Raw genomic sequence first — 57,484 nt, 5'->3', positions numbered from 1 at the left:
CAGTTCAAATTAAATAACGGTGCGTTACCGTGTCACCAAAAGAATTATCTGATTGCGGAGCGCGAACAGGCTCAATTAGAGGGGATGCAGCAAGCTCCGACGCAGCAGATTGCCCCTGATTTTTCCAATCGTTTGAAAAAAAATCTCGCGAAAATTGCTAAATGGGCGAAGCGTGAAGGCTTAGATTGTTATCGTATTTACGATGCCGATCTACCCGAATATAACGTTGCGATTGACGTTTATGTTGATCAATTGGTCATCCAAGAGTACGCGCCACCGAAAACCATTCCTGAAGAAACGGCTAAACGTCGTCTGACGGATATTATTCGAGCTGCGATTCAGGTAACGGGCGTTGATGCCAATAAGGTCGTATTAAAAGTCCGTGAACGTCAAAAAGGCAGTGCTCAATATCAAAAGATGGCTCAACAATCTCAAACCTTTGCGGTTAACGAGTATGGTGTCAAATTGTTGGTCAATCTGCATGATTACCTCGATACTGGCTTATTCCTCGATCATAAACTGACGCGCCGTCGTTTAGGTCAAATGGCGAAAGGATGCGATTTCTTAAATCTCTTTGCTTATACCGGCTCGGCAACCGTGCACGCTGCGTGTGGTGGGGCGAAGTCGACAACCACCGTTGATATGTCCAATACCTACCTAGAATGGGCAAAAGAGAACATGAAACTCAACGGTCAAGTGGGAAGACAGCACCAATTTGAACAAGCCGACTGTCTGAAGTGGCTAGACAATGCCAACGGCCAGTATGATCTTATCTTTATTGATCCGCCGACTTTTTCTAATTCGAAACGAATGGAGCAGTCGTTTGATGTGCAAAGAGACCACATTTTGTTGATGAAGAATCTTAAGCGTATTTTGCGCCCAGGTGGCACGGTGGTTTTCTCAAATAATAAGCGTCATTTCAAAATGGACATGGACTCGCTGCAAGAACTTGGCCTATTGGCGCAAAATATTTCGGCTCAAACACTGCCAATGGATTTTGAGCGTAATAAGCAAATCCATAACTGTTGGTTAATCACTCATCAACCGCAACAACCAGGTTTAGTGTGACCTTAAGTGACAATGTAACTAAAGTTCAGCTTACTTACCAAGGTGGAGACATCACTTCACCTTGTTGTTTTAATCAATTAACTCAATGGTTTGAAAAAACATGGCATTAATTACCATTCATAATGGGTTGCTGGCGTTCGGTGATCATCCTTTACTTGATCAGGCTGATTTTGCACTGCAGGAAAACGAACGTGTGTGTCTTGTAGGGCGTAATGGGGCGGGTAAATCAACATTAATGAAAGTGTTGGCAAAAGAAATCTTACTCGATGACGGTAAGATGCAGATCATGCAAGATGTGGTAGTCTCACGTTTAGAGCAAGATCCTCCTCGTGATCAACAAGGCACAGTGTATGATTATGTTGCCGGTGGTTTAGCTGAAGCAGGAGAACAGCTTAGGATCTACCAAGATCTTTTGGATCTTGTCACGCATTCACCCACCGACGCCAATATTAAAAAATTATCGGCGGTTCAAGAGCAGTTGGATCACACCGGTGCGTGGCGCTTTGAAGATAGAATCAATAATGTGCTGACCGCTCTGAAATTGGATGGGCAAACTAAGCTTACCGATTTATCCGGTGGATGGCAGCGTAAAGCCGCTTTAGCTCGCGCCTTAGTGTGCGAGCCGGATGTGTTATTGCTTGATGAACCCACTAACCATTTGGATGTGACGACCATCGAATGGTTAGAAGGCTTTTTGAAAGATTTTCGTGGTTCGATTATTTTTATTTCTCATGACCGAACCTTTATCAAATCGATGGCAACGCGCATTGTCGATTTAGATCGCGGCAAGTTGAATTCTTTCCCCGGTAACTATGATCAATATTTAGTTGAAAAAGAAGATCAATTACGCGTTGAAGAAATGCAAAATGCTGAATTTGATAAAAAATTGGCTCAAGAAGAAGTATGGATCCGGCAAGGTATTAAAGCACGTCGTACTCGTAATGAAGGACGAGTGCGAGCCTTGAAAAAACTTCGTGAAGAACGTAGTCAGCGACGTGAAGTGCAGGGCAAGGTTAACCTTAAGATTGATGATGGTTCTCGCTCAGGCAAAATTGTCTTCGAAGCGGAAAATCTGTGTTATTCGATTGATGGCAAATCGATTGTTAACGATTTCAGCTTTAATATCATGCGTGGCGATAGAATCGCCCTCATTGGTCCAAATGGCTGTGGTAAAAGTACCTTATTAAAGCTGTTGCTCGGTGAGCTGACCGCTGACAATGGCCGTTTGCATTGTGGTACCAAACTTGAAGTCGCTTACTTTGATCAATATCGAGAGCTGCTCGATCCTGAGAAATCGGTGATTGATAACCTTGCTGATGGTAAACAAGAGGTGATGGTTGCAGGGCGACCACGTCATGCGTTAAGTTACCTGCAAGATTTTCTCTTCGCGCCTAAACGGGCTCGAACGCCGGTGAAAGCCTTATCTGGTGGTGAGAAAAACCGCTTATTACTGGCGCGGATTTTCCTAAAACCCAATAACTTATTGGTGCTCGATGAACCAACCAACGATTTAGATATCGAAACATTGGAACTTTTAGAAGATTTGCTTGCCAATTACCAGGGTACATTATTATTGGTGAGCCACGATCGTGAGTTTGTCGACAATACCGTGACCACCAGTTGGATTTTTGAGGGTAATGGCGTTATTGAAGAGTTCGTTGGCGGATATCATGATGCGCAGCAGCAGCGACAGCAGGTCTTACAGGCTCGCCTTGCGGATGTTGAGCCGATAAAGCCAGTTAAAGCTGTTGATAAACCAGCTAAAGCCAGCGAAGTAAAACCGAAACTTAAAAAGTTATCTTATAAGTTGCAGCGTGAGTTAGAAGAACTGCCTGCCAAACTTGAACAGTTTGAAACTGAGATTGAGACGCTACAGCTGCAAATCAATGACGCTGATTTTTTCAGCCAGCCTGTAGATCACACACAACAGATATTAGATAAGCTAGCAGCCACTGAGCAGGCGCTCGAAGTAGCTTTTGAGCGTTGGGAAGAGCTTGAAGCGATGCAACAGGAAAGTTAATGAAACCAATAAGTAGTAATATGTTTAAGCTGACAGCGATCAGCGCAATGATTCTGTCAACCACATCTGCCTCAGCGGCGCTGTATCAAGTGATTGAACCTCAAACTACTTTTGCTTTTGAAAGTGTTTATGGGGTCGCGATTCAACCGGGCAATATTAACATTGCTGATCCTGAAGCTAAAAAACTCGGGTGTTTTTCAACTTCAGCAGATGTAACTGATTGCAAAGATTTTCGTTTGGCTGGAGAAACCCGACGGGTTGCCACTCATGATGGCCAGGCGGTAGATGGCGTTAGCTATCGAGAGGAAGTAGCATTTGGCTTAGATGTTGGCTTTAATTTTATTCAGAACCAGAGAGACTTTGAAAATTATTGCAGTCGTTTTTTAGGCTACGCTACGTGTGATACTTGGGCTAGTATTCATTGGAATGAGTGGGATAGAGAGCGTCGAGGGGTTACTACTCCTAATGCGACTGCTTTTATTGAAGGGGAGCAAACTCCCTTAACCGTGAGTGGTGCAGGCAACGAAAATATTGTTATCAATAGTTTAACTTCAGATGCAAAGCCAAAGCCTATCGGAATTAAAATTGCTGCCGGTGATGTGTCAGGCTTTCGCCGTAACTCAGTTCAAGCCATAGGGATTGTTGATATTACTACAGAGCCAGAAAGCAAATGGCCGCAAACTCGAGCTTGGAAAACCGATGGAACTTACACGGTCGGAAGTATCGCTAACGAAGCAACAAATAACCAAGGTAACTTTTATACTTCCAAAGGCGCGATTTGGGACAACTCAGGCAAAATGACGGAAATCCCTTGGCCAAGCGAGAATGCAAACCACAGTAATCGTTTAGCTCAAGGTAGTATACGTGACTTTGTTATAGATAAGGATAATAACAAACTTTACGCAGTTGGTTATAACACATTTTATAGCGACCAGAATTTAATGCAGGCTAGTGTTTCAATTCTAAAAATTGAGGGTGACGATACTCTTAGTTTTACCAATACCAAGCCAGTTGCAGGGGCTACTGTACGAGAAAATGGTAATAGTGGTGACCGCATTATTTACTCTCATTCGCTATTAACGGCAGTCAATGAGCATGGTATTGCGATTGGTGAGGCTAAATTATCTCGCGCTGAAAGTGGAGCTTACGCTAATCGGTTATTTGTTGTTCCAGAGATTAACGATCCTAAAGCTAACTTCTTAAATGGCAGTATATTTTTTGCTGGAGCAGGAGGCAAAGCGGGGGCCATTAATAACTTTAATGAAATCGTCGGTCAGATTGATACCGAAGAAACCCGTGAAGTGGGCGGAAAACCGCGTCGTAAGCGAGGGTTTATCTATCCTTATGGGACTGAGCTTCAAGGTAGTGTTCCTGAGCGTCAAGATATTTTCAACAATCGGGCGTGGTTATTGGATGATTTAACCAATGGTAGTGAGTTTTCTGATAATAACCAATATCGAATTATTGCGGCTAACGATATTAATGATGCCGGTGTAATCGCGGCCACTGCGTTAAAATGTACTGGTGGTTATGACTCGACTGCGCATAATGCCCAATGTGGCGCAGGGAAAGGACAAGAGAAAACCGTCGCTGTTAAATTGGTGCCAATTGCAGGCAAGACCCATGAGATCTCTCCTCGAGGTATGGATGATCTAGTGGTAGAGCGTAATGGCGCTGGACTGGGATTGTGGTCTTTGATTCTTGGCGGCTTACTTTGGTTCCGTAGAAAATAGTTAAAATTTGTCAAACGAGGCATAGGTTCACAATTTTGGACTTATGCCTTTTTTATTGCTTGAGAAAGGGACGCTTTTGGTCGATTCTTAATGATGTGGTCATAAAAACACCACATCATTTTAATAGTTGTACGTTAGAAACAAGTTACTGTATGAGGACTGCACTATGAAGAGACAAAAGCGTGATCGCCTGGAAAGAGCGCAATCTCAAGGATACAAAGCAGGATTGAACGGACGTTCTCCTGAGGAGTGCCCTTATCAACAAACGGATGCTCGCTCATATTGGCTAGGTGGTTGGCGTGACGCCAGAGATGATAAACACTCAGGTCTCTACAAATAATTTGCCACATACAACATGGTTCTAAGCCCCGAAAGGGGCTTTTTATTACGCTATACAATAGAACATCATTTTAAACCATTCATCTAATGCACTATAACTTAAACTATTTGTTAAGAATAAAACAGCCATAAGAGCTGCTTCATTCTTAAACTACCTAGATAAAAGTGGCTTTAAAAAGCTGACGTATCTTGGAAAAGACCTACTTTTAAGTCTTTGGCAACGTAAATTTCTTTGCCATCAACCAAGACTTTACCATCAGCGAGGCCCATGACTAACTTACGATTGACGACGCGCTTCATGTGGATCTCATAGGTCACTTTCTTTGCCGTTGGTAAGATTTGTCCGGTAAATTTGACTTCACCAACGCCCAACGCTCTTCCTCTGCCTTTTCCGCCAACCCAGCCGAGAAAGAAACCAACCAATTGCCACATGGCATCTAGACCTAAGCAGCCGGGCATTACCGGGTCACCAGGGAAATGACAATCAAAAAACCAAAGATCAGGAGAGATATCCAATTCAGCGAGAATGAGTCCTTTTCCAAAATCGCCTTCTGTTTCTGACATTTTACTCACACGATCCATCATCAACATATTAGGGGCGGGCAGTTGAGGATAACCTTCACCAAATAGTTCACCACGGCTTGAGGCTAGAAGATCTTCACGATTATATGAGTCACGTTTATTGTGCATAGTACTACTCCAATTTCAGATAGGAAGCATGTTAGTGAACGCATGTACGCTAAACAACTCCGATCAGTGTTAGATAAACCAATTTTTTATTCTTTCGACTATTCCGGGTGTTTGAATATGTTTTTCAAAAAATTCAATACGTTCGGCAATTTTGCTGATCACGCTTTCTTGATCATCGCCTCTAAATGGCTTGTTCATCAAAATAGGGATAGCTTCATCCACCGTAGAGACAGGCCAGATATTAAACTCACCGTTCTTAATACTTTCTACGACTTGAGAGTGCAGGGCGAGATGTTTTAAGTTACTTTTAGGAAGAATAACCCCTTGCTGCCCCGTAAAACCATGATGCTGACAAACTCGGTAAAAGCCTTCAATTTTTTCATTCAAACCGCCCACGGCTTGAACTCGGCCAAATTGGTCAACAGCGCCAGTGACAGCAATTTGTTGATCAATCGGATATTCTGATAACGCACTGACTAAAGAACACAATTCGGCCAGCGAAGCACTATCGCCATCCACCTCACTGTATGATTGCTCAAAGACCACGGAAGCAGAGAAGGGTAATGGCACATCAAGATGAAGAGCACTGCTGACAAAGGCTTGCATAATCATCATTCCTTTAGCGTGTAAATTACCGCCCAGTTCAACTTTACGTTCAACATCAGCAATATCACCATCGCCAAAATGAATCACACAAGAAATTCGCGCTGGCTCGCCGTAAGATGTCGGATGGCCAGCAACATCAATAACCGTAAGTCCGTTGACTTGTCCAACATGTTCACCTTGTGTTTCAATAATCACTTGCCCATCAAGAATGTCATCTAATGCTCGTTCTGGAAGATAAGAGGCACGATAGTAACGTTGATGGATAGCCTGTTCCACGTGCTGCTGTTCAATCGTTTGCCCTTGAGACTCAATAGCAGACTCTTCGAGTAGTGAGCGATGCCACATGACACAGAGTGGCGCATAATGCTGATCCTCTGTATAACGAGCGCCCGCAGTCATCACTGTTTTAATCGCCTCTGCGGTAAGTAAAGGTAAATCATAGCGTTGAATTAACCAACGTAGATAACCTAAATAGGTCAGCATGCGATCATTTTCAATTTTAATGTCGAGTTCCATTTCACTAAACAGACATAATCCAGCATGAATGTCTGAATCGAGAAAATCGATATCACCGAGTTGATGACGATCACCGACAACAATCAATTTAATGTTATAAGATTGATTGATAGGAGTCTGCAGCAGCGATTTTTTACTCACGTTAATAGGGGATACGGGTTCACCGAGTACCGCCGCTTTTAACATTGGCCAGCAGAGTGGGTTAGCAAGCAATAGATTCGCTGAAATGATCAAATAACCATTATCCGCTTGTGCTAATAACCCATGAGTTTGATCAATAACTTGACCATTTTTAGCGGTGACTTGCCCAAATAACATGGTCATATCGAGCGTTTCAGTTCTGACTACTGGTACACGATGAGTATTTTCAAGATGCTCTTGAATCAAACAACGATAAATGGAGTTATCTGGCGCATTGATCAGCAGAACTCGGCTAAAACCCTGTATATGTATGAAACGTTCAATCGCTTGTAACAGTCTTGGTTGAGTGTCGAAAAACGGCACCGCCGTTAATTGCGCAAACTGAGCCAGCGGTTCATTAAAATCGTCATACTGGGGCGTTACTAAACGCCAGATATCTTGTGTCATTGAGTCATCGAAGTGATTAAAAGGATTGAAATTATATAGAAAAACCCTGACTACGAATAGCTTTGTTATCAGGAATACTCATTAGAGCATTTTTATTGCTATGATTGAAACTCAGTAAAGGTTGGGTTACCCTGTCACTATGCTTTTATATGGACTTTGCCGACTATGAAATATCAACAACTCGAAAATCTGGAATGTGGTTGGAAATGGCAGTATTTAATAAAAAAATGGAAAGATGGTGAGCAAATTACTTGCCATATTGATCGTAGTGAAGTGGAAAACGCGATAGTAAAGCTCAAATCTATTGAGTATGAACCCACCTTAGTACTCGATTGGATCGCACAACATATGGCTCCCGAGCTAGAAAACAAGTTAAAACAAGCCATTCGTGCTAAGCGCAAAAGGCATTTTAATGCTGAACAGTTGCACACTCGTAAAAAGTCGATTGATCTCGATTATCGCGTATGGGAAAAATTATCCTCAAGAGCTAACGAACTCGGTTGCACTTTATCAGATGCGATTGAGTATCTACTCAGTGAAGCATCACGTAGTGAAAAAGCAAGCCGCGCGGTGAGCAGTTTAAAAGAAGATCTTAATAAGTTGTTGTCCAATGAGGAGTAAATGAAATGCTGTATGTTATTGTTATTGCGGCAATCGTCATTTTTTGGTTAGTCGCGGTCGATAGACCAATTTTAAAAGTTACCTTCAAATCAGGGCACATAGTAGCAAGCAAGGGGCATTTTCCCGCTACTTTCAAACATAATGTCTGTGAGATAGCAGAGACAACGCCATTTGATGGTCAGATGAAGGTTTACCATCAAAGAACCGGCATGAAACTTATCTTCTCCAAACAAGTACCTAAAAAAGTTCAACAACGGATTCGCAATGTATTTCCTCATCAAGGCTTTAAGATCTCAGGACCCAAAGCCAAAAAAGGTCGATAGCTTTTTACGCACGAAATACGGGGCTAATACACAGGAGTAGCTAATGGAGAAAAAACTGAGTCGAAAATTGGGTGTTCAGGGTCAATCCACGATTGAATGTTCCCTTTTAACACTCACCCTTAAGTGCGCATTATGTCGCGTTATGTTTAAAACAATTGCATATGTAAAAAATATAGAATCTCTCACTTTTGAGAGATTAACATATGAAGTATCACGAAATGAGCAAAAACTACATTTTTCGTGAATTGCAATGCCAATTAACAATCAAACAAACCGCAGAACTTTGTTTTAAATCTGTGAGAACGGTCAAACAATGGGACAGCGGGAAGATGATACCGCCTGAGTGTAAACGGCTTATGAGAATGCACGCAGGCTATGAATTGAGCAAATCAGAAAAGTGGGAAGGGTTCAAAATAGTAAAAGAGCAACTGATTTTGCCGACCGGACAAGGGTTGTCACCACAGCAAATATTGATGGGTGCGGCACTGGTAGAAATATCGGCAAGTGATGACATTAGAACAAGGTCAAGACTACTGAAGTATGCGCGAGTAATAGCTAAATTAATGAAGTAAAAAAGGGGCTTAGGCCCCTTTAATCACTAGAGTAACTAGCGCGCGGATTTGACATAGGAGATAACAAGTTGTTTCTTTCCGCTTGCTAGACCGAAAACCGCTGATAAACGATAAAGCTGTTTATCAGCGGTTTTCCGGCCAGTTCCGATACACACTATTTTCCGAATACCCGAAAAATCTATAACACCGTTGTTTTTATTATCATCCTTAGCTCTTTGTTCACGTCAGATGTTGAAGTTGAACGAAAAAGAGGGCCAAGCAGCGGAATATCCTTGAGAACCGGAACGCCAGTTTCAACATCTCGCTTTTCCGTTGAAATCAGGCCACCGAGCACGATTGTATCGCCGTTTTGCAATATAACTGTGGTGTTCAGCGTGCGCTTGTTTGTGATGATGTCAGATGCAACCGTTGAGTTAGTGACAGCACTGCTTTCTTGGTTGATTTGGAGTACAACTTGTTCGCCGAGAACGTGGGGGATTATCTCTAGCGTGACACCCACGTCACGGCGCTCGATGCGTTGTACTGAGTTGCCGCCGCTGGTCACTTCAGAAGCCACAAGAAACGGCACATTTTGACCTACCGAAAAATAACCGCGCTCTCTGTCCATTACGAGCATGTTCGGGCGGCTAAGCAAAGCGGTATTGTTTTCGCTGGCAACGGCTTTTACCAAGGCGTTAAAGTCGCCACCCTCAAAAATAAAAAGGTTATCTTTCAGTCTGTTAGCTGCAATCGTGTTGATGCTAAATCCGGCATCTTTAAAAGCGGCACTGAGATTAACGCCCATTTCTGACTTATTCCCAATTTCAGTTTCAGTAATCACAGCTTCGACGAAGACTTGACGCTGTGGCAAATCAATACCCTGCAAAATCAGCTCGATTTGTTCAAGTTGGGGCAATGTTGCTGTCACTATGATGGTGTTGGTTGTGGGCAAGACTTCAACTGAATTTAATTGCTGTTGGCCCTCTTTTTGTTGTGCTGTTGAGCGTAAGACGGATGTTACCAAAGGGGCTACTTTTGTGTTTCTAACGTACTGAAAGCGATAAAGCCGGACATAAAGCGGGTCAGCGGGTAGCTGTATTTCGTCATTGATAGTGATTAAGTACGAATTACCATCTTTAACCAGTTGATAGCCGTGGGAGCGGAGAACGCTGTTAAAAAAGTCGGGATACTCTGCTGGCACTAGGTTTGGAGCAGTAAAGGTAACGGAACCTGTTACCCCAGCACCAAGCAATATTTTTAAACCAGTTTGTCGGCTGTACCAGCTCACAAACTCAGCTATCGGCGTATTTGTTGTCTCAAATACTTGCTGTTCGTTGGCGCGGGCGGGGGAGGCTAAGAAAATGATAGACACAAACGAAAAGATGAGATACATTTTTAGGTTTTTTGATATTTTTTTAGTTTTTTGCACTTTATTAGTGCAATTAGCAAGATACTTTTTCACTTTGCGCCCCCGCTTGAATTGTGATGCTACAGCGTCCGTCTGTTGTGAATGTATAGCCCTCGGCTCTAAGGTCATGTGATGATAATCGCTGGCCGTTTTTATCAAGTTCAAATTGCAATGGCGAGTTGGGTAGAGCGCTATAAGTAATAATGCGGTAGCCGCTTATGAGCTTTTTTAAGTCAGCTTGGGGCGCTTGTTCTACTTGCTGAACAATTTGCGTTTGTTGTGGCTCTGGCTGAGTGAAATAGAAGAAGACGTACGACAGAACGCCGCCGACACCGACCATAAAAAATCGATTGGTTTTACGTAGGTAGATTTTAGTAATACGCATGATGTTTCTCAGTGTGTATTTGACTGTATAGCGGCCATGGGTGTAGTAAGGCGGTATGACGCTATATAGGCCGTGTGGGTAGTTGTTCATGAACATCTGTTTAGTGTCGTAACAGCTATAAAGTGACTCGCCCCATTCAAGCCATTTATCAACAGTAAGCGAGTTAGTGTTATCGCCGTACTTGACGATGCCTACGTGCAACTTAGGGAACTTGATTTTTAGTTGGCCAAGGGTAAGCGCAGAGACTATCGAAGATACGAACGGGATGCGAAGGCGATCCATTCGTCTGCAAAAAACAGTATGCTCAGCTAAAGCAAGCCTGACCTGTTTATCAACAATCGATATATCTTGAACAATGAAAATGACGTCCCACCCGTACTTTCGAATGTGCAAAAGATGGTCGATTAATTCTTGACGTCCTTTGTCGTTCCATGTGCGAGAGTTGAACCACGTCCCGCACTCATCGAGAACAATTAGACCGTCTTTTGTGACGTCATAACTTTTGTTGCCATAGCCGAGCGCTTTTAAATCGTGAACAGTGGGCTTGTCCGGTAGGCGATAGAGACGGGTGTTTTTCTTATCGCGTCCTATCATTTCCTTCAAATTGATATTGAGGTTAGTTGCAACGGGAACGCCACGTAGTAGGGCTTCACGTATGCGACCAACCGCACTCAAACTTTTACCGCTGCCAAGCTTGCCAGTGACAAAATAAACCGATGCCATGACTAACTACTCATCTTGATGATCGCAAAGTACTGCCATGACCAAACCCAGCGGACAACCTTGGCGCTCAAGATGGTTGATAGGCAGGGGATGGCATTGGTTGGCATGAACATGGACCATGCTTGTGTAATAGACGGGTGAACAAAATACGAGAGCGTGCCGAGCATAGCATAAAGCGCAACAGCCAGAGCTACAGTGATGCTCACGATAAGCGTTAAAATCGTGGCGTTAATAACAAGGCCAGAGGCTACACGCTTCGACCACCATCCCATGATGTTAGCCGCTAGGCCACCGATGAAGGCGGCAAGGGCTGGAACCTTTAGTGCTTTGCTTGCACCCGTTAGAACGGGGAGTAAAAATCCTGCCATGGTTACATTCTCCGGCTCATATAAGGGACGCCGTGTGGCGTTACTTGATCAAGTAAGATGTTCATCAGCGCGTAGACGGTATAGAGGTAAAAAACAAAACTCAGTATGTCTTTTAAGAACTGAACAGAGTCACACGTCATCTGGAAAGTGAATTTACCGAGCTGCAACGTATCGAAGTCGCAAGGCTGTGAAGCTGGAAGCAAGTCGATAAAGAGGCCAACAAGGGCGCGGCCTTCTTTCTCCAATGGCTGAAAGCGTTCGGAATTGGCTTCCTGAGCGATTTTTTCCAGATATTCAGCAGTAACACGATCATCAATATTCGTTGCTGATTGAATGGTTTCATCGTAAATACGTTCTATATAACCCGTAGATAAACCGTGTTCACCCTCGCACGAACGAGGATCTTTATTAGGGTCGCAGGGCTGACCGAACTCTAAGCCAGCGATAGATTCGGATAACCCAGCAATGGATTCACTGACTTGATTTGTTGCTGCAATTTGACCGGATGAGGCTTGACCAATAGCATCAATAATTCCATCGGTTGATTCATCAAATAAACCATCAAGCTTTTCTCCCAGGGAGTCGCCGAGCTGGTTAAGTGAATCGGCTTGTTTATCCGATGCTTGACCAATCGCTGAAACAATTTGCTCAGATGATTGCGCGTTAGCATTGGTTATCGTTTCAGATAACGAATTGACCGATTTAGTAATTTCAGTGGTTTGTTGCTGCATTAATAGTTTGTTGTTTTCAGCAATTTTTATGTCTTGATTCATTAAATCGACAATGCTTTGACCTACGTTGTCCGTGGTCTTGTGTAAGTTGAAAAGTTGAGCATTAAGCGCGTTGAAGCCCTCGATATTTTTGTTTGTTGATTGAGATACTAGGTTGCTCAAGTTGCGGTTGGTCGCGTGAATAGCACGAATAATACCTTCATCATTGCCCTGATAAGGCGGGTCGGTTGGTATTGATGGCGGTAAAACTACATCAATCGGCGGGGCTGGATTACTACCCGCGCCGCCCTGAAACGGCGGATTTTCAGGGACTGGATTTGTCGGGTCGGGCAGTGGTTCAGGCTGAGTAGGTTCGGTTGGCTCAGTCGGATTCGTTGGGTCCGTTGGGTCTGTTGGGTCTGTTGGGTCCGTTGGCTCAGTCGGGTCCACAGGGTCTGTTGGGTCTATAGGTTCCTCTGGCTCCGTTGGGTCTGTAGGTTCGGTTGGTTCTTCAGGTTCGGGATAATGGGGATTTTCGTCATAATCGCCTTTATCGCCTACACATTTATTGCCAGTATAAAAAAACTCCTGAAAAATGCTGCCACCTGAACTTGTATAAGTTCGCACTGCCTCGCAGTGATTTGAAGTTACGCAATAGGTTCTAGGAGCAGTAGGAAGACCGTTCCCCCAAGGCGGGAAAGGAACGCTAGGTATTGGAGCGTCTTTTGCTTTTAATTCTTGGCATTGCTCTTTAGGTATTGATTCGCATTTATTTGTAGATGAATTAAAAGATTCATCAGGTAGACAATTTAAGCCAGTAAAACGGACTCTTATGTCTTTATGACTTCGCGACACAACAAGCAAATAATCCTTGCCACTGGGTATAATGGTATACTCTGGATGATAAGGAAAACCATCACAACGAGTTGCCGCAAGCGTTGGAGGGGAAGTAAACCTTTTGCCAAATGAATATGGGCAACTAAATACGGAATGGCTTAGATAAGTAACTTCGTAAAAATCTGACTGAGAAGCATGAGCATTAAAAGAAAACAGAACGAAGGAATATAGAATTAAATATAGTTTCATTTTTTTAATAACCATTAAAAAGGGGCCTAAGCCCCTTTTTATATTCCCAAAAAAGGGGCAACTTAGTGTGTAAATTAAGTCGCTTTGTTTGCGCCTTTTTTGGTTAGCTTGAGACCGATAGTACCGACTAGAACAGCAGTGCCGACGCCCCACATCCAAGAAATGATAGTATCGGTAAAGCTTGATACTGAATCTAAAGCAGCTTGCGCCGCAGGTGGAATTTCAGCATAAGCGCCAGTTGATGCGAGTGCAGCCATTGCTGCAATAGTTGCGGCCGTAGCCAGTTTTTTTGATTTCAACATAACGTTGTTCTCCAATTGATTTATGATGTTGTGGAAATACTTTCCACGGCTTTTTTAAAAACGAGTAACTTATAAAAAGCTACCCATCCGATTGCCCATGCGCCAATAAATGAGCCAGCCAAAAACGTTAATTCATTCATTAGCGTTGACCTCCGGAAATTGAACCGAGGGCAAATAGAAGCGCAAGTAAACCAACAAATATCATTAGATATAAGCTATCAAGTTTTGACATGAGTTCTATAAATTGCGCATCGGTCATTTTAAATTACCTTACTTGTTATTAACGTCAGGTAAATTAAATAGGTGGAATCCGGTAATTTGGACCATTTTCCCGTCATCGTTACCGAATTTATTATCTTTGTACTGAACATTAAAAGTTGTACGTTTACCAACGAGCTGTTTTAGCAAAGCGCCTGCCTTGCCGTTTTCCCAAAGCTCAGTAGGTACGGTTACTTCGATTTTATCCGTTGGATAAGTAGTAATTAGGTGAATTTTACCAATGGTAAACTGCTCACCAGTGCCATATTTAGTTTTAGTTTCTTGGATGATATCGGACTCATCCAGAATTAAGCCTTCCATTTTCATAATTAAATTACCTGTTTATTAAGTTAAAAGAAAAAAGACAGTTATTGACACAAGTCCAAGGGAAATTATATCAACCTATGTCAGCCGCTGCGCGGCTAACATAGGCCGATATAATTTCCTCAGGAACACCCGTTAATACCATGGCTTTTATTTCTTCGCAGAATTCAATATGCGCTAAGTGTTTTTCATAAGCGATTTCATTCATGCGCTGATAGTGTTGTTCGCGCTCTAAAACATCAAAGAAATCAGATGCGCCTTTCATCATTTGTTTCTGTGAAGCTAAATATTTCTCTTTATTCTCGATAGCGAAATCAGCAAAGCGAGTTGCTAGAAATACTTGCTTGAAAGTTAGGCCCATGATTTTTGCATTAGCCGCATCGCCATAGCGAGTCGTGGAAAGCTCGCCAGACATAAGTAGTTTTTCGATAGTCTTGGGGGCGTCATAAGCAATTTTGACCGCTTCATCGCCACGCTTAACAAATACGCCGCCCATCGCATAGCAAAAGGCTTTCCAGTCGCCAGCGTCCGCCGCTTTGCGAATGGTTTCTAATTGAAAGTGCTCAGTAGCATCTAAGTCAGTAAACATGGCGTCATCTTCTTTAAATTCGTTACGTAAGCGGCGCATGTTACGCCAAACCGAGACAGGAGGACCGCCGACAAATTGAAACTGGCGGATACCGTTCACACGTGCAAATGATGTAATGCGTTCAGCAAGTTCAATACCGTCTAAATTGGTTTTTAAATCCTTATCAACGTGTTTACCGTCAATGGATTTAGATATGTATTTAGCAATGTAACCAATCGCCGAACCGCGAGAAAAATCAATCTTTTCAACAGTAAAGCGGTGTTTCTTCGCGCCGCGCTCGTTTGGAGTATCGCGCATGGCGTGGTGACACATTAAGTTAGTTACATGCTTTGATGCGGTTGAATGACAGAACAAAAGAAAGTGGTGATGAGGCGTTCCGTCCTGATGTGGTTCAACGATACGCATCCCGTAAACCTTAATACCTGCTTTGTTAATGTCTTTTCTAAATTGCTTCCAAACGTTCATTAAATGCACGTGAGCATCACGGGCAGAAGGCTTACCAGCTCCTATCCATTTCTTGTTTTGCTTGCCCTTTGATACAGGGTGAAAGCGGCTAGGGGCAGTGATAGTCAGGAACAAAGCATCATGGCCTTGCTCCTTGGCGATTTCTTCAAAACCACGTAAACGAGTGAACATTTCCCCTCGACGTATTTCAGGGTTAGCGATTGAATGATCATGAATGTCTGATAGTTCATGGAATTGCTCAGGGTTTGCCTTGTCATAGACAATCATGTTTTCAAGCATTGCGCGATTGCGTTTCTTCTGGTCGCGTTGACGCTGGACTGAGTAATCAGAGCAGTAAGGCTGTTTAGCGCGTTGAACGAGTTCTAAATCACGGGCAATTTGCTCAAGCTGAAAAGCACACTTTTTACGTAGTTGTCTACGAAGCCAAATTTCATCGCAAGCGCGAGCAACCAAACTGTGAAGTTCGTTAGCTTTTCTTTTTGCATCGATGTATGAGTCAGCGAAGCCTAGGCCAAGGTTAGATAAAAGCGCTTGAGCTTTTGAAAAGCGGGTTTCTGAATCGTCAGAGCAACGAGCGATAGCAAGAAGATGGTCACGCGCTTTGTTTTTTGCTAAGTCACAGATTTGGCCATCTGGCATTGCATACGAATAGCCATACTCTTTTAAACGCTGGCTGGCTTGCTCGACTTTTTGAGCTGCGACAGTCGCGCTTTTAACTTTCATGCAGTCAGTAAAAGCACGTTTCATGTGATGCGCGAAACCGTGATGCGAGCGAAAAGTACGAACGAGTGAGGCGCAAAGCGGAAGAGGGCGAGCGCGAAAAAGTTCACTATCGAGTGAGCGAGTTTTGATTTTCATACGTGGGGAAATACGTTGACCGCCAAAAGCTCGACTTGGGTCTGTATGGTCTACGTATGAAAAAGGAAGTGCAACAGAACGAACGTGAGGTGAACGTGTCAGAACAGAAACAAATTCAACGTATTCGTAAGTATCAGTTGCTAAATCGTGAACCAATTCGCGCCCCATGGCTAGCACTCCTCGATTAAAAATGAAAGTGAACAAGTAGAATAGCGGCGCTCCAAATAAGGAAGAATCTTTGATGCAGAAAATAAACTAAAATGCTTTGCTTCACTTAAAATAGACGTAGGAACAATAAATAAAGTTTTTAGAGAAACAATATCTTTTAAATAAACTTGAGGGTACAACTCGATAATACAACGCGAAGAGAGAGAAGAAGTAATAATTTTAATAGTCATAACTAGCACTCCTCGAATAATGAAACAGAATAAGAAAGCTGAGCTAAAGGGTAAATAGGTTGCAAATTTGAAATGATTTTATTTGCAAAATCAGGAGACATGAAAATAGCTTTATCAGAATTGTAAGTAACTGAAAATTCTCGTGTTTCATGGTCATAAAGTGCTAGATAGAGCGGATAAGGACCGGAAATCAAGATAATATTTACTGGCATAATTAAGCCCCCAACTTAGCATTAACGGCATTAATCAATAGGAGGACTCTTGCTTTCATAGAAAACCATCCAGAACAGCTTTGCATGTATTAAGCAACCGACGTGTCATTTCACAATCAGCGAGCGCGCGATGAGCTTTTAAATCAGAAACGTCAATTGATTGTTGAATGCAAGCATTGGTGAGATTTTGCCAGCGATAGCCATCATGTGATAGCTCCCCGTAAAACTCAGCATACCAGAGCATGGCACACTCACCACGAATGAAATATTTAAGATTATCAGTAGGATAATTAAAATCAGAAAGGGACTGTTTAATCATTTGATAGTCAAAATTGAAGTTATAAATAACAACTTTCCTATCAATCAAAAGATCCTTGATTTGGTTCCAAACCACGTCAAAAGTAGGCTTATCAAGCACATCATGATTATCAATGCCATGTATTTGTTGAACCTGAACAGGGATAGGACAAAGCGGATTAACAAGGCTTGAATAAAGTACGTCACCATTACGGGCGTCAATAATTGCGATTTCAACAATGCGCGCACTTTGACCCAATCCGGTTGTTTCGGTATCAAGAATAACGGCGTTGTCTAGATTGATTGACTTCATGATTAAGCCCCCAAAAGCTCAAAGCCAACGACACAGCCAGAGCCTGAATGTTCAAGGCGGCTACACTTATAAACAGGGCTAAAATCAAAACCGTCAGTAAACTGGATTTGCTGACCGAGTTCAGGGGATTGTGAGACGTGCAAAATTTTCGTATCGAGTTTATGAGCACAAATTAAATCAAAATATTTTTGTGAGACTTGGATTGTGAGAATGTTCATATAACCCCCGATGGTTACTTAGTTAAGAGGCCGCCCCAGTGCTTATCGGGAGCGACCAGAACGGCCAATGTTTCGATTAATGGGGATTGTAGTTGCCATTTATGGGGATTGTAAATAGCGCAAAATGGGGATTAAACAGCTATGATAAGTAAAAATAAGGGGGATTTATGTACGCTAATGAACTACTAAACGCTTACAAAAAAGCAAAAAACTACGTACAAGACAAGCAAATTGCGCATGACTTGAACCTATCACCACAGAAGATAAGCAAAATCAGAAGCGGAATACGCTATATATCTGATGAGGAAGCCGTTTTTCTTGCTGAACAAGCAGGAATTGACCCAGAGCTGGCATTACTCGGATGCCACGCAGACCGCAACGAAAACCCACGCATAAAACAGCTATGGGAACACATAGCAAAAAAGCAAAATCGGCTAGGATTAAAAGCAATTACAATGGGTTACGTGGGATTTATGCTAGTGAACATGGGCGATAAATTAGAGTCGTCATACTGCGCATTATGTATATTATGTTAAATAACATACATGCAGATACACGAGACTTATCCTTACAGCGCTCCTATTCTTCCTTTTACTTATTGTATTAAACATAAGTCTATTTACCATAAAGTATATAATTACCATATTGGTTCATGTTTGCACATTGAACAATATGGTAATTATTCTTAAGGATTTAAATACTGTTTAATAATGCGTTGTAATTCTTGGCTACGAATGGGTTTTAAAACCACATCATTCATGCCCGCTTGTCGAAATGTCGCGTGATCATCTTGCATTGCATGGGCCGTAAGCGCGATGATCGGTGTCTGGATATTCTTACTACGCAAGATTTTCGTCGCTTCAATTCCATCCATCACTGGCATCGAGATATCCATAAGAATCAAATCAAATGCATGGCTAGTTTCTGTTTCTGTTTCTGTTTCTGTTAATGATACGGCTTGTTGTCCATCACTCACCATGGTGACGTTGTAACCCATGCGCGATAAGATTAACTGGATGACCATTTGGTTAGTTTTGGTATCTTCAACAACTAAGATATGTCCTTGGCTACTCTGACTACTGGAGGCTTGTTTTAAAATAGGTTCAAGGGGATCAATCTTAATGCTATTTGTTTGTCGTGAATTGACGGGAAGACGGATGGTAAAATGGCTGCCTTGTCCTAAAGAACTGCTGACTGAAATCGTTCCTTTCATCAATTCTACAAGGTGTTTAGTAATCGCTAAGCCAAGCCCTGTGCCACCATAATGACGAGTAATAGAGCTATCGGCTTGAATGAATGGAGAAAACAAGTGTTCTATTCGCTCGGGCTCAATTCCAATTCCGGTGTCTTCGACATGGATGACCAACTCATTTCTTGCGGTACTTAACCGGACATCAACAGAGCCTGCTTCGGTGAATTTGATCGCATTACCAATCACGTTGAACAGTATTTGCATTAAACGTACAGGATCAACCCAATATTCATAATGATCACAAATTGATGTTCGAACATTAAAGCGGATCCCTTTAGCAACACACGCTTTATGATGATAAGACAAAGCATGAACAAGCTTCTTGTGCAAATGAACCCAGTGACGATGTAACTTAAAGTGCCCTGATTCTATGCGACTTAAATCAAGAATATCATTGATGATCACTAACAGAAGTTCTGCTGAATTTTCCATTTGTTCTAATAACTCAAGTTGAGAGTGATTAGAGTCTTCTCGCAAAATATCAATTAACCCTAAAACAGCATTGAGCGGCGTTCTCAACTCATGACTCATCATCGCTAAAAATTGCGACTTAGCTTGGTTAGCATGTTCTGCTTGCTGCTGTGCAATATAGAGTTCATGAGTTTTTATACGCACTAAGCTTTGCAATTCTTCTTTATGTTCAATATCGTTAATGGCCCGCTCGAGGAGTGGACGAAAACGTTGCAACGTTGCTTTAGTCTCTAAACTAAACTGCCCTTTCCTACTGCCTAAAAGCAGTAATACGGAATCGCTGGTTTGCGTTTGGATACCCGTGATTAACGCGGAGTTTATTGTGTTTTGAAGAAATGGATTAAGATTTTGAAATTCGGCAAGCTTGGTGGGCTCAAATAGGATAATACACTCGCCTTGTAATACTCGTTGAAATTTATCACCATTAAGCCACTGCTTGCCTTGAAACGCGATATTCGAGGACAGAAATGTTGAAAATAACGAATTTGGCGTGTTTTTAGCAATAACAATAAAATCATCAAAGTTAATATATCGATGAAGGACGTTTTTAAGCTCTTCAAATATCTGATATTTATTATCAGCATGACTAAGCGCCGATATGGCGCTGAGAATAACACGGTTCTCTTCCGCTAAGCGAAGCTCTCTCTCTTTACTTCTCTCTAACTCAAGTAGCACCTCACTCAGCTGCTCATTTTTGTCTTGTTCTATCATCTTTGTCTATTCTGACTCATAGAAGATAACCGATGCTATCATTAAATTTCCGTGGGCATTCTCGCCACCAATAAAACGTCCCTGTTCACCAAAAGTGAATGGACAAATAAAAGGCTGACCATGCATTTGCTCGACCAGTTTTTTATGAACGAGTTGTACATCTTCTCCTAGACGGAGCATTGCCCCTGCACAATAGATGATAATCGAGCCGAGCAGTAATGACTCATGATAGTTTTGTGTATTTGCATCTTGGATCACTCGTGATGCTCGATTGAGTAGCTGTTCTTTTGAACCGGTCATCAATCTTATTTTTTCGCCTTCATTAATCGTAGCAAATAGTTCAAGCGATCCATCATTGAGCATTTGAATAGGATGACACAATTTATAGTAAGGCTGTTGATTAACATATCCGGCCACTCTTCCTAAAGGAAATCGAGTCACATGCTCAAACAGATGTCGATCATTAAATTGAATATTGGAGTGATCGCTGATCCACTCTTTATAAATAGCCGAGGCTGGCTCACCATCAATACTCTGAATACATCGATGGCTAGCTTGGGTAATTTCGCCTTCAAACTCAGTCGGTGAATAACCAGCACTAAAACCCGAGGTTAGTGGCTTAGATGGAAAAAATAGCTGCAAAGCTATGCCATTAGAGCTCCATCCCTGTTGGGTAATGATAGACCATTGTTTTTGAATATGATTATCAGCTGCGCTCCCACCGATAATAGGAACGTGAGTGCCAAAGGTGGCATCAATCGCATCAATAAATGCCTCTTCATGGCCGGGGGTCGAATGCAACAGAATTAAGCTTGGTACTTCACCAATTCTATTCGCTTGTCGCAAAGCTTGTTGAATAGCGACATAAGCGGCTTGCCGATCATCCTCTTGACCTAACTCGACTAAACCAGTGCCATACGCACTATAAGAGCAGTCATAAATAGCCATTAAAGCCACAACAGGCCCGATATGAAATCCTTTATCAGTCATGATCGCTTGGCATGAAGAACAGCCAATAAATGGGATTCCTGGAAAATGTAGACGAAGTTCTTGCTGTATCTGCTTCGCGGAATACTCTTGTGAGTAGTAGCAAATTAGGTTGGACAAGCCATCTTTTTTCAATGTTTCTGCTAACTGCCCTATTGCGTCTTCAGGTCTCGTGGCATGAGTAAAAGTGGTAGTAAATTGCATATATCAAACTAATAAAGATGCGTTAATGATGGAATATTACCACGATACTTTTTTATTGACTGTCTTTGTACTGCAAGGATTGGGGGTTTTCGTGATCGATAGACTCATTTTTTAACGTTGGGTGTTCTTTAGTTGCTTCTTTATCTGTTGAATAATGAGTTATAGTGCGCCAGGTGAATGCCGATATCAGAATAGTTAACATAACGATTATTTGAATCAGCTTGTTTTTTGTCAGTTTTTCTGCTGGCATTATTGGGTGTCCTTTATCATCAATGACTAACCGAATCAGTAACTTGGTCTTGCAGTGCTCATCGTGGGTATGTAAATAGAAAGAAGAGAGTACTACATCCGCTTTTAAATGTTAACGTCCGTGACCATGATACCGATTACCAATATTAACTGTGCTTACTCTCTTTAGTTGTTTATGGATCACTATCCTTTGACGATAATGAATGCTAGAATTCTTGATGTGCATCAATTTAGTGAAAGGTTGTTATGATTTCTGAAAAGCCTGCGACAAAGCGTATTCAATCTGGTGGCTGCGCCATTCATTGTCAAGACTGTAGTATCAGTCAACTTTGCATTCCGTTTACACTGAACGAATCAGAACTGGACCAGCTTGACCAAATTATTGAGCGTAAAAAGCCGATTCAAAAAGGACAAGCGCTCTTCAAAGCCGGTGATGAACTTCGCTCTCTGTACGCGATTCGTTCAGGAACCATTAAAAGTTATACCATCACTGAACAAGGTGATGAACAGATTACCGCTTTTCACCTTGCCGGTGATTTGGTTGGGTTCGATGCCATCACTGGCGACTCTCATCCAAGTTTTGCTCAGGCATTAGAAACCTCAATGGTTTGTGAAATACCGTATGAAATCTTAGATGATCTTTCTGGAAAAATGCCTAAGTTACGCCAACAAATTATGCGTTTGATGAGTAACGAGATTAAGGGCGATCAAGAGATGATCCTATTACTCTCAAAAAAGAATGCCGAAGAGAGATTGGCGGCCTTCTTGTATAATCTATCAACGCGTTTTTCTCAACGAGGATTTAGCCCTCGCGAATTCCGTTTAACCATGACTCGTGGTGACATTGGCAATTACTTAGGCTTAACCGTAGAAACTATCAGTCGTTTACTGGGACGTTTTCAAAAATCAGAAATGCTTAGCGTGAAAGGCAAATACATCACAATTTTAGATCATGACGCTTTAATGCAATTAGCGGGTGTATCGAAAGACAGCAAGTAATTCTTGATTCATGGCGATGATGCAGCACTTTGATGAGCTGCATCATACTTTTCTTAAAAAACTGACTCTCTTCACTAAAACTCTCTCTCCAACTGCGTTAAAGTATCTCTAAGGTCTGTGAGTTATTGACCTCCTCCACAAACAAGGAGTTTGTTATGAGTATCTATAGCAAAATATTAGTTGTTGCAGACATTAATCACGATGAACAACCGGCATTAGCCAGAGCAGTTCAGCTAGCAGCAAAAAGCCAATCCCCGAGTCATATCACTTTCTTTATGTCGATTTATGATTTTTCTTATGACATGACTTCGATGCTTTCTATTGATGAACGAGATGCGATGCGCAGAGGCGTGATTCAACAACGAGAACAATGGATGAGAAGCGTTGCTGAACCTTATATCGATTCATCCATTCAATTTGATGTAAAGGTGGTTTGGCACAATCGTCCTTACGAGGCGATCATTGCAGAAGTCTTCTCTGGTCAACATGATATTCTTATCAAAGGCACTCATAAACATGATGTATTGGAATCAGTAATATTTACTCCTACTGATTGGCATCTACTGCGCAAATGCCCGACTCCTGTTTTACTGGTTAAACACAGTCACTGGCCTGAGAATGCGAATATTATCGCCTCTGTTCACGTCGGTTCAGAGGTTGATACTCATATTCAGCTCAACGATATCATGGTCGAACAATTACTCAATTTAACTCAACGTCTTGGGGCATCGCCCTATTTAGTTAATGCTTACCCGGTAACGCCAGCCAATATTACGATTGAGCTACCTGAGTTTGACCCGACCACTTATACTGATGCCGTTCGTGGCCATCACCTCACATCGATGAAAGCACTAAGACAAAAACATGGTTTAGATGAAAGTCAAACTATTGTTCAACAAGGTTTACCTGAAGATGTTATTCCCGAGGCAGCCAAAACGCTTGATGCGGCGATGGTCATTTTAGGAACGACAGGGCGAACTGGACTTTCAGCCGTCTTTATTGGTAATACCGCTGAACAAGTCATTGATAAGATCAACTGTGATGTCCTTGCCCTAAAACCCGCTGGGTATATTAGTCCTCTTGATCCTAACATCGCTAGCTAAACACTCTATTTGCTATTTATAAGTCCCCATCCCCTTGGTTGGGGATTTTTTGTTATCGGGCATGCTTAATACTGGCATCTTGTCAGTAGATCCGTATTATACGCACTTCATTTTGTGTGGAAGATTAAAGAACGAAAGCCAATGACAGAGCAAACTCAAGAGTTGACTAAAGCCCAACATTATAATTTCAATAAGCTACAAAAACGTATTCGTCGTAATACGGGGCAAGCTATTGCTGACTTTAATATGATTGAAGATGGCGACCGAATCATGGTCTGTTTATCGGGAGGCAAAGACAGCTTCACGATGCTCGACATTCTGATGAGTTTGCAAAAAAGTGCACCGATCACCTTCTCACTCATCGCTGTCAATCTTGATCAAAAACAACCCGGATTTCCTGAACATATTCTACCTGAATACCTTCAAGAATTAGGCGTTGAGTATAAGATCATTGAAGAAGACACCTATTCCATCGTACAAGATAAAGTTCCCGAAGGTAAAACCACGTGCGCTCTGTGTTCTCGCCTACGCCGTGGTATTTTATATCGCGCAGCGAAGGAGTTAGGGGCCACTAAAATTGCTTTAGGCCATCACCGTGATGACATTATTGAAACCTTGTTTTTGAATATGTTCTATGGCGGAAAAATGAAAGGGATGCCACCTAAGTTAGTCTCTGACAATGGCGAGCATGTGGTGATTCGCCCTCTTGCTTACTGCAGAGAAAAAGACATCATCAAATACGCAAACCATCGCGCTTATCCTATCATTCCCTGCAATTTATGTGGTTCGCAGCCTAATATGCAGCGCCAAAATATTAAGCAGATGCTTAATGCTTGGGATAAACAGTTTCCTGGTCGTATAGAAACCATGTTTAGAGCCATGCAAAATGTCGTGCCTAGCCATCTTGCCGACTTTGAATTATTTGATTTTAAATCGATCAATCGTGATTCTGGCGTCATTAATGGTGGTGACATTGGTTTTGATAAAGAACCCGTCCCACAGCCTATTCTCGATGAAGACGATACAGTGATACCGTTTGATCCTGCATTAAAATTAGACGTGACTAACTTGTAGCATGTTGTTGATAACCAGTTGAACGGATACCAATAAGGCTGCCACTGGGCAGCCTTATTGGTATTTTCAGGTTATTGCTCTACCCAATAAACTTGATTATGGCGGATCATCGCCTGTACATCTTGCACATAATCCGCGCCACGCTCAGAGTAACGCAATAATCCATTACTCAAAGCCAGCGCACTATCCACACTGAATAAATTTGCGTCATTTTTACGCAGCTGTTGCCGAATATTGCGCAAATCACGATAAGCCGCGTTACGATTCACATTCATAAAATAACGATGAATCGATTCTTGCACCGAAGAAAACTTGGCAACTTCATGGGTCATTCCTGCGCCTCTTGCTGCTGGTACTACCCCACAGCCCGGAGAATAGCACCACTGACCAAAATAGTTATTCGCTTCAATAGCAAAACGCGAAGTTCCCCAGGCGGACTCATTAGCAGCTTGAGTCAGCACTAACGCTTCTGGTAAAACGTCAACACGCTGTAACATACCATTCAGCCATTCACTACTCAGTCGATTTCCCTTATTCAGTGCTAAACCGTATTGTTCAGCCAATTGAGCCGCCAGTGTCTTATCTTTGGCTGACAGTTTGCCTTGCTGAAAACGGGTAGCTAGCCGTTGTAATTGTTGCCTTTCTTGTAAAATACGTTGGTTCTCAAACGCAACCCCAGGTCTTAAGTAAGAAAAAAATGCCTCTTTTTTCTCTGCTATATCCGTTATCGATGAAAAATCAGGGGCTGCTGATACTGCATGGCCGGTTAACTCAACCGAAGGGTGATCAGCAGTCCGGGTTGAGTAATAAAGACTCAATCCAATCAACACCATCGCTAACCCTATGAGGATAAAGCGCTTACGCATTAAAAATTTGTGAATTTGCATCATGATCATCATCGCTATTGGTTTTCTTCGTGGCAACGATTTGTAAACGAATACCAAACATATTACGGTAAATAATGCCTTTCACATGAAAAAAGAAAGGCAGAACAAAGATTAAGCCAATACCATAAAACAGGACGGCAGCTACGAACATCAACATCAGTAAAGCGTAGATGCCCGCTAAAGGTAGCAGTTTTTTGTTCACTGCACGTAATGATAGCCACAGTGCTTGCATCGGGGGAACTTTCTTTTCACAGATCAGTAAAATCGAATTACTAAAAGCCAGTGAAAAATACATCGAGAGGAGTGGGAAAACCATCCCGGCAACCCCTTGTAGTACTAGGCTCAATAATGAAGCAATAATTACTGGTATGGTGAACTGCAACCCTTTAGTAATATGATTGGTCCTAGTTTTAAGCCCGGCAGCATGACTCATGGCCATTAAACTCACGCCAGCATAAATCGGAGCACTGACTACTTCGTAACTAAAGTTAGCAATCAAAATCCCTTGAATAACGCCCGGAGGGATATTGCCCTCTTGAGCAAATAAAGAAAAGATGACCGACGGATCGCCGACCATTAATCTGAAGGCAATGATAAAAATCGCCAATTGGATCACGACCAAAATAACAATGGCAGGAGAAAAAGACAGGAAGTGTTTCAGGGTACAATCCCATGCTTCTTTTAGTACCTCACCTATCTTAAGTTGGTAATCACCAGAAAGAGCGCGTTCCAACGTTCCTCCTAAGTTAAAATCTTTCTCGATATTATTGCTCATAATTCGCCCTAGTTTGGCCTGTCAAAAATGCTTTCGAAACAAATGGAGATAGTTTTTCATTATACTGAAATACCGTCGAGTCTAAAATCTTACTGTCAAACTCAGCTTGCTTTATGCTTCATATGGCTGATAATTGACCACTTAAAAGCCTTGATTATTCGTTAACAGGGCATGGTAAAGAATCATCACTCAACGATGCAAAATTTTTTCTGTTTCAAGATAAGAAAATACTTTGATTTCGTCGGGTATGCTAATTATGATGCGCCCTTTGAAAAGGTATAACCAGTGTATAAATTGGATGTATAAGTACACCAAGTATGATTCTGATTTATGACTGGTTTTCGTGTTATACCCGAACAACCGAGAGTGATGGCAACGTCTGCTGCCACTTTAAGCTAAACGGGAATAATAATGCACTGTATATCACGCTCCTATACTCAAAAAAGTTAAGGACGATTGTTTGAATGAACCATTAGCCATTCAACGACGTTTTTGCCATTTTTTGGGTATACAACCACTGTGGGAGAAAAACAGACGTTGAACAAACAACACTCGGTAGGAAAGCCAGTTATTCGTCTATCTGGCATTAGCAAAAGCTTTGATGGTAAAGAGATCATTTCTCACCTGAATTTAGATGTCAATCACGGTGAATTCTTAACTATACTTGGCCCATCAGGGTGTGGGAAAACCACCGTACTACGAATGATTGCTGGTTTTGAGACGGTCGATAACGGCCAGATCTTACTTGACGGTCAAGATGTGACTCAAGTTCCTGCTGAGCAGAGGCATGTCAACACGGTCTTCCAAAGTTACGCCTTGTTTCCTCATATGACCGTGTTTGATAACGTAGCCTTCGGATTGCGTATGCAGAAAGTACCAAGCGCAGAGATTGAACCACGAGTAATGGAAGCCCTACGCATGGTTCGCTTAGAGCAAATGGCGCAACGTAAGCCACATCAGCTTTCTGGTGGTCAGCAACAACGTATTGCGATTGCTCGTGCCGTGGTCAATAAACCTAAAGTGTTATTGTTGGATGAATCTTTATCCGCTCTCGATTATAAACTGCGTAAACAGATGCAAATTGAGCTGAAGCAACTCCAACGTCAACTGGGCATTACCTTCATCTTCGTTACTCACGATCAAGAAGAAGCTTTATCCATGTCGGATCGAATCATTGTTATGCGCGATGGATGCATCGAGCAAGATGGTTCACCACGTGAAATTTATGAAGAGCCCAAAAACCTATTTGTTGCCCGATTTATCGGTGAGATCAACGTATTTAATGCCGTCACTCAAGATCGTATCGATGATAAATGCATTAACGTACAGATCGAAGGCGTTCCTGCGATTGTCTATTATGATCAACCCGTGACTAGCGGCGATAAACTGCAAGTCTTACTGCGTCCAGAAGATTTACGCATTGAAGAGATCAAAGAATCAGAAAGTGCGGGTATTGTTGGTCATGTTATCGATCGTACTTATAAAGGCATGACGTTAGAGTCAGTGGTTGAATTAGAGTCAGGCATGCGCGTTATGGTGAGTGAATTCTTTAACGAGGATGATCCAGACGTAGACCACTCTATCGGCCAGAAAGTCGCCATCACTTGGGTTGAAAGCTGGGAGGTCGTCCTCAATGATGAGCAACAAGCTTAATCTACAAAACGCAATTATTGTTTTGATTGTCGGCTGGTTAGGTCTGTTTGTTCTGATCCCCAATCTGATGATCATTGTGACCAGCTTTTTAACGCGTGATGAATCGAACTTAATCGCTTTTACCTTTACGTTCGATAACTATCTTCGTTTAATGGATCCGATTTATGCCAGAGTGATGCTGCACTCATTTTACATGGCTATCGTGGCGACCTTAATTTGCCTTGTGGTCGGCTATCCATTTGCGTATATCGTTGCCAAAATGCCACAAAAATGGCGCCCTATTATGCTGTTTTTAGTGATTGTTCCATTTTGGACTAACTCACTGATCCGTACCTATGGATTAAAAATTGTTTTGGGCACTCAAGGTATTTTGAATAAAGCATTATTAAGCATCGGCATCATCGATACGCCCATCCGTATCATGTTCACCGAAACCGCGGTCATGATTGGTTTAGTGTACATCTTGCTGCCATTTATGATTCTGCCTCTCTATTCTGCGATCGAGAAGCTCGATCATACTTATATAGAAGCAGCACGAGATCTTGGTGCGAACAAGTTGCAAACGCTGATTAAAGTCATTTTACCCTTAACCATGCCCGGCATTATTGGCGGCTGTTTACTGGTACTGCTACCAGCATTAGGAATGTTCTATATTTCTGATTTACTGGGAGGGGCGAAAAACTTATTGATCGGTAACGTCATTAAGAGCCAAGTACTCAACGCCCGAGACTGGCCATTTGGTGCGGCGACAAGTATTGCCCTCACCTTAGCCATGGCCGTCATGCTCTATGCGTACTATCGAGCAGGAAAACTCTTGAATAAGAAATCGGAGCTAAGCTAATGGGAAAGACAGTTCGATTTAGCTTTATGAGCTTAGTGTACTTATTTTTGTACCTACCGATTATTGTTTTGATTGTGAACTCTTTTAACGACAACCGCTTTGGGATTCGTTGGGGTGGCTTCACGACCAAGTGGTATCATGCTTTGATTAATAATGACAGCTTGATGCAAGCCGCCTGGCACTCTATCAATATTGCGGTCTTTTCAGCGACCGCAGCGACAATTATTGGTAGCTTGACGGCTGTTGCCCTATTTCGTTACCAGTTTAAAGGTAAGAAAATGGTCAATGGCATGCTGTTTGTTGTCATGATGTCACCAGATATCGTAATGGCAATTTCATTACTGGCGCTGTTTTTAGTCCTCGGCTTTCAATTGGGCTTTCTAACCCTTTTGATTGCGCACATCACCTTCTGCTTACCCTTTGTGGTCGTCACGGTTTACAGCCGTTTGAATGGTTTTGATGTGAAGATGTTAGAAGCGGCAAAAGATCTCGGAGCGAGCGAATGGGTTATATTGAAAAATATTATTTTCCCACTTGCTAAGCCAGCCGTTGCGGCAGGTTGGTTATTAAGTTTTACCTTGTCACTCGATGATGTCATCATCAGTTCTTTTGTGACAGGACCAACCTATGAAATTCTCCCTTTAAAGATTTACTCTATGGTTAGGGTTGGGATTTCACCGGAAGTGAATGCGTTAGCGACTGTGATGTTAGTGGTTTCATTAATCCTTGTGATCACTTCACAGTTGTTAGCCAGAGAAAAAGTGAAGTAATATACTCACTGCATGTTAAAAACACGAAACAGAATGGCCACCATGACCATTCTGTTTCTCTATGTAACGCCTTAATGGGCAACGTTTGGTTTGGAGCTAACGTCGATGAAAAAATGGGCTACTTTATTAGCTGGTAGTGCATGTGCGCTTTCACTGTTGTCAAATTCAGCTATCGCGCAAGATAAAGAATTGGTTTTCATGAACTGGGGACCTTACATTAACAGTAATATCCTTGAACAGTTTACTCGTGAAACCGGTATCAAAGTCATTTACTCAACTTATGAGTCAAATGAAACTTTATACGCCAGACTAAAAACCCATAATCAGGGCTACGATCTTATTGTTCCTTCAACCTATTTCGTATCCAAAATGCGTGATGAGGGTATGATTCAGAAAATAGATAAGTCTAAGCTGTCTAATTTCAGTAATTTAGACGCTAACTACCTGAATAAACCTTATGATCCGAACAACGACTACTCAATTCCGCATGTGGTCGCCATTACCGGTTTAGCGGTCAATACCGATATGTATGACCCGAATGATTTCCAAAGCTGGGGTGACCTTTGGAAGCCTGAGCTGGCGAGACAATTGATGTTAATGGACGATACTCGCGAAGTATTCCATATCGCTCTGCGTAAACTCGGCTATTCCGGTAATACCACTGACGATAAGCAAATTGATGAAGCCTACACTGAATTGCGTAAATTAATGCCGAATGTTTTGGTGTTTAACTCTGACAACCCTGCTGCACCCTATCTTGCTGGTGAAGTCGGTTTAGGGATGTTATGGAATGGCTCTGCAGCGGCAGCGCAAAATGAAGGATTACCGATCAAACTGATCTTCCCGAAAGAAGGCGGTATTGGTTGGGTCGATAACTTCGCCATTGCTTCAGGAGCGAAAAATGTCGACGCCGCCCATAAGATGATCGACTTTTTACTGCGCCCTGAAATCGCTGAGCAAATCTCTCGTGATACTGGCTACTTAACAGGTGTGGCGGAATCGAACGCTAAGTTCAAAGATATCGCCCCCCTATTCCCATCTCAAGAAGATTTAGATCGCGTGGAATGGCAAGATGCGGTGGGAGACAAAACCATTAAGTATGAAAACTACTTTATGCGTTTAAAATCAGGTTTATAAACCTACGAGCTTAAGTAAATGGGCAGCATTAGCTGCCTATTTTTTTGTGAGCTGGTATACTTGGCGGCTGATTTAGCTAATCTCTCTAGCCTATTTGGGCTTTTGCTACCAAAATACGGAATTGTAATGAAGAAAAGTAAACTGTATGCGGGCGTACTATGCGCAGCGACTCTATTCACTACCCACGCGATGGCCAACGATACCGAGCTGTATTTTTATAACTGGTCGGAATATATCCCTAGCGATGTACTAGAAGAATTTAGTAAAGAAACCGGTATCCGAGTTATTTATTCGACGTACGAATCAAACGAAAGCATGTACGCGAAGTTAAAAACCCAAGGTGCTGGTTATGACTTAGTGGTTCCTTCAACTTATTTTGTCTCTAAGATGCGCAAAGAAGGCATGCTGCAACCCATCGACAAAAATCAATTAAGTCATTTTGCGGATCTTGACCCTAATTTTCTCAATAAATCTTTTGATCCCGAAAACCGTTACTCAATCCCTTATATCTGGGGAGCGACAGGTATTGGCATTAACACCGACATGCTTGATAAATCAGCACTGACCAATTGGAACGATTTATGGGATGCCAAATGGCGTGGTCAGCTTATGCTGATGGATGACGCTCGTGAAGTGTTCCATATGGCTTTAAGTAAATTGGGTTACTCGCCAAATAGTACCAATCCAGAAGAGATTGAAGCCGCTTATCAAGAGCTAACCAAACTGATGCCAAATGTCTTGGTCTTTAACTCTGATTTCCCAGCCAACCCGTTTTTAGCCGGAGAAGTTTCGCTTGGGATGTTGTGGAATGGGTCTGCCTACATGGCGCGTCAAGAAGGAGCCAATATTGAGATTATTTGGCCAGAAAAAGGCGCTATTTTCTGGATGGACAGCATTGCGATTCCTGCAGGAGCGAAAAATATCGAAGCGGCACATAAAATGATCGACTTCTTATTGCGTCCGGAAAATGCAGCAAAAATTGCGCTGGAAATCGGCTATCCAACACCAGTCAAAACGGCCCATAAGCTATTACCTGCCGAGTTTGTCAATGACCCGAATATCTTCCCACCACAATCAGTCATGGATAGCGGTGAATGGCAAGATGATGTCGGTGAAGCATCAATATTATACGATAACTACTTCCAACGCTTAAAAGTGAAGTAATCAGCGATTCTATCAATGTGAAAAAGCGGCTGATGCCGCTTTTTTCTTGCCTGTTTTCTGTGCTAGATGAAAACGATGTGACGTTAGCAAAAAATGAGGTTCTTGTCCTCTTATCGAGGGGAATCTTGCAGCATTAATAGCTCGTTAACTAAACGAGGGACCTCAAGCGTCGCTTTGCCATAACGTTTTTCAGCAAACTCACTTTCAATCGCGCTCGGCTCTAAATTAATTTCAATCGTATGTGCGCCGTGCATTCTCGCATCATGCACAAAACCAGCCGCCGGATAAACCACACCAGATGTACCAATAGAGACAAATAAATCGGCTTTTTCTAATGCGCTATAAATCTCCCCCATCCGCAAAGGCATTTCCCCAAACCAAACAATATGAGGCCGCATTTGTTGCGGAATTTGACAGCAATGACACAGTTCACCGGTCAATAAATCGCCCTTTTGTTCAACCACTTGATTAGACATACTACAGCGAGCTTTAAATAACTCACCATGCATATGAATGATGTTTTGACTACCGCCTCGCTCATGCAGATCATCAATATTCTGGGTAATGATGGTTACTGAACCATTCAGTTGTCGCTCTAGCTCGCCAAGAGCAAGATGAGCCGCATTGGGTTGAATCTCAGGAGAGCCTAGTTTTCTGCGGCGCTGATTATAAAAGTCTTGCACCAAATCAGGATCACGAGCAAAACCTTCTGGTGTGGCAACATCTTCAATCCGGTGGTTTTCCCATAATCCATCTTGGGCCCGAAAGGTTTGAATACCCGACTCGGCAGATATCCCCGCGCCGGTCAATACTACAATATTGCGATAGGGGAAATTCATCATCCATTCCTTATTTTCAATCTTTACACCAGTTTAGCATTGATAAACGAGCGTCCCTAATTTCAAGGCTTAGACAATAGTCGAAAAAAACACCCAGACTCGCTGGGTGTGATGATTAAAGATTCGGACCTTTCGTCGGACTATGAGCGATATCGGCTCGCAGCTGCTTCATACCTTGCACCATACGCCAAAACCATAAGGTAATGGCACCTAACGCAATGAACGCGCCAAGGTAAGGGATAGCGTAGCCAATCGTACTTAACCAAGTATTACTAAACCAATAACGATTGACTCCCATCAGAACGCCATTTGCCGTAGCAACGGTGACAATTAACACCACAAAAAAGGTTAATAATAAGAAAAAAGTACGAATTAATCCGTAATAATGGGAATTCGCCACCTCGCCATCTTGGTTTTTATCCAACCGATAGCCAGCATAGATAATGCCAATCACCCCAGAAAGTAACCCAGTAAATGGGGTCAGCAAACTGGCAATATACACAAACCAAACGGATTTATTTTTACTGGCGGGGGTCATGATGCCTCTCCTTCATCTCGTCGATTTTAGAGGTAGCCGCTTCAATTTCGCCTCGCGCTTTGACTTCTTCATACCATAAATCATGATGTTCTTTGGCCCAAGTCTCATCGACTTTACCCGTTACCATTCCCTCTAATGCCCCTTCCATACCAAATAAACCGATATAAATATGGAAAATAAAGCCACAAATAAGGATTAAAGCGGAGAACATGTGGATCAAATTCGAGAGTTCCATATCGCGGCGCGTCTGCCCAAAAATCGGAAAGTCTAAAATAAGTCCACTGATCGCAGCAAAGCTACCAAATACGATCAACAGCCAATAGATCGCTTTTTCACCACCATTGGAAAAGCCAGCCGAAGGATGGGTTCCTTTGTGCTTGCCCGCCATTCCTCCCAATTTTAAAAACCATTGGAAATCAACCTTGTTGAATAAGGATTTTCGCCACCATTTCAGCAACATAAAAATCAGCAACACAAAGAATAAGGGGCCAACGTAATTGTGGTATTGCTTAGCGGAATAAATGACCATTCCCCACCAATCGGTAGGAATGTAAGGTTTAAGAAAGTGTTTACCATAAACCAACATTAACCCACTGAACGCCAAGGTAAGAAAAGTAAACGCCATACTCCAGTGCAACGCTCGATCCAAACGCGACCAACGTTTTAATTTTCGCCCCGTTCTTGGCTGACTAAGCATGATCGGCCCCATCAACCAATAGGCCATCACAACCATCACAATACTACCAAAAATCGCCACTGCCCCAGCAGGAGACATCCATTTCTCTTTTAAGACAAACCACATTTCACCCGGTGTACTGATTAACACGCCATGCTCAGGAGAACGTGATGTGGTATAGCCTTCTTGACCTTGCCTCACTTGACGCCAAAAGTCGGCACCCGCTAATTGAGAAATCTCTTTTTGCGCCACATTGTGATTAGTGGACTCGCCCTCATTGGCTAATAATGGGAGAGATAAACAACTAAGAGTTAAGATCAATAGCACCAAGACCTGCTGAAACGCACGCTTTATCCGATATTGCATCGCTACTTAACTCCTTGTGGCATCGAAAGCGAGATCTTCACCATTGGTCCACCCAGCATTTTTAGCTCCGCGCTCTACCACGCGCTGACGGAAAATATCTGAAACCACCGCGGCATCACCAGCCAGTAGTGCTTTAGTCGAACATAAGGAAGCACACATCGGTAATTTGCCTTCAGCAATCCGGTTAGCTCCATATTTACGACGTTCTTCGGGGGAACCCGGTTCTGTTTCAGGTCCACCAGCACAGAACGTACATTTATCCATTTTCCCACGCTCAGCAAAGGCAGACTGCTTAGGAAACTGCGGAGCACCAAACGGGCAAGCAAATAAGCAGTAACCACAACCAATGCAAAGATCTTTATTGTGCAGCACGATGCCATCTTCCGTTTTGACAAAACAGTCCGCCGGACAGACCGCCATACAAGGCGCGTCCGTACAGTGCATGCAAGCTACCGAGATCGAGTTCTCTCCCGGTTCGCCATCATTGAGTGTGACCACTCGACGACGTTGGATTCCCCATTGCAGAGCATCGTCATTTTCATTTTTACAGGCCGTGACACAGCCGTTGCATTCGATGCAGCGTTTGGTATCACAAAGGAATTTCATTTTAGCCATTGGTTTACTCCTTACGCTTTACGGATGTTACACAAGGTGACTTTAGTTTCCTGCATTTGAGTAACAGGATCGTACCCATAAGTGGTCGCGATATTCGCTGACTCACCAATCACATAAGGATCGGTACCTTGTGGGTATTTATGACGAAGATCTTCACCTTGAAATTTGCCGCCAAAATGAAAAGGAATGAACGCCATACCGGGTTTAACGCGACGTGTCACCATGGCTTTAACATGAATACGCCCTTTTTCTGCCCCTTCAACCCAAACCATGTCACCGTCTCTGAAACCAAGATCATTGGCATCTTTAGGGTTCACCTCAACAAACATCTCTTGCTGCAGTTCGGCTAACCAAGGGTTTGAACGGGTTTCTTCGCCACCACCTTCGTACTCGACTAAGCGCCCAGAAGTCAGAATGATCGGATATTCTTGAGATTTATCGATATCTTGAATCGATTTATAGAGCGTCGGCATTCTAAAAATCGCGTCTTTATCTTCCCAAGTAGGATAATCAGCGATGAGATCGCGTCTTGGCGTGTACAGTGGCTCACGATGTAGTGGCACTCGATCCGGAAATGTCCACACAATTGCACGAGCTTTCGCATTGCCGAAAGGAATACAGCCATGCTGAATTGCCACTCGTTGAATACCACCTGAAAGATCGGTTTTCCAGTTTTGTCCTTCTGCTGCGACTTTTTCGGCCTCGGTCAGATCGTCCCACCATCCTAAATGTTTGAGCAATTTATCGGTGAATTCCGGATAACCATCTTCAATCTCACTGCCTTTTGAAAAGCTATCTTCTGCGAGTAGTGATTGACCTTCAAACTCAACGCCGTAGCGAGCTCGGAACGTCCCTCCGCCCAGAGCAACCGGTTTAGAAGTATCATACAAAATATGCGTTCCGGGATGCTTCATCTCTGGAGTCCCCCAGCAAGGCCAAGGTAGACCATAAGTCTCACCATGAATTGGCCCACCTTCTGCTTCTAAAGTGGTTTTATGGAAAGTATGCCAATGCTGTTGATGCGCTTTTAAACGTTCAGGGCTTTGTCCGGTATAGCCGATGGTCCACATCCCTTTATTGAATTCACGGGTAATGTCTTCAATAAGTGGTTGATCATTCTCAACTCGAATGTGTTTACAAAGTTGCTCGGCAAAGCCGAGTTTTTTACTCAGTAAGTACATGATTTCATGATCAGGTTTGGAATCAAACAACGGTTCAATGACTTGATCACGCCATTGCAAAGAGCGATTCGACGCAGTCACACTGCCGTAAGTTTCAAATTGGGTCGTGGCAGGAAGCAAATACACGCCATCGCTGCGCTCATTCATGACTGCAGCAACGGTTGGATAAGGATCGACAATCACCATCATGTCGAGCTTTTGCATCGCTTTTTTCATTTCTACGCCACGGGTTTGCGAGTTAACCGCATGACCCCAATAGAACATAGCGCGAATATTTTCTCGTTGTTGAATATTGTTTTTATTCTCCAGTACGCCATCAATCCAACGAGATACCGGAATTCCGAAACTATTCATTGGCTTAGTGCCACCGTAAGTCCCTTGATCAAAGCGATTCGCTATCCAATCAAAATCAACATCCCATACCTTGGCCCAATGACGCCATGCCCCTTCTGCGACCCCATAGTAACCAGGCAACGAATCAGAAAGTACCCCTAAATCCGTTGCGCCTTGAACGTTATCATGACCACGAAAAATGTTCGCCCCGGAACCCGGTTTACCCAAATTCCCCAAAGCCAATTCAAGTACACAATAAGCACGAGTATTGTTATTTCCTGTTGTGTGCTGAGTGCCGCCCATACACCAAATAATACAACCGGGGCGATGTTCAGAGAGTAGCTTCGCGGTTTGATAAACATCCGACTCACTCACTCCGGTGACCCGCTCCACCTCTTGAGGTGCCCATTTCGCCACTTCTTGACGAATTTCCTCCATGCCAAACACACGCTGGCGAATGAATTCTTTATCTTCCCACTGATTTTTAAATACGTGCCAGAGCACGCCCCAAATAAAGGCAACATCCGTTCCGGGACGCAATGACACATAGTGATCCGCTTTGGCTGCGGTGCGCGTACGACGAGGATCGGCAACCACAATTTTGCAATTATTCTTCTCTTTGGCAATCAAGATATGTTGCATCGCGACCGGATGCGCTTCCGCAGGATTCGAACCAATGAACAACATCGACTTACAATTATGCATATCATTAAAGGAGTTGGTCATCGCACCGTAACCCCAAGTATTGGCAACGCCTGCTACGGTCGTGGAATGACAAATTCGCGCTTGGTGGTCAACGTTATTGGTTCCCCATAATGAGGCCATTTTACGAAAGAGATACGCTTGTTCATTGCTGTGCTTAGCACTGCCAAGCCAGTAGACCGAATCTGGCCCCGATTGTTGACGAATTTTTAAGATCTCATCGCCGATTTCATCGATAGCCTGTTGCCATGAGAGTTTTTTCCATTTTCCGCCCTCAAGCTTCATTGGATATTTCAAGCGTCGCTCACCATGGCCATGCTCGCGTAAGGCTGCCCCTTTTGCGCAATGCCCACCTGCATTAAAGGGGTGATCAAAAGCAGGCTCTTGGCCTGTCCAAACCCCATTTTGTACTTCAGCATAAATGCCGCAGCCAACGGAACAGTGCGAACAGATGGTGCGCTTAACTTCCGTTTTAACCTGATTAGGTCGCGAGGTTGCCTGAGCTTTTTTAATCATTCCAGGAGCAAATAAAGCGGAACCAACAACCGCACCACCTGCAGCTAATGAACTGTTGCGAATAAAAGCTCGACGACTGAGCCCTAATGTATTTGGCTGTTCGACCTGCTCTGAACGTTTGGTCAGTTTCATTATTGGCTCCTATAAACTGGCGTAGTAATCACGGATATGTTGAGTTTCGTGATACCCTTTTTGTAATGGCTGTGGCGTCGCCTCTTCCACAGTCTCTACCGCTAACGCCGACTGACTAGTTGAAGCCACCACACCTCCGACAACGGCGGCACCAGCCATGCTTTTTAATATCATGCGCCGACTCTGATTAACATCTGATTGTTTTTTCATCGCTTCTTTCCTTTTTCCATATAACCGCGGTGATGGTTCCCCTGCCGTTGTAGAACGCTTGTTATCATTCGCTGACATTCTGCTCAATGGTGTTTTTTACATGCATAACATGGGTATTACATTGACTAGCAATGCTAGCTGGTGTCATCTGAATGCTCTCTAGGCTTAAAAAAGCCTTGCACACTTGAGATACCGCTCGATAAAAATTCGCATGTTCGGCTTGCTCAATTTGTCGCGCTAAGTGATTAAACCAAGGGCTAATATGACGATGAAAAAACTCACCTTGTTGTTCAGGCATATCGCTGATCAGCCACGCCATACTTTCACATAAGGCGGCAATATGATCCTCTGGCTCTTTCACCGAGTCGGAACGCTGCAAACCAAGCTGCGCCATATGCTGGCGAAGATCCGCTAAAGGTTTTTCCATTAATGATCCAGTCAGATGCCATGAGGCAAAGGGCACCACTTCACCTCTCCCGATACCAATAAATAGCCATTGATATTCCTCTTCAAGGCTATCATCAACATCAGTATGTTGTGCAGCGTGCCTTAAGGCTAACCAGCACTGGCTCATCACGCTTGAGTTATCTTCAATCTCTAGGTCAGCCAAAAACTGCAATTGTGACTGACTAGGAGGAGCACGAAACAGGGAAGCTAACATCAGATAAATATCGGTGCGTATAGTGTCTGTAACTTGCATAAACATCGCCTTAATAGTGAAGTTGCTGCTCTGGGTTTTCAGCCATCGCTTCAAAAATATCAATCACTCGACAGTCTTCGCACATGGCGATTCGATTAAGAGACATGGGATCTGAAAAATGAGAGTGACCACGTAACTTATCTTGCAGCATGGTGATCATTGACTGAGGCGCAAATGCTTTTTGACAACGTAAACAGCGGGCGGGCTCTTCTTGATGTAACACCTGCGCCGCTTGTCGCTCATCATGGTCCCAATTGATTCTTGGTACCGCCGTCAAGACTTTTTCAGGACATGCAGTGATACATAAACCGCACTGCACACAATCTTGTTCAGTAAAATGCAAAGCAGGTATATCACCACTATGATGCAAGGCTCGCGTAGGACAGACCGCGACACAGCTCATGCACAAAGTACAATCTTGACTGGCGCACTCAATTGAGCCAAAAGGGGCTGAGCTATTCAGTGAATGAATCATGGAATCCGGTTGGTACTGACTGGCAAGTGCATCTAATGCTTGATACAAACGTTGGCGTTTATTACCAGAGAGCTCACCCAATCGAAGCATCAAATCGTCTTCACACAGAACTGGGAGTCCTTCGCCTAGCGATTCCAAATAGAGAATATCAATCCGCTGCTTGTCTAAGCCTAATGACGCTAATAGCGTTTGTGCTAACGACACTTCTTGATGAAGAATACGCAATACGGTCGCAGGCATATGCTGGCTAGCTGCAAACAGTACCTGAGTCGCGCCATTAACCAGTGCCGCGAACCAAGTATCCATACCGACAGAAGGAAGCTCTTCTAGCATCACCGGAATAACATTATCGGGTAAGGCTTTCAGCGCCATAAGATGCTGAGCTTCGTGGCGATCACTGCAAAAAAGAACCACCGGTGTTTCACCTTGAGCCTGAAAATAATGGTTAAGTAGTCGCTCAACAAACTTTTGTGTATCGGTAGGGTTAGGTAAAGCGTAATGGATCGCTTCCGTTGGGCAAGCCGTCGCGCACGTTCCAATACCTTGACAAAGATAGGGGTTAATTTCGATTCGGTGTCCTGTTTGTGCTGACCCTTCACTAGAAAGCGCACCCGCCGGACAGGCATCAACACACCGCTCACAACCTTTCACCCCTCGTGAGCTGTGTGCACACAAATCGGTATTGAGACGGAAATATTTCGGTTTATCAAAAGTACCCATTAATGTTGGAATGGTTTCTAACGCTTCAACGAGTTTGTTTTCACCTCGCCCCACAGGAAAGTATCCAGGAACGGGCACCTCTTCACTCATGATTCCGTTGAGTGAGAGATCCAACACAATATCAAAACATGCTTGCCCGATTGCCGCTTGTGCCAAATTGATGGTTTGACCACGATTGACCACCTGAATATCGAATGCCCCCAAATAGCCACTGATTTGTACCGAATCGGCAAAGTAAAGTGTGCTTGAATGCCCCTGATGGCCGTCAATCGATAAAAGCGTCAAAGAGCCCATTGCAGACAGTTGTTGGGCCGCACGTTCAATCAAACTGGTGGGGCCGATTAATAATGTATGACCACCACTTTGATAGCTAACCGTTGGTGGGATCAAATTCTGCAGTTCAACAGTATGTTGCAGGGCAAACCAACGCGCTTGACCAGAAGTGCTACTGGCTTGTTGTAGATAGTCGTTTAACATTGCTCAATTCCATGCTGAAAGCAGGCTCATTGTCCTACCCTTATTTATTACATGGATTTAGCAAATAACGTTCCAACTTGAAATGTCACCTATCTCATTGATTTGTTAGTAATTTAAATACCCCCTTCATCACAAGTTATTCAGTAAGACATTTTGTCTCATTATGAAACTGAGTAGTGAGACAAAATGTCCCTACTTTTTATCCAACAATGTTGGTTCGCCTTCATCCATCGGATCACGTGGCATAACTGACTGATGAGCGAAGTGGTTATGGTTATCTTGGTGATCAGGTATCAGGTCTACATTCGATGGGTCGACATCAATAAGCCATTCACGGACACTTTGTGCTAGTTCACTCGCCAAGGGTTTTAACGCATGATAATCACCATCATAATCATCTAGACCATCAACTTGATTGAACTCACCATTGAAAAAAAGCTGCCGTAACGCCTTTTTTTTCAACTCAGCAGAGGCCGAAACCAATAGCGTGGAAAGCTCATTTGCGGTAGCAAGGCTCTCATCTGCCACTAAGCCTGTCGGACACGTTGTCTGATCGCGAGTTAAGGTCGTAGGCCGTTCAGAAAGACTCTCAGGTTGTAGAGCACTCGGTAATGTTTTATCGTCACTACCCAACTTATCAATAGATACGTCTTCTGATATCGTTGCTTGATGTAATTTACGCTTTGACCATCGATTAAAGAAAGAATCAGTTGCCACATGACCTCCCGGCACCTTTACGCTTTTTAGAACGGTAGTCGAGCAATTCGCCTTCTCGACCAATGAAGGCTTCAATCCACGCTTGCACCGCTAAAGGCATCGGCTCAGAAAGTACCACGTAGTCGCTATCCATATAACGAGCCGCCACACCTTGCGAGGCGGTAATGCACACCAGTTTGGGTTGCTCATCATCGGTACTATTTTCTACGATCACGAATAACTTAGGCTCTCGCGAGCTGAGGTTAAATCGATAATCGCTTCGCTCATCGCGAAAGAGCTCCAATACGGCTCGCGCTTTGAACTCAACCTGAGGCATTAATTCAAAGCCGCTTAATTGCCATTGGTTTGTTACCCAACGTCCAACATTAAACGAGCGTAAATGAAGTAGGCAGCCAATGGACCATTGAAATTCGTTTTTGATCAACGGCACTGAATGTGAAATGGGGAAAGCCATGAAGAGTAAATCCTTGCTTGAGTCAATACCATCAACAACATATGCTCATTTAAGCAATTATTACGCCACCCCCATTAATCGACATAACATACGACGAAAAAGAGAATATGGAATGATATTTGCTGCTCTCTTTATCTCTGCCTAACTCGTATCATCGATCACGATTGGCGATTAACGCACTTTTAGCATCGATATAGGAACAATTTGTGTCAGCATTCTCTCTTATTCAACCGACTGAAAATCCACAACAAACCATGGAAGTGACGGTGTATGATCAGTATGGTGAGCCATTAACCAAATCCATCGCCTGTGAACGACCTTTAACCGTACTGTTAAATTGGCAAGAAGTAGTGACACTAATGACTCTAGGCTCTCGCCCCGAAGCGTTAGTGCTCGGTTATTTGAAAAACCAAGGTTTTATTGCTGAGCGAGAACAACTTCAATCAGTGATCATTGATTGGCAAACGCATTCAGCCGCCGTGGTGACTAAAGAGAATATAGACCGTGTTCAACCGGCGCTTAAGAAAAAAACCGTTACCTCTGGATGTGGTCAGGGCACGATGTATGGCAATGTGATGCAACAATTAGAAGGCTATCAAGTCCCACAGACACGCTTGAAACAGTCACAGATCTACGCAACGTTAGAGGCGCTCACCCATCATAATCAAACCTATAAAAAAGCCGGTGCCGTTCACGGCTGTGCGATTTGCCAAAATAACCATGTGCGCTCTTTTGTCGAAGACGTGGGTCGGCATAACGCTGTCGATACATTAGCTGGCGAACTCTGGCTGCAAGGGGATTCAGGTCATGATAAACTGTTTTATACGACCGGACGGTTAACCTCTGAAATGGTGATTAAGGTTGCGCAAATGGGTATTCCCGTTCTACTTTCTCGCTCTGGGGTCACTCAAATGGGCTTAGACTTGGCCAATCAGTTTGGTATTACCACCATTGCGCGAGCGAAAGGCCTGCGTTTTGAAATCTACAGTGGCGCAGAAAAAATTGATTTTGATGTCAAAGGCTAATCTTACGTGAAGAGATTGATGTTCCTCTGTGAATGAGTGCCATCACTCATTCACAGAAAAAGATTATTCAGAAGATGAGCGAGTCGTCGTGATCAGTAGCGGGCTCTCCGCCTTCGCCAACAAGTAAATACTAAAGGTGCTACCTTGCCCCTCAACAGAGTGAACTCGAATTTCACCGCCAACTTGACTGAGTAAACTCTGTGATACCGACAAACCTAACCCAGTTCCTTGCCTCTTGGTCGTATAAAAAGGGGCAAAAATTTTGCTCAGTTGCTCAGGTTTGATTCCACAACCATGGTCTTGAACATGAATGATCGCGCCGAGTATTTTTCCGTCTTGTTGCCAATCTTCACTATGAATGATGAGTTGACCTTTGCCTTGCATAGCGTGAATGGCATTGATCTGTAAGTTGACTAAAATTTGCAACAGATGATGATGATTTACTTCCACGGAACAGCGCGCTTGCAACTGCGTAATAAACTCAACTTCACGCTTCTTACTGCCCGCTTTGACCAGCGTAATACTCTCTTCGATAATTGGATTAACACGCTGCCAGGTAATTTTATCTTGCACACCACCATGACGACTGTATTGCAGCAAACTGCGAGTAATATTACGGATCCGATCGACTTGCAGCAAAATCGCCTCAATTTCCTCAGCCACCCGTGGGGCTTGGTCAGCAAGTTCAAAACGGATAAGTTCAGTATTGCCAAGAATCACAGCGGTAGGATTATTAATTTCATGTGCGATACCCGCGGTCAGCTCACCAAGTGCGGCCAGTTTTTCATGGGCAATCAATTTATTACGAGTTTGATTCAGTAATTGAATATGGTGTTCTAATTGCTGAGTTTTTTCATGCAAACTGGCGGTGCGCGATTGAACCTTTGCTTCTAACTGATCGGCGGCATGCTGAATTTGTTGGTTGTGCTGTTGCAGTAAATCCAGCATATGATCAAACTGCTTGGCTAACTGAGCGAGCTCATGTTTTTCATCCAACCCTAATGAGCCAATTCGTTGATTTTGATCGACTTGTACTCGTTTGACAACATGGTGAATGCGTTCAATCGGACGAAACAAATCACGTGAACCACGATAAACGAAAAAACCTGAAACAATCAATAGAATCAACGTCATACTGCCCATTTCGACAATATTGGTTAAGTAAGTTTTGACCAATGGCCACAGTAAATAGCCAGTATAAAGCATACCAATGACTTGATCATATTGATCGCGAAGTGGCTGATAAGCACTGACATACCACGCATCATAGACATACGCCTTATCTACCCATTGTTCACCTTGTCTTAATACCTTATCCGCTACCGGTTGAGAGACTCGTGTACCAATCGCTCGTCCAGCTTGAGTACCACTATGAAGCGGTACATTAGTACTGACCCGTAAATCATCTAAAAATAACGTTAGCGTGCCTGCTGGACTTAATCGAGTGGCTTGTACGGGGTAGATTAAGTCTCGAATTTGGTCGACGAGTAACGTGCTATTGTTGAGCAGCAATCCTCCTTCTAAAAAACCGATGATCTTTTGATCAATCAAGATCGGCACGACAGTTCGGCTGACTAATCCACGCGATTCAACCAAGCGGTCATTTAACATCGGGGTTTGTGCACGTATCGCTAAATCGGGATCCAATTGCTGTAATTCAGCCGCACTCAGCACATCAAAAAAAGACTCTTTTCGCGTCAGATCCAAATAACGGAACTGCTGTTCTAGCGTGTTAACCAATTGAAAATGCAGAAAGTCTAATTCATAACGTTTTTTCTGTTGCTGAACCCAATCCATAAACTCTGGCTGGTAGTAATAACCCTCTCGAAGCCCATGTTGAAAATCATAAGAATCGGCGAAGGCGTGAACATAACTGGCTTGTTTTTGTTGCAATAGCGTCACGCTGTTTTGAGCAACCCCCAAGCGCTCTGATACATCCACCAAGGCACTTTGCCACGTGTAATGCAAAGACCAATAAAAGCTGATACCGATCAACGCCATTAATGTGACGGCAATCGGTACGGAAGTCAGAATCAACAGTCGGTAGCGGACCATACTTCGGAAGCGATGGTGCCAAGCTCGCCACCATGAAGGTTTAGCGCACCTTGATTTGCTCATCACTTTCCCACTCTTTGAATTTTCGTTCTAATGTTTTGCGAGCAACGCCTAAATCCCGAGCGGCCGCCGATTTATTACCTTGATGAAAGGCAACGATTTGTTCTATATGGGCTTTCTCTACTTGTCTTAAACTCCAATGTGCAGGATATCCATAAGACTCGATTCTATTTGGTTCAACCCTCGCCGACGGATTTAGTGACAATGTCACATTGTTGTCACTGTTTTGACCATCACTTGGTAATGGCTGCCAGTAATGCGCTAACGGTTGACCAATTAACAAACATCGTTCAATGAGGTTTTTTAATTCGCGAATATTCCCTGGCCAGTCGTAATCAAACAGTGCATTAATATCTTCATGAGCCCATTTAGGCGTCGGCAGCGACAGCTCTGCACACAAGGTTTGAGTAAAAAAAGGCACCAGCTCATGTAAATCGGCTTTGCGCGCTCGTAGCGGCAAGACCTCAATTTTGAGTACATTTAATCGATAATAGAGATCGGCTCGAAAACGGCCTTCTTCTACCTCCTGAAACAGATTTCTATTCGTCGCAGCCACAACTCGTACATCAACTGGCAGCTCTTTTTCTGAGCCAACCGGACGTATCGCTCGCTGCTCTAACACTCGCAGTAAAGATGATTGCATGTTAAGTGGCATCTCACCGATTTCATCTAAAAACAGGGTTCCACCATGAGCAACCCGAAAAAGGCCTTCACGATTTTTCTTAGCACCAGTAAAAGCGCCCTGTGTATGCCCAAATAGCTCGCTCTCTAAGAGCTCTGGGGCAATTGCGCCACAATTAACAGGCACAAATGGCCCCTGCCTTTCACTGGCTTCATGAATGCCGCGCGCCACCAACTCTTTACCGGTACCGGATTCACCTTCAATCAACACAGAGGCACGAGAAGGAGCAAATTGCATAATCAATTGTTTGAGTTGCTCGGTCTGTGCCGATTGCCCCAAAATTTGGGTGACACAGTGACGTTGAACGTCACGTTGTAACGCATATTGCATACGTTGATGTAACCGCTTATCCATACAACGTTCAACCGCTTTGAGCATCTGTTCAAGATTAAACGGTTTGAGAATAAAATCAGCAGCGCCCAACTGCAGCGCACTGATGGCTGTCTCTAAATCAGCATAGCCAGTCATAAAGATCACATCGGGGCGTTGTTCTTGCTCAGCAAAAATCGCTTCCCATTCAATCCCTGAGCGGCCGGGTAAATTAATGTCTAAAATAATCAAATCATAATGGGTCGTCGCGCGTAGCATTTCTGCTTCATCAATGCATCCAGCACAATCTACTTTCGAAAACCACTTACGTAATGCTTTTTGTAAAATAGACTGCATGCCCGTTTCATCATCCACCACCAATACCGAAAAAGCGTGATAGTGTTGCGCAGATTTTCGATCACTCAAATAAGCCATAATTTCCCTTTGCTGCGTTGTAAATGGAGAGACAAAAAACCTTATCGTTTATCAGGATAAGTTGAGACATTTTGTCTTAGCTTGAACAAATTGTCACGCGGTCTGAGTCAAAGGAATAGCAACTAGCTGAAATTATTGATGTTTAGTAAGCCATTTTAATACTCAATATTGGCACCGACTTTGCTTGTCTACCATTCACAGCCACCAAACGTTGATAGAAATATGAACCAGACTTTACTGCGCTTGCTTACTTGCTTGTTATTGTTAAGCAATAGCCACTTCACTTTAGCCGATCCTTCGTTACGCATTCGTTTAGCCACCACCACCAGTACTTATCACTCCGGTCTCTTGGATTATTTACTGGATGAATTTAAAAAAGACTCAGGCTATACAGTCGATGTTTTAGCAACAGGTACGGGAAAAGCATTAAAACTGGGTGAAAATGGAGATGTGGATCTCGTGATGACTCATGACCCAAAAGCTGAAGCGCAATTTATCGAGAAGGGTTATGGTATTTTGCCGCGTAAAGTTATGTATAACGATTTTGTTTTAGTCGGTCCTAAAAATGACCCTGCAAAAGTCAGCGAACAAGACAATATCCAACAGGCTTTTAGCGCGATTGCCAAGCATAACCATTTGTTTATTTCTCGCGGAGATGAATCAGGGACACATAAAAAAGAACTGGCGATTTGGCAAGAAAATCAAATAACGCCGATTTTTTCTCAATATCGCTCGGTAGGTCAAGGCATGGGACCCACTCTGACCATGGCATCTGAAATGCAAGCTTATACCTTGACCGATCGAGGAACGTGGTTAGCTTATCAGAATAAACTCGACCTTGTGATTTTGTATCAAGTCGATCCCTTACTGTTTAATCCGTATCAAGTGATTTTAGTGAACCCTGAACGCTATCCAAACACCCATTATCAAGGTGCCAAAATACTCAGTGATTGGTTAGTCAATCCTAAAGGTCAGCAGCTAATCAACCAATTTCGCGTTCATGGCCAAGCGCTATTTGTCGCCAATGCCAATGAGTAAGCTGTAATGAGCCTTTGGCAAACGACACTCGATGCATTAGCACTCTTGCTAAGTTTTGATGCTGATCTTTGGCACATTGTTGCTGTCTCTTTTAGTGTTTCTTTAGCGGCCGTTGGGTTGGTTTTGCTACCTGCATTATTACTGGCTTTTGTTTTAGCCTACAGTCACTTTCCGGGCAAATGGTTACTGCTTTCGCTGATCAATACCTTACAAGCCGTACCCACCGTGGTGATTGGTTTACTGCTGTATATGTTACTGTCTCGAGCAGGACCTCTAGGTGATTGGCAACTACTGTTTACCCAAAAAGCGATGATTTTAGGTCAAATGCTCATCTGCCTGCCGATTTTAGTGTCCATGATGCACGGCGCGTTACAATCGAGTGATCGGCGTTCAGTCGAAACCGCGATGACCCTAGGGGCATCACTACCACGGATAGCTCTGACCATGATGTGGGAAACTCGCTTTCCACTTTGTGCAGCCGTGATCGCTAGTTTTTCGCGTATTGTCACCGAAGTAGGCTGCTCGATGATGGTCGGAGGGAATATTATGGGGTTAACACGTAATATCCCAACCGCGATTGCGATGGAAAGTCAAAAAGGCGCGTTTGCACAAGGAGTGGCACTCGGAATGGTATTACTCAGTTTAGCGCTCCTTCTGAATTTTTTGCTCTCCAGCATGCGAGGTAAAGGGTATCTACGCGCATAATAAAAGAGGTCACATGCCGATATTACTCACTGCTCATCAGTTATCCATGCGTTTTAAAGAACGAGGCTTATTTCATATTCCAGCTTTAACATTAGGTCCTCATGAAGCAGTTTATCTTAAAGGTGATAATGGCGTTGGCAAAACCACGCTATTAAAGATTCTCGCAGGTTTACTGAAACCAACAACCGGTTCTGTCTCTCATCATCGTTCTTGGTGGCAACGCCTATTAGGTCGCCGTGCTGATCAGCACATCATTTATCTTCATCAAACACCTTATTTATTTGATGATACCGTCTATCGTAATATTGCTTATGGGCTTCGTTTTTGTGCTTTATCAAGCCAAGAAAAACGTTGCCAAGTGATCACGGCCTTACGCATGGTCGGGCTAGAAAGTTTAGCGAACGAACACGTGTCTGTACTTTCTGGCGGAGAGAAGCAACGTGTGGCAATGGCCAGAGCATGGATTTTAAACCCTGCAATTTTATTAATGGATGAGCCTAGCGCCTCACTGGATGAAGAATCTATCGCCAGATTGGTTATAATGGCCAACGATTTACTGAATCGTGGCTGCAGCTTGGTGATCACCAGTCATCAAAATAATCCATTAACCGAATTGTGTCATAAACAATGGTGGATAAAAGAACATCAGCTGTTTGAATCACCACGGCTACACGTTATTTCACCGATTAGCAAAGAGAATTGTTATGTTACCTCCATCTCACACTAGCTGGGTCATTTTAGCCGGCGGTCAGGCTCGCCGTATGGGAGGGGAAGATAAAGGATTAATTACCCTTAATGGGCAACCATTGATTGGCCATGTAATTGCAAGACTACGCCCACAGACCACGCAAATTTTTATCAATGCCAATAGAAATCAAACGCAGTATCAACAGTATGCACCGGTGATCAGTGATATCGTTAAAGACTTTCCTGGCCCACTGGGCGGGATTCATGCTGGATTAACTCATTCTCCAACCGAGTGGGTAGGCTTTGTGCCTTGCGACAGCCCATTGATTAACGATGATCTGGTCGAGAGGTTCTGCGCTGCCGTCAATCAACAAAGTGAGATTTTAGTCGCCTTTGATGGCCAGCATCAACAACCTGTCTTTACTCTATTTCATCGACGAGTATTGCCTAAACTCGATGCCTTTTTAGCCCGCGGCGATCGCAAAATCATTTTACTCTACGATGAATGCCATACCCAACAGGTTGACTTTAGTGACTCGCCTGCCTGCTTTTTTAATTTAAATACGCCACAAGAACTGACTCAATTTGGAGCGTTAAATACATGACAACGTCACGTCCTTCTCTGCCGATACTAGGATTCGCTGCTTACTCGGGAACGGGAAAAACAACATTACTGGAAACCCTGCTCCCCCACCTTACTCACCAAGGACTGCGTATCGGAGTCTTAAAACACGCTCATCACGATTTTGATGTCGATGTGCCCGGTAAAGATAGCTATCGCCTGCGTAAGGCTGGTGCATCACAAATGCTCGTTGCTTCGCGAAAACGTTACGCATTGATGACCGAAACGGTCGATACTGAGGCAACATTTGATGACCTTTTGCAGCGTTTTGACTCACAACAACTCGACTTGATTCTGGTTGAGGGATGCAAAAACATTGCTTTTTCCAAAATTGAACTCCATCGAGCAGCACTGGCTAAACCTTGGCTCTATCCAAATGATCACAATATTATTGCCATTGCCGCCGATGAAACCGTCAATACGTTGTTACCGCAAATGAACATCAATGATATTGAAGCGATAAGTCAGTTTATTTTGCGCTATGTCGCCCATTATCAACCAGACAGTCAACCAAAGCTTACAAAACCTTCGGTAGTAAATTGCGATACCTTATCGCCCGCCTCTCTCTCGGTAGAGCAAGGTCTCGAAAAAATTCTTTCTGCCGTCTCATCTTTAAGTGACGTTGAAACCATTGCGGTCAGTGAGTCTTATGGGAGAGTCCTTACTGAGCCAGTTTTTTCACCGGTGAACGTCCCTGCTTATCGTAATTCCGCGATGGATGGGTATGCTATCCGCAGTGATGATTTACAGCGCAAACACTATACACAGGTCGCAGAAGTGATGGCGGGCTATCGTTATACCTCCCCTTTGGCGTTAGGTGAATGTGTAAAAATCATGACTGGAGCGGCAATGCCCGATGATGCCGATACTGTGGTGATGCGTGAACAAGCGGTCGTTGAATCATCCTCTATCTCATTTCCTCACGCCTCGATTCAAGCTGGGCAACATGTGCGTCAAGCAGGGGAAGATATCGCTTTAGGCAGCCGCGTTTTTTTACCGGGACAGCGTATCCAATCGGCCGAAATGGGTTTATTAGCCTCACTCGGTATGACCGAAATCTCGGTGTTTCGCCGCCTCAGCGTCGCGATCTTCTCCACTGGAGATGAAGTACAAGCCCCGGGTAGCCAAGCCACACCAGACACTATCTTTGATGCCAATCGGTTTACATTGATTGGCTTACTGACCCATCTTGGTTGCCGTGTTATTGATCTTGGTATTCTCGGCGATGATCAAACACTCATGACACACGCTCTTGAGCAAGGCGCCAATAAAGCTGATGTGATTATCACGTCTGGAGGCGTTTCTGTCGGTGACGCCGATTTTATTAAATCAGTATTAAACCGATTGGGGCATATCGATTTTTGGCGGATTAATATGCGTCCCGGTCGTCCGTTTGCTTTTGGTCATATCGCGACACGCCCTTTCTTTGGCTTACCCGGGAATCCTGTCGCAGTCATGGTCTCCTTCATTCAATTTGTCGAGCCTGCACTGCGTAAAATGCAGGGCGAGACAAATTGGCAACCATTAAAAATAAAGGCCATCGCCAGCGAAGAACTACGTTCACGCCAAGGGCGCAGTGAGTTTAGCCGAGGCATTTACCATATTGACCACAATGGACAGTTAACCGTACGTACAACGGGGCAACAAGGCTCTGGAATTCTTCGTTCGATGAGTGAGGCAAACTGTTTAATTGAAATTGAACCCGCAGTCGACAAGGTTAATATCGGTGAAAGCGTGACAATCATCCCACTTCAAGGCAGAATTTAGCCCATGACAATTTGTTCAAGAGCAAAACATGGTTCGTACGATCATTTATACCTATAAAGAACAGCAAAAAACCTTAACCTTTTCTTATCAAAAGCACCGTAATATTCATGAAGCGGTTGCGGAAGCCGAAGGTATTGATATCTCAGACTATTTAAAAATGGAACTGCAGCTAGAGGCGATATCGGATACTAAAGCGGTACGTAATTACCGTGATAATTATTTTAAAAAGCTCGGTTTTGGGGTCATCACGTTACAAGCGAAAGAGAATCATGGCGTTGGTAAAAAACCAAAGAAAACCAATTAGCGCTCTTGTAAAAACAACGACTCTATCAATAAAAGTGGGCTTGTCGAATGACAAGCCCACTTTTATTTGAATGTGCAACAATCAGTAATTACTTAATGTTGAGAAAAGCTGCGCCTCTAACACCACCTGAATCACCATGTTTCGCTTTAATGATTTTTGGACATTTTGCGATAGGTAGTAGGTATTTAGGTACACGTTTAGGCATTTCTTGATAAATCAGCTCAAAGTTTGAAAGACCGCCACCCAAAGCGACAACATGCGGATCATTGGCGGTGAAAAGATTAGCAAAGCAGATAGCTAGCAGTTCCATAAAACGCTCAACATGTTCAACCGCTTTGGCTTCACCTGCTTCATTGGCATGGATAATATCGATCGCTTTTTTCTGTTCACCATAATAGTGTTGATAAAGTAACTCAAAACCACGACCAGAGAGATAACTGTCTAAACAGCCTTTTTTACCACATCCACAGCCAAGTAGTGGTGCATTGTCTCCTAGATGAAACCAAGCATCGATCGGTAGGCGCATGTGGCCTACTTCACCTGCTACATGGTTGCGACCAGAGAATATCTTACCGTCATAAACTAAACCGCCACCAAACCCCGTACCGAGAATTAATCCCATCACTGATGGTTCATTTTTCAACTCTTCGTCCCAAGCTTCAGAAAGAGCAAAACAGTTGGCATCGTTTTCAATTTTGACCGTACGCCCAATTCTTGCTTCTAAATCTGCTCGTAAAGGTTTGTTTTTTGCTGCGGGAATATTAACCGTCAATACATTCCCTGTATCGGCTTCCTCGGACCCCGGTAAGCCAAGACCAATTCTACCTTCAACCGCAAATTGAGCATCGTATTTCGCCACCAATCCAACCAGCGTATCGACCAATAAAGCGTAGTCTTCTGTAGGGGTTGCGACACGTTCTGTCGCTACGCGTTGTAAATTCTCATCAAAAGCACCAAACTCAATTTTTGTGCCACCGACATCAAAGCCGTAATACATGCTTATCTCTCCTTCAACACCCAACCTTGGGTTAAAATATCAAAAATAAAAACGCCGATATTATCCATCATAGCGATGGTTTTATCCGTGACTCATCCCCGAGTTTATCGTTTTCTGTTGCCCGTTTGCACAGGAAACCAGCATACATTGTACAACGTTAGAGGCAGTTCACTTTATTATCATGGGCATTCAGTCTCATCAATGCTGAACTTGAATAATCTTGCCACTGCTGCAGAGCTGGCCTTTCGCCTTTGAAGTGAATCAGATTCTGAGATTTGCCGAGCAGATAACTCTCTTTAAATGCTTCAAACCACAGTTGTAATGTTTCTGCAGCTTGCTGCTCTCCACAAAGGGAGAGCACTAAACTCGCGACTTCGGCTGTGGCAAGATATTGATCGTTGCTGGCTTTACGCATCAAGTAACGGGAGACTTTTTCAGGCTCAATCGATAACAAAGGCAAGGTAGCTAAATAGGGAGATTTACGAAAAATTCGCTTTGCTTCTCGCCAACTACCATCAATAAAGATCAATAAAGGTTTACGTGTTCCTCTATTCTCGGCCACGGTAGTCAGTTGACGTTGTTTATCTTGATCGGTTTGGGCTGGAAAAACAACAACAGGGAAAAATTTTGGATCGGATAATAATGATAGTAAATGAGGATCTGGCTGAGTTCGATGCCATTGATACACATAAGTTTCTTTCACCGTATCAGCGATCAAACGACCGGTATTACTCGGTTTAAATACTTCATTGTCAGAGACTAAAAGTATCACTGCGACTTGAGTCTCTATATTCGGTTGAAAATCACACAAACAGTATTGTTGCGCGACCTGACAAAACGAGCAACGAGAAATTTTTGAACCACGGGCAAGAAAAGGTTTGGTTGATTGCTGTAGACGTTCCTGATACAAACGATGAAAAGCGTGGACTCTCATAACTCGCACACAATGATAAAATAGGGGCGGCGATTCTACCGCTCACGACCATGAGCCGCTAGTCTTTTACGATAAGAACACTCAGTTTATCACTTAAGGGGCCTCTTAAAAATGCAACCAGAAACGGTTCGTTTGATTATTTTCGGTGTCGTACTGATCAGTTGTGCGATGTGGGAAGTGCTCTATCCTCGGAAAATGCTCACCCAGAATAAATGGCTACGCTGGGTCAACAATCTTGGCTTAGTTGGACTCAACGGATTATTGATTATGCTGTTAATGCCTATCGTCGCGTTTTCTGCGGCCCAATGGGCACAAGAACATCAGATAGGTGTTTTCCACTACTTGGGGCTGCCTTCATGGTTGGTTATTCTGCTGTCATTACTCCTATTAGACGCGATCATTTATGGTCAGCATGTCTTATTTCATCGCGTACCTTATCTCTGGCGCTTACATCGCATGCATCACGCTGATCAAGATATTGATGTGACGACAGGAGCACGCTTTCATCCTATTGAAATATTGTTATCGATGTGGATAAAAATTGGTGCGGTGTTATTACTCGGGATTCCACCTAGCGCGGTCTTATTGTTTGAAATCATCCTTAACGCAAGTGCTATGTTTAATCACAGCAATGCGAAGTTAGCTATCCCTATTGATCATTGGCTACGAAAATGGCTAGTAACACCTGATATGCATCGAGTTCACCATTCGATTATTCCTAAAGAGACTCATGCTAATTTTGGCTTTTGTTTATCAATTTGGGATCGGTTATTTGGGACTTATCGCGCTCAGCCTGAACATGGGCACGATAAAATGACGATTGGCTTACCCCTTTTTCAGCAACGTAGAGAACAATGGCTGGATAAAATGCTCAGTCAGCCTTTTCGTCGTGATTAAGAGGAGTTCTATGAGATTCAAAATAGTTGGACTGATGGCCCTGTTGCTTATCAGCGGATGTGCATCACAACAAGAGCAAATAAACCAAAGCACATCGGATTGGCAACAGGCAGAGCAATGGCCTGACACTTCATTATTTAACGTGTACCAACAGTGGCGAGGTGTCCCTTATCGATTGGGGGGAAACGGCAGAAATGGCATTGATTGCTCAGCTTTCGTACAAGTTGCCTTTCGCGATGTCTGGCAACACCATTTACCGCGCACCACATGGTTACAGAGCCAGCAAGGTAAAGCTGTCGCCTACCGCGATGCACAATACGGTGATTTGGTTTTTTTCAAAACCTCCCCGTCCACTCGCCATGTCGGGGTCTATTTAGGAAATAAAAGCTTTGTCCATGCCTCTACCTCGCAAGGCGTAACCATATCGAGATTAGATAACCCTTACTGGGCAGCAAGGTTTTGGCAAATAAGAAGAATAGAAAAGCCACTTTAGTTATCAGTGGCAAGTGGATCTCAGGTCTAGTTTATATACTCAATGCAAGTCGTTTTAAAACCATGAGGTTAATCGTACTTACTCACCGCAGTATCAAACAAGTTTTTAACTAAAGCGACATACTCATCGAGAAATAAAATTTGTTCGTTGGTCGCAGGTTTATACCAAACACTGGTCAGGACTTCGCCTAAATCATCAACCACCAAATCCGCTTCTTTTAGCAAGCGGAAACGAACACTTGAGTGTAGCTCTGGATTTTGCTCGAAAATCGCCATAATGTTACTGGCAATCATATCGGTAATGACATCTTCGACGCTCTCTTGCCCAATGTCACCATCACGGGTAAAGATATCCATGTTCATCGCCAAATGTTCGATCAGAGCTAAATAACCATCGGTTTCTACAACCACTTTTCTTCTCCGTTTACCGCTTATTGCCAGAATCAACGTTGCCTTGAGTAATATTAAGTCATGAACACGCTTTTTCACAGTCTAATGACCGAGAATCTTTGCGTTATTTCTTGCCTCATCTGAAACTGCAGGCGAGTTTTGGTGTTGATGATTGCCCAACCACAACAGCGTGGCAAGCTTTGAGATACGACATTATTGTATCTTAAAGCTGGTGTACAGTTAAATGTGCTGCGGGTTATGATTAGGAAACTTGACTGTAATCACATTTATTCCTTTTTACTTCATCCAAACGCTAACTAAATGAAATTATGTGCATTTGAAGTCTGAAATGTTGGTTTATTTCATCTAGACTATCGGTAACTTCATCGGCATGGGAATAGCATTATGTGGCAAGCCATCACGCAACAGCTCTCAGCAACCCTAACGTTCCAATTTGATCTTGTTGAAAGAAGCAAATTAAATGCTGGTGATATTCATGATTGTTACATGATTTCTAATGGCAACGAACGCTATTTTGTCAAAGTTAATCATCGTGACAATTTGCCTCTTTATGAAGCGGAGGCAAATAGCCTGCGTCTGCTCGCGGAGAGTCAATCCGTCTTGGTTCCACAACCGATTGTCGTCGGAGTGACCAAAAATCACTCCTTTATTATCTTAGATTATTTGCCAACCAAACCATTAGATGACCTCAATAACCAATATCGATTCGGTCAACAAATGGCGAAACTTCATCAGTGGGGAGAACAAAAAGAGTACGGCTTTGATGAAGATAATTATCTCGGTGAAGTCCTTCAGCCCAACCCTTGGAATAAAAAATGGCATCTGTTCTTTGCAGAGCAGCGTATCGGCTGGCAACTACAATTACTCAAAGAAAAAGGGATATTTTTAGTTAACATTGATGAATTTGTCGATGTGATTAAACAACAACTGACCTCTCACACGCCTAAACCTTCTCTTTTACATGGTGCTCTTTGGTTTAGTAACGTTGCCCATTCCGTTACCGGCCCAATTTGTTATGATCCGGCTTGTTATTGGGGGGATCGTGAATGTGATATTGCAATGACAGAGTTAGTGACTGGATTCCAAGATGAATTTTATCAAGGCTACCAAAGCCTACTTCCTCTAGACAATAAGTACCAACAACGTAAAGAGATTTATAATCTTTACCATCGTCTTAATCATTGTAATCAATTTGGTGGGCACTATTTAAATCAAGCCGATGATGCGATACAGAGAATCCTCGCTTTTTAAATTCAAGGTAGGAATAAAACCTCCCTATCTAACGAACCCACTCATCCCAACACGGCATGCTCTAAAACATACCGTGTTGCTTTTAAACCTCAAATGATCACTTTAGTTTGACCGCCGTACCAAAAGCCAATACCTCCGAAGAGCCATTCGTAATCGCACTGGTGGTAAAACGAACACCAACCACAGCATCCGCTTTGAGTTGTTTTGCTTCTATCAATAACCGCTCAATCGCTACACCGCGCGCTTCGGTAAGCAGTTCAGTATAGCCATGCAACTCACCACCAATAATGCCCTTTAAATTGGCCATAATATCTCGCCCTACATGCTTAGACTGAACGACATTGCCCATTACAACACCAAGAATGTCAACAATCTCTCGACCAGGAATGGTTTCTGTTGTGGTGTAAATCATCAAATACCTCACTATTTATCTATTTGCTTTCACACAGATTAATTAAATTTACCAGCTATACTTTATAAAGTCGCTGACTATTTGGAAGGTATGTAATGACACAACAATACACTGATGCCGTAAGCAATCCTTTTTCAAGTCGGATAGGCAGACGTATCATTATCATTATGGTGATCTTGAGTGGTATTTTAACCCTCACGACAACATTGCTACAAATCTACTGGGACTATAGACAAGAGATCAATGACATCAACCAAAAACATTATGAAGTAGAAAATGTACATTCCGAGCTTCTCGTTAGCTCACTATGGTCTTACGATTTAGCGCTATTACAACAGCATCTCGACCTATTGGTTAATCTCCCAAAAATTCAATACTTAACCTGAGATCTGGTTAAGCCAGAACTAAGCAATTACTCTCTAACAGCTCAAACTCTTGAGCTGTTAGATCTAGACTGGGCTTTTTATCCCTCAAGCAGTACGCGATTAATCCGCCCAACAGATT

At 43.2% G+C, this 57,484-nt stretch carries 58 protein-coding genes and 2 pseudogenes (1 of these 60 cut by a window edge); 27 read left to right on the top strand and 33 right to left on the bottom strand.

Annotation, left to right across the window (positions count from 1 at the left end):
• From rlmKL to rmf, 4 genes are all read left to right on the top strand, one after another.
• Positions 1–1,068, top strand: the end of a protein-coding gene (gene rlmKL / locus FKN93_RS07600) for a bifunctional 23S rRNA (guanine(2069)-N(7))-methyltransferase RlmK/23S rRNA (guanine(2445)-N(2))-methyltransferase RlmL (RefSeq protein WP_040904314.1). 1,080 nt of this gene lie to the left of the window's left edge; 1,068 of the gene's 2,148 nt are visible here — the last part of the coding sequence; the start codon falls outside the window, past its left edge; the stop codon is at positions 1,066–1,068.
• 100 nt (positions 1,069–1,168) lie between these two features.
• Positions 1,169–3,088, top strand: coding sequence for an ABC transporter ATP-binding protein (locus FKN93_RS07595; RefSeq protein ID WP_170904787.1), 1,920 nt, complete (start codon positions 1,169–1,171; stop codon positions 3,086–3,088).
• Entirely contained in the window at positions 3,088–4,821 is a 1,734-nt protein-coding gene (locus FKN93_RS07590) for a DUF3466 family protein (RefSeq protein WP_170904786.1), read from the top strand. Before FKN93_RS07595 ends, FKN93_RS07590 begins: the two co-directional genes overlap by 1 nt.
• Before the next feature lie 166 nt (positions 4,822–4,987).
• On the top strand, positions 4,988–5,161 hold the full coding sequence (rmf, locus tag FKN93_RS07585; protein WP_040904313.1) for a ribosome modulation factor: 174 nt from the start codon (positions 4,988–4,990) through the stop codon (positions 5,159–5,161).
• A gap of 170 nt (positions 5,162–5,331) precedes the next feature.
• On the opposite strand, the gene fabA is transcribed toward rmf, so the two are convergent.
• A complete protein-coding gene (gene fabA / locus FKN93_RS07580) occupies positions 5,332–5,850 on the bottom strand; it encodes a bifunctional 3-hydroxydecanoyl-ACP dehydratase/trans-2-decenoyl-ACP isomerase (protein WP_004395285.1) in 519 nt (172 codons plus the stop codon).
• Between the two features lie 69 nt (positions 5,851–5,919).
• Complete coding sequence (locus FKN93_RS07575) at positions 5,920–7,560, bottom strand: Lon protease family protein (RefSeq protein ID WP_004395284.1); 1,641 nt, start codon at positions 7,558–7,560, stop codon at positions 5,920–5,922.
• Between the two features lie 165 nt (positions 7,561–7,725).
• Between FKN93_RS07575 and matP the strand changes: the two genes are divergently transcribed.
• The 3 genes from matP (at position 7,726) to FKN93_RS07560 (ending at position 9,076) form a co-directional block, all read left to right on the top strand.
• A complete protein-coding gene (matP, locus tag FKN93_RS07570; protein ID WP_154168209.1) occupies positions 7,726–8,181 on the top strand; it encodes a macrodomain Ter protein MatP in 456 nt (151 codons plus the stop codon).
• A gap of 5 nt (positions 8,182–8,186) precedes the next feature.
• Entirely contained in the window at positions 8,187–8,504 is a 318-nt protein-coding gene (locus FKN93_RS07565; RefSeq protein WP_158138443.1) for a DUF3634 family protein, read from the top strand.
• Between the two features lie 203 nt (positions 8,505–8,707).
• Complete coding sequence (locus FKN93_RS07560) at positions 8,708–9,076, top strand: DUF3653 domain-containing protein (protein ID WP_170904785.1); 369 nt, start codon at positions 8,708–8,710, stop codon at positions 9,074–9,076.
• Positions 9,077–9,254: 178 nt separating this feature from the next.
• Here FKN93_RS07560 and FKN93_RS07555 read toward each other — a convergent pair whose 3' ends face one another.
• The 10 genes from FKN93_RS07555 to FKN93_RS07510 all read right to left on the bottom strand — a co-directional run bounded on the left by FKN93_RS07555 (position 9,255) and on the right by FKN93_RS07510 (position 17,969).
• Positions 9,255–10,517, bottom strand: a complete 1,263-nt coding sequence (locus FKN93_RS07555) for a secretin N-terminal domain-containing protein (protein ID WP_332406100.1) — start codon at positions 10,515–10,517, stop codon at positions 9,255–9,257.
• The gene (locus FKN93_RS07550) at positions 10,498–11,571 is read right to left on the bottom strand and encodes a zonular occludens toxin domain-containing protein (protein WP_170904784.1); all 1,074 of its coding nucleotides are present in this window, start codon (positions 11,569–11,571) and stop codon (positions 10,498–10,500) included. Before FKN93_RS07550 ends, FKN93_RS07555 begins: the two co-directional genes overlap by 20 nt.
• A 2-nt stretch (positions 11,572–11,573) precedes the next feature.
• Positions 11,574–11,939, bottom strand: coding sequence for a DUF5455 family protein (locus tag FKN93_RS07545; RefSeq protein WP_161438625.1), 366 nt, complete (start codon positions 11,937–11,939; stop codon positions 11,574–11,576).
• A 2-nt stretch (positions 11,940–11,941) separates the two neighbouring features.
• Entirely contained in the window at positions 11,942–13,750 is a 1,809-nt protein-coding gene (locus FKN93_RS17640) for a methyl-accepting chemotaxis protein (protein WP_249374163.1), read from the bottom strand.
• A gap of 59 nt (positions 13,751–13,809) precedes the next feature.
• Positions 13,810–14,037 carry a major coat protein gene (locus FKN93_RS07535; RefSeq protein ID WP_170904783.1) on the bottom strand — a complete coding sequence of 76 codons (228 nt, stop codon included), beginning with the start codon at positions 14,035–14,037 and terminating at the stop codon, positions 13,810–13,812.
• Between the two features lie 270 nt (positions 14,038–14,307).
• A complete protein-coding gene (locus FKN93_RS07530; RefSeq protein ID WP_170904782.1) occupies positions 14,308–14,622 on the bottom strand; it encodes a chemotaxis protein in 315 nt (104 codons plus the stop codon).
• Between the two features lie 70 nt (positions 14,623–14,692).
• Positions 14,693–16,699 (bottom strand): replication endonuclease, encoded by a 2,007-nt coding sequence (locus tag FKN93_RS07525; RefSeq protein WP_249374162.1) that lies wholly within the window; start codon positions 16,697–16,699, stop codon positions 14,693–14,695.
• A 2-nt stretch (positions 16,700–16,701) separates the two neighbouring features.
• On the bottom strand, positions 16,702–16,929 hold the full coding sequence (locus FKN93_RS07520) for a hypothetical protein (RefSeq protein ID WP_170904781.1): 228 nt from the start codon (positions 16,927–16,929) through the stop codon (positions 16,702–16,704).
• Positions 16,930–17,196: 267 nt separating this feature from the next.
• On the bottom strand, positions 17,197–17,751 hold the full coding sequence (locus tag FKN93_RS07515) for a 3'-5' exonuclease (protein WP_170904780.1): 555 nt from the start codon (positions 17,749–17,751) through the stop codon (positions 17,197–17,199).
• Between the two features lie 2 nt (positions 17,752–17,753).
• Positions 17,754–17,969 (bottom strand): hypothetical protein, encoded by a 216-nt coding sequence (locus tag FKN93_RS07510; RefSeq protein ID WP_170904779.1) that lies wholly within the window; start codon positions 17,967–17,969, stop codon positions 17,754–17,756.
• Between the two features lie 167 nt (positions 17,970–18,136).
• Here FKN93_RS07510 and FKN93_RS07505 point away from each other — a divergent pair, with 167 nt between their 5' ends.
• Positions 18,137–18,505, top strand: a complete 369-nt coding sequence (locus FKN93_RS07505; RefSeq protein WP_170904778.1) for a DUF3693 domain-containing protein — start codon at positions 18,137–18,139, stop codon at positions 18,503–18,505.
• Positions 18,506–18,654: 149 nt separating this feature from the next.
• Here FKN93_RS07505 and FKN93_RS07500 read toward each other — a convergent pair whose 3' ends face one another.
• The 3 genes from FKN93_RS07500 to FKN93_RS07490 form a co-directional block, all read right to left on the bottom strand.
• Positions 18,655–20,400 (bottom strand): ATP-binding protein, encoded by a 1,746-nt coding sequence (locus FKN93_RS07500; protein ID WP_170904809.1) that lies wholly within the window; start codon positions 20,398–20,400, stop codon positions 18,655–18,657.
• 9 nt (positions 20,401–20,409) lie between these two features.
• Positions 20,410–21,525 carry an FIST N-terminal domain-containing protein gene (locus FKN93_RS07495; protein ID WP_170904808.1) on the bottom strand — a complete coding sequence of 372 codons (1,116 nt, stop codon included), beginning with the start codon at positions 21,523–21,525 and terminating at the stop codon, positions 20,410–20,412.
• Between the two features lie 121 nt (positions 21,526–21,646).
• On the bottom strand, positions 21,647–21,844 hold the full coding sequence (locus tag FKN93_RS07490) for a hypothetical protein (protein ID WP_158143886.1): 198 nt from the start codon (positions 21,842–21,844) through the stop codon (positions 21,647–21,649).
• Positions 21,845–22,089: 245 nt separating this feature from the next.
• Here FKN93_RS07490 and FKN93_RS07485 point away from each other — a divergent pair, with 245 nt between their 5' ends.
• The 3 genes from FKN93_RS07485 (at position 22,090) to ttcA (ending at position 25,019) form a co-directional block, all read left to right on the top strand.
• Positions 22,090–22,842: an FNR family transcription factor gene (locus tag FKN93_RS07485; RefSeq protein WP_154168199.1), complete on the top strand. Its 753-nt coding sequence runs from the start codon at positions 22,090–22,092 to the stop codon at positions 22,840–22,842.
• 155 nt (positions 22,843–22,997) lie between these two features.
• Positions 22,998–23,945: a universal stress protein UspE gene (gene uspE, locus FKN93_RS07480; RefSeq protein WP_115152734.1), complete on the top strand. Its 948-nt coding sequence runs from the start codon at positions 22,998–23,000 to the stop codon at positions 23,943–23,945.
• A gap of 141 nt (positions 23,946–24,086) precedes the next feature.
• Positions 24,087–25,019, top strand: a complete 933-nt coding sequence (ttcA, locus tag FKN93_RS07475; RefSeq protein WP_004395278.1) for a tRNA 2-thiocytidine(32) synthetase TtcA — start codon at positions 24,087–24,089, stop codon at positions 25,017–25,019.
• A 71-nt stretch (positions 25,020–25,090) separates the two neighbouring features.
• Here ttcA and FKN93_RS07470 read toward each other — a convergent pair whose 3' ends face one another.
• Positions 25,091–25,885, bottom strand: a complete 795-nt coding sequence (locus tag FKN93_RS07470) for a glucosaminidase domain-containing protein (protein WP_170904807.1) — start codon at positions 25,883–25,885, stop codon at positions 25,091–25,093.
• On the bottom strand, positions 25,878–26,681 hold the full coding sequence (locus FKN93_RS07465; protein WP_004395276.1) for a hypothetical protein: 804 nt from the start codon (positions 26,679–26,681) through the stop codon (positions 25,878–25,880). Before FKN93_RS07465 ends, FKN93_RS07470 begins: the two co-directional genes overlap by 8 nt.
• Positions 26,682–27,200: 519 nt before the next feature.
• On the opposite strand from FKN93_RS07465, the gene potA reads away from it, so the two are divergent.
• The 5 genes from potA to FKN93_RS07440 all read left to right on the top strand — a co-directional run bounded on the left by potA (position 27,201) and on the right by FKN93_RS07440 (position 32,246).
• Complete coding sequence (potA, locus tag FKN93_RS07460) at positions 27,201–28,334, top strand: spermidine/putrescine ABC transporter ATP-binding protein PotA (protein ID WP_040904817.1); 1,134 nt, start codon at positions 27,201–27,203, stop codon at positions 28,332–28,334.
• The gene (gene potB, locus FKN93_RS07455) at positions 28,318–29,175 is read left to right on the top strand and encodes a spermidine/putrescine ABC transporter permease PotB (protein ID WP_004395274.1); all 858 of its coding nucleotides are present in this window, start codon (positions 28,318–28,320) and stop codon (positions 29,173–29,175) included. The genes potA and potB overlap by 17 nt, the downstream gene beginning before the upstream one ends.
• Positions 29,175–29,945 carry a spermidine/putrescine ABC transporter permease PotC gene (gene potC, locus FKN93_RS07450; RefSeq protein WP_004395273.1) on the top strand — a complete coding sequence of 257 codons (771 nt, stop codon included), beginning with the start codon at positions 29,175–29,177 and terminating at the stop codon, positions 29,943–29,945. The genes potB and potC overlap by 1 nt, the downstream gene beginning before the upstream one ends.
• Positions 29,946–30,050: 105 nt before the next feature.
• Entirely contained in the window at positions 30,051–31,082 is a 1,032-nt protein-coding gene (locus FKN93_RS07445; protein ID WP_158143885.1) for an extracellular solute-binding protein, read from the top strand.
• 126 nt (positions 31,083–31,208) lie between these two features.
• The gene (locus FKN93_RS07440) at positions 31,209–32,246 is read left to right on the top strand and encodes an extracellular solute-binding protein (protein WP_154168197.1); all 1,038 of its coding nucleotides are present in this window, start codon (positions 31,209–31,211) and stop codon (positions 32,244–32,246) included.
• A gap of 110 nt (positions 32,247–32,356) precedes the next feature.
• Here FKN93_RS07440 and cobB read toward each other — a convergent pair whose 3' ends face one another.
• From cobB to FKN93_RS07390, 10 genes are all read right to left on the bottom strand, one after another.
• Complete coding sequence (gene cobB / locus FKN93_RS07435; protein ID WP_154170645.1) at positions 32,357–33,085, bottom strand: Sir2 family NAD+-dependent deacetylase; 729 nt, start codon at positions 33,083–33,085, stop codon at positions 32,357–32,359.
• 115 nt (positions 33,086–33,200) lie between these two features.
• Positions 33,201–33,623 carry a hypothetical protein gene (locus tag FKN93_RS07430; protein ID WP_170904777.1) on the bottom strand — a complete coding sequence of 141 codons (423 nt, stop codon included), beginning with the start codon at positions 33,621–33,623 and terminating at the stop codon, positions 33,201–33,203.
• The gene (locus tag FKN93_RS07425; RefSeq protein ID WP_170904776.1) at positions 33,607–34,665 is read right to left on the bottom strand and encodes a formate dehydrogenase subunit gamma; all 1,059 of its coding nucleotides are present in this window, start codon (positions 34,663–34,665) and stop codon (positions 33,607–33,609) included. The genes FKN93_RS07430 and FKN93_RS07425 overlap by 17 nt, the downstream gene beginning before the upstream one ends.
• Before the next feature lie 6 nt (positions 34,666–34,671).
• Positions 34,672–35,280, bottom strand: coding sequence for a formate dehydrogenase FDH3 subunit beta (gene fdh3B / locus FKN93_RS07420; RefSeq protein ID WP_004395267.1), 609 nt, complete (start codon positions 35,278–35,280; stop codon positions 34,672–34,674).
• Between the two features lie 11 nt (positions 35,281–35,291).
• On the bottom strand, positions 35,292–38,144 hold the full coding sequence (locus tag FKN93_RS07415; RefSeq protein ID WP_170904775.1) for a formate dehydrogenase subunit alpha: 2,853 nt from the start codon (positions 38,142–38,144) through the stop codon (positions 35,292–35,294).
• Positions 38,145–38,153: 9 nt separating this feature from the next.
• Complete coding sequence (locus FKN93_RS07410) at positions 38,154–38,354, bottom strand: transcriptional initiation protein Tat (RefSeq protein WP_170904774.1); 201 nt, start codon at positions 38,352–38,354, stop codon at positions 38,154–38,156.
• 64 nt (positions 38,355–38,418) lie between these two features.
• Positions 38,419–39,054 (bottom strand): molecular chaperone, encoded by a 636-nt coding sequence (locus tag FKN93_RS07405; protein ID WP_170904773.1) that lies wholly within the window; start codon positions 39,052–39,054, stop codon positions 38,419–38,421.
• 10 nt (positions 39,055–39,064) lie between these two features.
• A complete protein-coding gene (locus tag FKN93_RS07400; RefSeq protein WP_170904772.1) occupies positions 39,065–40,726 on the bottom strand; it encodes a 4Fe-4S binding protein in 1,662 nt (553 codons plus the stop codon).
• Between the two features lie 192 nt (positions 40,727–40,918).
• A complete protein-coding gene (locus FKN93_RS07395) occupies positions 40,919–41,443 on the bottom strand; it encodes a DUF3306 domain-containing protein (RefSeq protein ID WP_170904771.1) in 525 nt (174 codons plus the stop codon).
• Positions 41,433–41,897, bottom strand: a complete 465-nt coding sequence (locus FKN93_RS07390; protein WP_170904770.1) for a DUF3305 domain-containing protein — start codon at positions 41,895–41,897, stop codon at positions 41,433–41,435. Before FKN93_RS07390 ends, FKN93_RS07395 begins: the two co-directional genes overlap by 11 nt.
• Before the next feature lie 206 nt (positions 41,898–42,103).
• Here FKN93_RS07390 and fdhD point away from each other — a divergent pair, with 206 nt between their 5' ends.
• Positions 42,104–42,922, top strand: coding sequence for a formate dehydrogenase accessory sulfurtransferase FdhD (gene fdhD, locus FKN93_RS07385; protein WP_004395260.1), 819 nt, complete (start codon positions 42,104–42,106; stop codon positions 42,920–42,922).
• A gap of 63 nt (positions 42,923–42,985) precedes the next feature.
• Here the strand turns inward: fdhD and FKN93_RS07380 are convergent, their stop codons facing one another.
• Together FKN93_RS07380 and FKN93_RS07375 are read right to left on the bottom strand one after the other, a co-directional pair.
• Positions 42,986–45,040: a cache domain-containing protein gene (locus FKN93_RS07380; RefSeq protein WP_170904769.1), complete on the bottom strand. Its 2,055-nt coding sequence runs from the start codon at positions 45,038–45,040 to the stop codon at positions 42,986–42,988.
• Positions 45,018–46,463: a sigma-54 dependent transcriptional regulator gene (locus tag FKN93_RS07375; RefSeq protein WP_170904768.1), complete on the bottom strand. Its 1,446-nt coding sequence runs from the start codon at positions 46,461–46,463 to the stop codon at positions 45,018–45,020. The genes FKN93_RS07380 and FKN93_RS07375 overlap by 23 nt, the downstream gene beginning before the upstream one ends.
• A gap of 306 nt (positions 46,464–46,769) precedes the next feature.
• Here FKN93_RS07375 and FKN93_RS07370 point away from each other — a divergent pair.
• From FKN93_RS07370 to FKN93_RS07345, 6 genes and pseudogenes are all read left to right on the top strand, one after another.
• A pseudogene (locus FKN93_RS07370) lies at positions 46,770–47,501 on the top strand (substrate-binding domain-containing protein); the annotation flags it as partial.
• Between the two features lie 6 nt (positions 47,502–47,507).
• Positions 47,508–48,206, top strand: a complete 699-nt coding sequence (locus tag FKN93_RS07365; protein WP_004395256.1) for an ABC transporter permease — start codon at positions 47,508–47,510, stop codon at positions 48,204–48,206.
• A 13-nt stretch (positions 48,207–48,219) separates the two neighbouring features.
• Positions 48,220–48,933 (top strand): energy-coupling factor ABC transporter ATP-binding protein, encoded by a 714-nt coding sequence (locus tag FKN93_RS07360; protein WP_004395255.1) that lies wholly within the window; start codon positions 48,220–48,222, stop codon positions 48,931–48,933.
• Complete coding sequence (gene mobA, locus FKN93_RS07355; RefSeq protein WP_158143876.1) at positions 48,911–49,498, top strand: molybdenum cofactor guanylyltransferase MobA; 588 nt, start codon at positions 48,911–48,913, stop codon at positions 49,496–49,498. The genes FKN93_RS07360 and mobA overlap by 23 nt, the downstream gene beginning before the upstream one ends.
• Positions 49,495–51,282: a bifunctional molybdopterin-guanine dinucleotide biosynthesis adaptor protein MobB/molybdopterin molybdotransferase MoeA gene (locus tag FKN93_RS07350; RefSeq protein ID WP_170904766.1), complete on the top strand. Its 1,788-nt coding sequence runs from the start codon at positions 49,495–49,497 to the stop codon at positions 51,280–51,282. The genes mobA and FKN93_RS07350 overlap by 4 nt, the downstream gene beginning before the upstream one ends.
• 28 nt (positions 51,283–51,310) lie before the next feature.
• Positions 51,311–51,586 (top strand): DUF2960 family protein, encoded by a 276-nt coding sequence (locus tag FKN93_RS07345; RefSeq protein WP_072669133.1) that lies wholly within the window; start codon positions 51,311–51,313, stop codon positions 51,584–51,586.
• Between the two features lie 88 nt (positions 51,587–51,674).
• Here FKN93_RS07345 and nagK read toward each other — a convergent pair whose 3' ends face one another.
• Together nagK and FKN93_RS07335 are read right to left on the bottom strand one after the other, a co-directional pair.
• Complete coding sequence (gene nagK / locus FKN93_RS07340; RefSeq protein WP_170904765.1) at positions 51,675–52,583, bottom strand: N-acetylglucosamine kinase; 909 nt, start codon at positions 52,581–52,583, stop codon at positions 51,675–51,677.
• 157 nt (positions 52,584–52,740) lie between these two features.
• Positions 52,741–53,517, bottom strand: a complete 777-nt coding sequence (locus FKN93_RS07335; RefSeq protein ID WP_170904764.1) for a tRNA-uridine aminocarboxypropyltransferase — start codon at positions 53,515–53,517, stop codon at positions 52,741–52,743.
• A gap of 111 nt (positions 53,518–53,628) precedes the next feature.
• Between FKN93_RS07335 and FKN93_RS07330 the strand changes: the two genes are divergently transcribed.
• Together FKN93_RS07330 and FKN93_RS07325 are read left to right on the top strand one after the other, a co-directional pair.
• The gene (locus FKN93_RS07330; RefSeq protein ID WP_170904763.1) at positions 53,629–54,414 is read left to right on the top strand and encodes a sterol desaturase family protein; all 786 of its coding nucleotides are present in this window, start codon (positions 53,629–53,631) and stop codon (positions 54,412–54,414) included.
• Between the two features lie 10 nt (positions 54,415–54,424).
• The gene (locus FKN93_RS07325) at positions 54,425–54,907 is read left to right on the top strand and encodes an NlpC/P60 family protein (protein WP_158143872.1); all 483 of its coding nucleotides are present in this window, start codon (positions 54,425–54,427) and stop codon (positions 54,905–54,907) included.
• Positions 54,908–54,975: 68 nt separating this feature from the next.
• Here FKN93_RS07325 and FKN93_RS07320 read toward each other — a convergent pair whose 3' ends face one another.
• Positions 54,976–55,317: a DUF3802 family protein gene (locus FKN93_RS07320; protein WP_154168157.1), complete on the bottom strand. Its 342-nt coding sequence runs from the start codon at positions 55,315–55,317 to the stop codon at positions 54,976–54,978.
• Between the two features lie 384 nt (positions 55,318–55,701).
• Between FKN93_RS07320 and FKN93_RS07315 the strand changes: the two genes are divergently transcribed.
• Positions 55,702–56,568: a fructosamine kinase family protein gene (locus tag FKN93_RS07315; RefSeq protein WP_158138463.1), complete on the top strand. Its 867-nt coding sequence runs from the start codon at positions 55,702–55,704 to the stop codon at positions 56,566–56,568.
• 97 nt (positions 56,569–56,665) lie between these two features.
• Here FKN93_RS07315 and FKN93_RS07310 read toward each other — a convergent pair whose 3' ends face one another.
• Complete coding sequence (locus FKN93_RS07310) at positions 56,666–56,980, bottom strand: heavy metal-binding domain-containing protein (RefSeq protein WP_154168153.1); 315 nt, start codon at positions 56,978–56,980, stop codon at positions 56,666–56,668.
• 95 nt (positions 56,981–57,075) lie between these two features.
• On the opposite strand from FKN93_RS07310, the pseudogene FKN93_RS07305 reads away from it, so the two are divergent.
• A pseudogene (locus FKN93_RS07305) lies at positions 57,076–57,360 on the top strand (ATP-binding protein); the annotation flags it as partial.
• Positions 57,361–57,484 lie beyond the last annotated feature (124 nt).

The organism is Vibrio sp. A8-1 (genome assembly GCF_013048685.1).
GTDB lineage: Bacteria > Pseudomonadota > Gammaproteobacteria > Enterobacterales > Vibrionaceae > Vibrio > Vibrio metschnikovii.
This window is presented reverse-complemented; position numbering and strand designations above follow the sequence as displayed.

Bases quoted from the DNA above. Each gene is read 5' to 3' on its own strand.
- FKN93_RS07590 (WP_170904786.1), top strand. From the start codon at position 3,088: ATGAAACCAATAAGTAGTAATATGTTTAAGCTGACAGCGATCAGCGCA.
- FKN93_RS07350 (WP_170904766.1), top strand. From the start codon at position 49,495: ATGACAACGTCACGTCCTTCTCTGCCGATACTAGGATTCGCTGCTTAC.
- fabA (WP_004395285.1), bottom strand. From the start codon at position 5,850: ATGCACAATAAACGTGACTCATATAATCGTGAAGATCTTCTAGCCTCA.
- FKN93_RS07520 (WP_170904781.1), bottom strand. From the start codon at position 16,929: ATGACTATTAAAATTATTACTTCTTCTCTCTCTTCGCGTTGTATTATC.
- FKN93_RS07485 (WP_154168199.1), top strand. From the start codon at position 22,090: ATGATTTCTGAAAAGCCTGCGACAAAGCGTATTCAATCTGGTGGCTGC.
- FKN93_RS07575 (WP_004395284.1), bottom strand. From the start codon at position 7,560: ATGACACAAGATATCTGGCGTTTAGTAACGCCCCAGTATGACGATTTT.
- FKN93_RS07510 (WP_170904779.1), bottom strand. From the start codon at position 17,969: ATGAACATTCTCACAATCCAAGTCTCACAAAAATATTTTGATTTAATT.
- fdh3B (WP_004395267.1), bottom strand. From the start codon at position 35,280: ATGGCTAAAATGAAATTCCTTTGTGATACCAAACGCTGCATCGAATGC.
- FKN93_RS07400 (WP_170904772.1), bottom strand. From the start codon at position 40,726: ATGTTAAACGACTATCTACAACAAGCCAGTAGCACTTCTGGTCAAGCG.
- FKN93_RS07470 (WP_170904807.1), bottom strand. From the start codon at position 25,885: ATGCGTAAGCGCTTTATCCTCATAGGGTTAGCGATGGTGTTGATTGGA.
- FKN93_RS07310 (WP_154168153.1), bottom strand. From the start codon at position 56,980: ATGATTTACACCACAACAGAAACCATTCCTGGTCGAGAGATTGTTGAC.
- mobA (WP_158143876.1), top strand. From the start codon at position 48,911: ATGTTACCTCCATCTCACACTAGCTGGGTCATTTTAGCCGGCGGTCAG.
- FKN93_RS07375 (WP_170904768.1), bottom strand. From the start codon at position 46,463: ATGGCTTATTTGAGTGATCGAAAATCTGCGCAACACTATCACGCTTTT.
- FKN93_RS17640 (WP_249374163.1), bottom strand. From the start codon at position 13,750: ATGGTTATTAAAAAAATGAAACTATATTTAATTCTATATTCCTTCGTT.
- FKN93_RS07445 (WP_158143885.1), top strand. From the start codon at position 30,051: ATGAAAAAATGGGCTACTTTATTAGCTGGTAGTGCATGTGCGCTTTCA.
- FKN93_RS07490 (WP_158143886.1), bottom strand. From the start codon at position 21,844: ATGCCAGCAGAAAAACTGACAAAAAACAAGCTGATTCAAATAATCGTT.
- FKN93_RS07525 (WP_249374162.1), bottom strand. From the start codon at position 16,699: ATGGGGCGCGAATTGGTTCACGATTTAGCAACTGATACTTACGAATAC.
- FKN93_RS07430 (WP_170904777.1), bottom strand. From the start codon at position 33,623: ATGACCCCCGCCAGTAAAAATAAATCCGTTTGGTTTGTGTATATTGCC.
- FKN93_RS07415 (WP_170904775.1), bottom strand. From the start codon at position 38,144: ATGAAACTGACCAAACGTTCAGAGCAGGTCGAACAGCCAAATACATTA.
- FKN93_RS07380 (WP_170904769.1), bottom strand. From the start codon at position 45,040: ATGAGCAAATCAAGGTGCGCTAAACCTTCATGGTGGCGAGCTTGGCAC.
- FKN93_RS07515 (WP_170904780.1), bottom strand. From the start codon at position 17,751: ATGAAGTCAATCAATCTAGACAACGCCGTTATTCTTGATACCGAAACA.
- FKN93_RS07545 (WP_161438625.1), bottom strand. From the start codon at position 11,939: ATGGCAGGATTTTTACTCCCCGTTCTAACGGGTGCAAGCAAAGCACTA.
- FKN93_RS07390 (WP_170904770.1), bottom strand. From the start codon at position 41,897: ATGGCTTTCCCCATTTCACATTCAGTGCCGTTGATCAAAAACGAATTT.
- matP (WP_154168209.1), top strand. From the start codon at position 7,726: ATGAAATATCAACAACTCGAAAATCTGGAATGTGGTTGGAAATGGCAG.
- FKN93_RS07405 (WP_170904773.1), bottom strand. From the start codon at position 39,054: ATGCAAGTTACAGACACTATACGCACCGATATTTATCTGATGTTAGCT.
- FKN93_RS07325 (WP_158143872.1), top strand. From the start codon at position 54,425: ATGAGATTCAAAATAGTTGGACTGATGGCCCTGTTGCTTATCAGCGGA.
- FKN93_RS07465 (WP_004395276.1), bottom strand. From the start codon at position 26,681: ATGAGCAATAATATCGAGAAAGATTTTAACTTAGGAGGAACGTTGGAA.
- cobB (WP_154170645.1), bottom strand. From the start codon at position 33,085: ATGAATTTCCCCTATCGCAATATTGTAGTATTGACCGGCGCGGGGATA.
- FKN93_RS07550 (WP_170904784.1), bottom strand. From the start codon at position 11,571: ATGGCATCGGTTTATTTTGTCACTGGCAAGCTTGGCAGCGGTAAAAGT.
- FKN93_RS07360 (WP_004395255.1), top strand. From the start codon at position 48,220: ATGCCGATATTACTCACTGCTCATCAGTTATCCATGCGTTTTAAAGAA.
- FKN93_RS07565 (WP_158138443.1), top strand. From the start codon at position 8,187: ATGCTGTATGTTATTGTTATTGCGGCAATCGTCATTTTTTGGTTAGTC.
- uspE (WP_115152734.1), top strand. From the start codon at position 22,998: ATGAGTATCTATAGCAAAATATTAGTTGTTGCAGACATTAATCACGAT.
- ttcA (WP_004395278.1), top strand. From the start codon at position 24,087: ATGACAGAGCAAACTCAAGAGTTGACTAAAGCCCAACATTATAATTTC.
- FKN93_RS07330 (WP_170904763.1), top strand. From the start codon at position 53,629: ATGCAACCAGAAACGGTTCGTTTGATTATTTTCGGTGTCGTACTGATC.
- nagK (WP_170904765.1), bottom strand. From the start codon at position 52,583: ATGTATTACGGCTTTGATGTCGGTGGCACAAAAATTGAGTTTGGTGCT.
- FKN93_RS07535 (WP_170904783.1), bottom strand. From the start codon at position 14,037: ATGTTGAAATCAAAAAAACTGGCTACGGCCGCAACTATTGCAGCAATG.
- FKN93_RS07440 (WP_154168197.1), top strand. From the start codon at position 31,209: ATGAAGAAAAGTAAACTGTATGCGGGCGTACTATGCGCAGCGACTCTA.
- rmf (WP_040904313.1), top strand. From the start codon at position 4,988: ATGAAGAGACAAAAGCGTGATCGCCTGGAAAGAGCGCAATCTCAAGGA.
- FKN93_RS07560 (WP_170904785.1), top strand. From the start codon at position 8,708: ATGAAGTATCACGAAATGAGCAAAAACTACATTTTTCGTGAATTGCAA.
- FKN93_RS07410 (WP_170904774.1), bottom strand. From the start codon at position 38,354: ATGAAAAAACAATCAGATGTTAATCAGAGTCGGCGCATGATATTAAAA.
- FKN93_RS07530 (WP_170904782.1), bottom strand. From the start codon at position 14,622: ATGAAAATGGAAGGCTTAATTCTGGATGAGTCCGATATCATCCAAGAA.
- potC (WP_004395273.1), top strand. From the start codon at position 29,175: ATGGGAAAGACAGTTCGATTTAGCTTTATGAGCTTAGTGTACTTATTT.
- FKN93_RS07345 (WP_072669133.1), top strand. From the start codon at position 51,311: ATGGTTCGTACGATCATTTATACCTATAAAGAACAGCAAAAAACCTTA.
- potB (WP_004395274.1), top strand. From the start codon at position 28,318: ATGAGCAACAAGCTTAATCTACAAAACGCAATTATTGTTTTGATTGTC.
- FKN93_RS07335 (WP_170904764.1), bottom strand. From the start codon at position 53,517: ATGAGAGTCCACGCTTTTCATCGTTTGTATCAGGAACGTCTACAGCAA.
- FKN93_RS07425 (WP_170904776.1), bottom strand. From the start codon at position 34,665: ATGCAATATCGGATAAAGCGTGCGTTTCAGCAGGTCTTGGTGCTATTG.
- FKN93_RS07365 (WP_004395256.1), top strand. From the start codon at position 47,508: ATGAGCCTTTGGCAAACGACACTCGATGCATTAGCACTCTTGCTAAGT.
- FKN93_RS07505 (WP_170904778.1), top strand. From the start codon at position 18,137: ATGTACGCTAATGAACTACTAAACGCTTACAAAAAAGCAAAAAACTAC.
- FKN93_RS07595 (WP_170904787.1), top strand. From the start codon at position 1,169: ATGGCATTAATTACCATTCATAATGGGTTGCTGGCGTTCGGTGATCAT.
- FKN93_RS07315 (WP_158138463.1), top strand. From the start codon at position 55,702: ATGTGGCAAGCCATCACGCAACAGCTCTCAGCAACCCTAACGTTCCAA.